The sequence below is a fragment of the Alteromonas sp. ABV4_515 genome, from assembly GCF_056160345.1.
The window spans coordinates 461372-518622 of record NZ_JBSWWZ010000003.1 but is presented as its reverse complement, the minus strand read 5'-3'; the positions used below and the strand labels follow the sequence as shown (position 1 = coordinate 518622).

Genomic DNA, 57251 nt, shown 5'->3' with positions numbered 1-57251 from the left:
GCAATTCCCTTACTGCGCAAAAATGCCAACTGATCGTGCATTAGGGCGATCAGCGGTGAAATCACCAGTGTGAGGTGAGGCAATTGAGTAGCCGTAAACTGATAACATAACGACTTACCAGAGCCGGTTGGAAATACCGCCAGCGATGAATGCCCCGCTAAAAGCTGCTCAATGGTCTGCTGCTGACCTTCACGAAAATCGTCAAAGCCGAAAAGCTGCTGAAGTTGTTGTGTTAGATTTTGCATCGAAAAATTCAGTAATATGTTTTAATTTAGGTTACTCGTTAACCAGATACTTTCCTCCTGGCTAGGAGAACAGATCTAAACGGAAACGCTTTTCAAAAATATCCCTTCGGGCCAGGTTCATCGCCTCGCCAATTTGCGGACCGCGCAATCCTTGCTCGACAAACGCTTTTGCGCTGAGTTTGCTGGCCTCTTTTACGGTTTCATGTAATGACGTTGCCAAAGCGCTGCTGATATCGGCATTGTCATTTATCAACGTACATGCAGTGATAAAATCTGTGAAGCGTTCTGGCTTACGCCAGGCATCGCACTGATTACAGAGCGTCAACCAGTCATCAGCGGTGTTTGAGGGAGTGAACGCCTTGCTGAAACGGCTGACCAGCATAGCGAGTTCAGCGTATTTGTTTGGCGCTTTTACTCTTTTGCACAAGGTTTCTGTACCTTCTGCTGAAGTATTCGCGAAAAGCAGCGCCCAGCGAATATCGTCGCTAGACTTGGCTGATACCGCGCGCTCAAGCCGCGAATCAGTGTTTTTAAGCGATGTAATCAGCTCGGGAAACCAGTCATTCAGTGCCTCAGCACGTGCTAGCACCTGAAAATAGACTTCCGGGTTATTTTCACCCAACGCGCGAATCGTTTCTTTCCACACTCGCTCGGCAGTGAGGTGTGCCAATTCACCGCTGTCAGCCATATTGCGCATCAGCGAAAGCGTTTCTTCAGCAACTTTGAACCCAAGGTGCGCGTAGCGAGCAGCAAAACGCGCTACACGAAATACCCTAAGCGGATCTTCACTGAAAGCCTCTGACACATGCCGTAAAATTCGGGAGTCTAGGTCTCTCACACCGTGATAAGGATCAATAAGGTTGCCATCATTGTCTTTGGCAATAGCATTCACGGTGAGATCGCGACGGATTAAATCTTGTTCTAAGGTGACATCTGGTGCAGCGTAACAAACAAAGCCGGTGTAACCACTGCCAGACTTTCGCTCGGTGCGGGCGAGGGCGTATTCCTCTTTGGTTTTTGGGTGCAGAAATACCGGGAAATCCTTGCCGACTTGCTCGAAGCCTCTGGCGAGCATCTCTTCTGGAGTCGCACCAACTACCACCCAATCACGTTCGGTAACCCGCCGATTGAGTAATTCGTCGCGCACCGCGCCACCCACTAAATAAACATCCATAAAACCATCGCATTTTGTGTTTTTCGTTATTATGCCTGAACCATTCATTAAATTGGTGTTCGAATCGCTTTGATTTTGACTTATTGCAAGTGGCTAGGTAGTTTAGTCGCGGTGAATTGCTAACTCTGACAAGCATATGTATCTGAATTATTTTGGGCTAACGGACAACCCATTTTCAATTGCTCCAAACCCTGATTACCTGTACATGAGTCCACGCCATAAAGAAGCGTTGGCGCATTTGACATTCGGCCTGAGGGAAAGCGGTGGATTTGTCATGCTTACCGGCGAGGTGGGCACAGGTAAAACAACGGTATCACGAAAATTACTGCAGCAACTGCCTGACAATACGCAAGTTGCGATGATTCTGAACCCTACGCTGTCGGCCCTTGAATTGCTGGCCACGGTGTGTGATGAACTGGGTATCGCTTACGACGCTGATAAGGCCAGTTTGAAGTATTTTACTGACCGCATATTGGCGAAGCTGGCTGACAATCATCAGGCAGGCATGAACACAGTGTTGATGATTGATGAAGCGCAGCATTTAATGCCTGAAGTGTTAGAGCAACTGCGATTGCTCACTAACCTGGAAACGAATCGCGAAAAACTGCTGAAGGTTGTCCTCATTGGGCAGCCGGAGCTTCAACAATTGCTGAAGCGGAATGAACTGCGTCAGCTCGCACAGCGGATCACCGCGCGATATCATTTATTGCCATTAACAGCACCGGAAGTGTCGTCTTACGTGGCCCACCGTCTTAGCGTCGCGAACGGCGATATCAGTATTTTCAGCCCACAGGCGTTAAAAGCGATTCATCAAATTACCGGTGGTATTCCCCGGGTCATTAATCTTTTATGCGACCGCGCGCTGACCCTGTCTTTTACGAAACAACATGCGGTGGTGAAAAAGCCTATTTTTCTGGCGGCAGCAGAACAAATTCTCGGTGATGATGTGGTTAGTCAGCGTATTCAAAGTCAGCGCAAATGGATGTTAGGTACGGCCTTTGTATTAGCATTGCTGGTGGGCTTTGGCATCGGGAGGTTGTATGTCTGAACTGATGAAAATTGCTGAACTTAAACCGGGTATGGTGATTGTTCGCATTACCGAACAGAACGGCCCGGTAAAAATTCGAAAGTCAGGGTTGGTAACCAGTGATGCTATGGTAACAGGGCTTGCAGAAATGGGCGTGCTGGAAGTGGAGGTTGATCCCGCGCAAACCGTCGAAATTGAAAAGCCTGTACATCATCGAACACAAACCCAAAAATTGATTCGAGGTGACCACGATACCAGCGTGAATAAGCTGGATAACGCTATTTCAGACCAGTTTAACCGTAGTTTGTTTCTGCCTACTGTGCAGGGGCTACCGTCGATGTGGAAGGTGTATTCTCGTCAGGTGATGTCTTTTACGGGCGTGATAATCGTTGGACTTGCAATTGGCGGTGCTGCGGGGAGCTATCCTGCCTGGTGGCCGCAGGCTGAAAATGTGGTGGCAACGGCTTCAGATGATGTGGCCGATGAGACGAAACCGGGCGCGGTTAATGGACCTGAAAAGGAGAATAGTCCCGCTGAAGTAGATGTGGTTACAGATGCCAACGATACCGATGACCTAGCAGCATTGGATACAGAAACTGAGGTGGCGCAAAGTACAAACGTTGCCAACGCGGTGCCGTCAGAGTTGCAACCTGGTGCTGTTTCACCTGAACAGGCACCCGCTCAAACACCAGTCCAGCAAAGTGCAACTCAGGCAGAGACTGCCCAGCGCTACGCTGAAAATTCGGTACAGGCTCAAGTGGATTTAGGCGGAGAAGTGATCAATGCGCCTCAGGAAAGTGACGTGGAAGTCTCCCCGGAATTGATGGCACGTTTTAATAGAGCTATCGACGAACTGGACAACCGTGCCACTGAACCAAGAGCTGAAACCAAAGTCACGGTGCGCGATGACATGCCTCGCGTTGACCAACTACCGGTGCGTATGCTCACCCGCTTACCAAGCATGGCATTCAACGCCCACATGTATGCGAGCCGTCCGTCTGACCGCTGGGTAAGAGTGAATGGCACACAGTTAGGCGAGGGTGACTGGATTGAAGACCAAGTACAAATCGTTAAAATTGAAGCGCAACGGGTAATTCTCAGCTTTGAAGGCAAAGAATTTTCCATGGCAGCGCTTACCGACTGGTAGCGCGTGCAACATGCGGTAGATGTCGGGCTGGTAGGTGCACAATCATTCGAAACACGGCGTGCACCCATCCCTGGGGCCTCGGCTGCCGCTTCCCTGCGGCAGACGGTTTCGAATGCTTGTACACCCACCGCCCACATACCGTCCGTTCCGCGTTATAAGCCGGGCTGGCAGGTGCATGATTATTCGAAACTTGCAGTAGACAGGATTTATTAATCCGGTACCTGGTTAATAAACACATCTTTGAAAAATTTCGGCAGGTTGATGCCGAAATCGTCGGGGCGCACGCCGGATTCAATTTCATCATCTACCTGAGAAAGGTCCACCCGTTTAATTTCACTGAAATGGCCGCCGGAGATGCTATAGAACGTCATCACCACCGGTGCCAGTAAATCTTCCGGGTGGGGCTTGGCTATAATGCCTAAACGGCCACTTTTCAACTTAACCAGCGAGCCGACAGGGTGAACCCCTACACACTGAACGAATTGTTTGACTAAATGATTGTCGAGGCTGGGGTCTTTCGCCAAACGTTTTAACGCCAGTGTGGGGGTAATACTGTCCTTATGCTTCCGATTCGACGTCATTGCATCATAGCTGTCGATAATTGCGGCCATCTTCGATAAGGGGGCAATTTCAGTACTGCCCAATGAATTTGGGTAGCCGGAGCCATCTTCACGCTCGTGGTGTTGTGAAATAATCGATAAAGCAAGGGCAGATATTTGTTCACCTTGCTCTACCAGTTCCAGACTGATCGCTACGTGTTGGCGCAGCACTGACCAATCTGCAGGTGAAAGTTTATCTGTTTTATGACGAATTTCTTCAGGTACCTGAGACATACCCACATCCATTAACAAAGATCCCATGCAGGCTTCATCAATGGTGTCTCTGTCAAAGCCAAGATGATCGGCAAACATTGCCATCAGAATGGCGCAATTTATGGAGTGCTCAAGCAAATATTGGTCTGAGTTTTTGATCATCGTCAGACATGACATCGCATCCTTATTATCAAATACGCCTTCGATGATGCTAGAGGAGAGTTCAGAGGCTTTCGTTAAATCATTAGGGGCACCGCGTTGCAGCGCGCTGATAAATGATTTCTGTAGCGTAAGGGCTTCGTCGTAAAGCTGGTTGGCAGAAGACAGGACATCGCTGTTACTTTTAGGTTTTGGGGAATCTTCAGAAGCTTTGGTTGGTTCTTGCTGGGGCTCTGTTACCTGGCTGCGAGAGTAATCCACCTCGACCAGTGTTATGCCCATCTCCCGAAGTTTCTCAACCGATAAGGTGCTTTTAACAACGCCGCTGGTTCTTACCCGGGTATTGCCCGTTTGTTCCACGACTTGGCTCACAAACATACCGGGTATGAGGTCGTTTATTGACACGTGTTTAAGCATAATGCCTCGATGCTTTGAAATAAATGTCCTAAACCGGAAGTCGTGCCGGGTTTAAAACCCGTTTAGCCAGCCCGGTTTGCTCCTAACTATCAACCGCTAAATATAAAAAAGGCGATGTATAAACATCGCCTTTTTTTAGTATAGAACAAATCTCAGAAATTAAAGCCAGGCTGGCTGCTTTGCTTCAAATTCTTCAATGGTACTGGTCAGTTCGAGGGTTTGGCCGATGGCATCCAACCCTTTAATCAGGTTGTTTTTATGGTGGGCCAGAATGTCGAAGCTGAAAGTAAGCTCGCCAGCAGTAACGGTTTGCGCGGGTAAATCAACCACGATTTCAAGGTCTGCGTTAGCTTTTACTGCACCAAACAGTGCATCCATTTGCGCTGATGACAGAGCGATAGGCAGCAACTGGTTATTGATGCAGTTGCCGTAGAAAATATCAGCGAATGACGTTGCAATAACAACATCAAAACCAAAATCTGCCAGTGCCCACGGTGCGTGTTCACGACTTGAACCACAACCGAAGTTTTCCCGTGACAGCAGAATGCTGGCGCCAGCGTATTCCGGCTTATTTACCACAAATTCGGGGTTTGGCTCTTGCTCGTGAAGGTCAAGGTAGCGCCAGTCGTGAAACAGGTGCTTGCCGTAACCGGTGCGGGTAACGCCAGTCAGAAACTGCTTTGGAATGATTTGATCGGTGTCGACATTGGCCTGATCCAGAGGACAAGCGCGGCCGGTGTGTACTGTAAAACCCTGACTCATGACTTACTCCTGAAATTCGCGAACGTCAGCAAAACGGCCTTTCAGCGCGGCGGCCGCAGCCATTGCCGGACTAACCAGGTGGGTGCGCGCACCACGGCCCTGACGGCCTTCGAAGTTACGGTTACTGGTAGAGGCGCAACGGTCTCCTGACTGCAGGATATCGTCGTTCATACCCAGACACATAGAGCAGCCTGGCAGGCGCCATTCAAACCCTGCATCGGTGAAAATCTTATCCAGGCCTTCTTCTTCTGCCTGACGCTTCACCGCACCAGAGCCTGGCACCACAATGGCGGTTACGGTGTCAGCCACTTTACCTTGCTTGGCGATGAATGCGGCTGCACGCATATCTTCAATACGACCATTAGTACAGGAACCGATGAACACGTGACTTACTGGCACTGCATCAAGTTTGTCACCCGCAGACAGCCCCATATAAGCCAGCGCTTTTCTGGCACTTTCTTTTTCAACCGCATCAGTGAACTCTTCCGGAGCCGGTACCGGCGCATCCACACCAATTACCTGACCCGGGTTCGTGCCCCAGGTGATTTGCGGTGCAATGTCAGCTGCATCCAGTTCTACCACGGTGTCGAAAGTGGCACCGTCTTCGCTGTGTAATGATTTCCAGTAGGCGACCGCTTCATCCCAATCGCTTCCTGTTGGGGCGTATTCGCGACCTTTTACGTATTCGAACGTGGTATCGTCAGGTGCAACCATACCTGCCTTGGCACCCGCTTCGATACTCATATTACAAATCGTCATACGTTCTTCCATAGTCAAAGAACGAATTGCTTCACCTGCGTATTCAATCACGTGGCCAGTGGCTCCGGCGTGACCAATTTTACCAATGATGGCAAGAATGATATCTTTTGCGGTAATGCCAACAGCCAGCTTGCCGTTCACATTGATCAGCATGCTTTTCGCTTTGCTTTGCTTCAGGGTCTGGGTGGCGAGAACGTGTTCAACTTGAGAGGTACCTATACCGAACGCCAATGCGCCGAATGCACCGTGGGTTGCCGTGTGAGAGTCACCGCACACTACGGTCATACCAGGCAGGATGAGGCCCAGTTCCGGACCCATTACGTGCACGATGCCCTGTTTCTGGTGACCTACTGGGAACAGTTTAACACCGTGCTCTTCACAGTTTGTCGCCAGCGTTTTCAGCTGCAGCGCATTCTGCGGGCCACAGGCATCAATAGCCAGTGAACGGGTAGAAATACTGTGGTCCATGGTACCGAAAGTGCGGTCTGGACGACGGACCTTACGGCCTTTTTCGTTCAAACCAGCAAAGGCTTGTGGTGAGGTTACTTCATGGATTAGGTGGCGATCGATATACAGCAAGCTGTCTTCGCCTAATTGGTCAACGACGTGCGCTTCCCAAACTTTATCGTATAAGGTCTTGGCCATGGTATAGCTTACTCCTGACTCAGAATTTGTTTAACAACTTCGTCGCCAACCTGTGCTGTGGTGGATGCCTGATCACGCTTTTCAGCAGGCAGCAGCTCGCCGGTAAGTACACCGGATTCTAAGGTAGCAACAACCGCTTTTTCGATGGCATCGGCGGCTTCTTGCTGGTTTAACGAGAAGCGGAGCATCATGGCGGCGGAAAGGATTTGTGCAATTGGGTTAGCAATGCCCTGACCAGCAATATCCGGCGCAGAACCACCGGCAGGCTCGTAAAGACCGAAACCGTCTTCGTTCATACTGGCAGATGCAAGCAGGCCCATCGAACCCGTCATCATGGCGCACTCATCAGAGATGATATCGCCGAACAGGTTGGAGCACAGCATGACGTCGAACTGAGCAGGATTTTTCATTACCTGCATGGTCGCGTTATCAATATAAATGTGTTCCAGTTCAACGTCTGGATAGTCTTTGGCTACTTCTTCTGTTACTTCACGCCACAGACGGCTGCACACCAGTACATTGGCTTTGTCTACCGAGGTAACTTTACCGCGACGCTTCTGCGCTGCTTCAAAGGCAGAAATGGCAATGCGGCGAATTTCACGCTTGGAATAGCGCATGGTATCGAAAGCGTATTCTTCTTCGCCTTCACCGTCGCGGCCTTTTGGCTGACCAAAATAGATACCGCTGGTTAGTTCGCGTACAACCAATACATCAACGCCACTGGCTGCAATGTCAGCACGCAAGGGTGAAAGACCTTCCAGACCAGGATAGATTTTGGCTGGGCGCAGGTTACTGAATAAATCGAAGTGGCTGCGAAGGGTAAGCAGAGCGGCGCGTTCAGGGCGTTGTTCCAGTGGCAGGGAATCCCATTTAGGACCGCCAATTGAGCCGAAAAGAATGGCATCGGCAGTTTCACAGCCTTGCAAAGTCTTTGGCGGCAATGCTTCGCCTTCGGTATCAATGGCGTAGCCACCCACAGGGTAAGCGGTACGGTTAAAAGTCACACCAAATTTGGTTTCAATGGCATCCAATACCTTGTTGGCTTCTTGCATGACTTCCGGGCCGATGCCGTCACCGGCGAGGACGGCAATGTTAAATTCGCTCACTTTATACTCCTGCAACGCGTTCTTGTTGATTCTTTTGCTGATCGATTTGATCAGCGATATAGGTATTATTTAATACGAAAATCAGGCCTTTTACGCCGGCTTCGACAATGTCGGTAGCCAGACCGATGCCGTGGAAACGGCGACCTTTATATTCTGCGATGACACCAACCTGGGCCAGGGCATCAGCCCCTTCTCCTTTGGAGTCGAGTTTGAAGTCTACAACCACCAGATCCTGGTGACCGAGCACTTCCATAATAGCATTAAATGCGGCATCTACCGGACCATTTCCTATGGCGGTTTTGGTCACTTCTTCTTCGCCAACCTGCAGGGTTACTGTTGCACTTGGCACAATTTCACGACCAGAAGTCGCATGCAGATATTTCAGCTGGTAGTGGGCTGAATCGTGTTTTTGTTGATCGAAGAATAATAAGGCTTCTAAATCATAGTCGTACACCTGGCCTTTCTTATCAGCCAGTTCCAAGAATGCAGCGTAAACAGCTTCCAGATCGTAATCTTCCGGTTTGTAACCCAGCTCTTCCAGGCGGTGTTTAATTACGTGGCGACCCGAACGTGATGTCATGTTCAGGTTGTTTTTGTTGATACCCACGCTCTCTGGGGTCATGATTTCGTAAGTGTTCTGCGCCTTCAATACGCCGTCTTGGTGAATACCGGAGGAATGGCTGAATGCATTAGTACCGACGATGGCTTTGTTAGATTGTACCGGCATGTTACACAGCTGGCTTACCAGCTTGGATGTGCGGTGAATTTCGGTAGAGTTGATGTTGGACTTAAGACCAAGCAACGATTCGCGGGTTTGCAAAATCATAGCGATTTCTTCCAACGAGGTGTTACCGGCCCGTTCGCCAATACCGTTCATGGTACATTCCACCTGACGTGCACCTTGCTCAACCGCAGCCAGTGAGTTGGCAACCGCCAAGCCTAAGTCGTTGTGACAGTGCACGGAAATCGTTGCTTTGTCGATATTCGGCACGCGATTCATCAGGTTGGTAACAATATTGCCAAATTCAGTAGGAATGGTGTAACCCACAGTGTCAGGAATATTGATGGTGTTCGCCCCGGCGTTAATTGCCGCTTCTACCACCCGGCACAGGTAATCGATATCGGTACGGCCTGCATCTTCACAGCTGAATTCAACATCATCAGTGTACCGGCGGGCATGCTTAATTGCACCAACGGCCATGTCGATAACCTGATCACGGGTTTTACGCAGTTTGTGCTCAATGTGAATATCAGAGGTGGCCAGGAAAGTGTGGATTCGGAACTGATCGGCTACTTTCAACGCGTTACCACAGGCATCAATATCGGCCTCAACAGCTCGGGCTAAGCCACAAACAATGCTGTTTTTTACTTCACGGGCAATCATCTGAACGGAATTGAAGTCACCTGGAGAGGACACCGGGAAACCCGCTTCCATGATGTCTACGCCCAGGCGTTCGAGTGCCAGGGCGATCTGTAATTTCTCTTTGGCACTTAAACTGGCCAGCAGTGCCTGCTCGCCGTCGCGCAAGGTGGTATCAAAGATCTTTACCTGATTCGTCATGGCTTAATACTCATGGTTAAAACAATTAAAAAAAAACCCGTGCGATGCACGGGTTTATGGAGATTCCTATAACTGGATGCAATCTACCCGTGCAGTCTTGCTGCCATGAGGAGTAGAAGAGATAGAAAAACAGATTGCATAATAATAGCGTTTATTTGCCTGCCCAGTTGATAGCCGACAATGTAACCATGTAGCGCCTTCAGGTCAACCCTTGATTGTCTTCTGGGTTATAAATAATGGTTATATTCATCCTATTTGCGTTCAATGGTCAGGCCAGAAGGGTGAATTTCTTCCATTTTATGGTGGTAGAAAGCAATAACTCTCTTAATGACACCGTGCGGGGGGCGAGTTTGCCTTTGTGGTTCCAACGGTGCCCACAACACGCTGCTGCCATAATCGCTTTGGTAGGCTTAATCAGTTTAAAGTCTGTTTCAGTGTTGCTTGATTGACTGATGCCATCGAAGGTAAACCAGCCGTATTTATTGGTGTGCAGCATCTCATTGTCAAACTGCACCCGGTCGATGGAGTCCAGTTCAATATGTTCTTCATCAAACCGTTGCAAACGAACCGGTACCGCCAGGCCATAGGCAGCATGTTCGCTATACCAGACGCGAGTCATTTCCGATTCAACTTTATTGGCTGGACAGCTTCCTGCTTGCTTGTATTGCCAGGTACCGTTATGGCTATCAACAGTGAGCGGGGTTTTATGCCGAGAAAGATAATGGGCGGCACGCTGAATTCGATGGGGAAGGGCGGCTAACCGACTCTGTAGCAGCTTTACCTGATTTCCGGTGGTCTGAGAAAGGACCAGTAACTCGCGTTCGTAGAGGGCGTTACAGATTTCGGTAAAAACGGGTTTTCCGTCAGTAGCGCCAGTGGCCGAGAAGAAATCGGACTGATTAGACGACGAATGAGAACCTGACGACATAGCTACAAAGGTTTATGAAATATATCAATAAAGTAGCATTAAAAAGAACGGGTAGCCAGTGCTACCCGTTTGTTGGTCATTACTGACCTTTGATTGCACTGCGACCCGGGTAAACCGCTTTGTCGCCCAGCGCCTGCTCAATACGCAGTAACTGGTTGTACTTAGCAACACGGTCGGAACGGCACAGAGAACCCGTTTTGATTTGACCTGCCGCTGTACCTACCGCTAAGTCAGCGATAGTGGCATCTTCAGTTTCACCTGAACGGTGAGAGATAACGGCAGTGAAACCTGCGTCTTTCGCCATCTTGATCGCGTTCAGAGTTTCAGTCAGTGAACCAATCTGGTTAAACTTGATCAGGATTGAGTTACCGATACCGTTTTCGATACCGCGAGACAGGATTTTGGTGTTGGTTACGAACAGGTCGTCACCAACCAGCTGTACTTTATTACCAATCTTGTTAGTCAGGCTCGCCCAACCGTCCCAGTCGCTCTCGTCCAGACCGTCTTCGATAGAAACGATAGGGTATTGCTCGGCCAGATCAGCCAGGTAATCACCGAAGGTTTCAGAGTCGAAAGACTTGTCTTCGCCAGACAGTACGTATTTGCCTTCTTTATAGAATTCAGATGCCGCGCAGTCCAGAGCCAGCGTGATGTCTTCATTCATTTTGTAGCCAGCATTTTCAACGGCTTCAACGATAACTGCTAATGCTTCAGCGTTAGAGCTCAGGTTAGGCGCAAAACCACCTTCGTCACCCACCGCGGTGTTCAGACCTTTAGCAGACAGTACTTTCTTCAGGTTATGGAAGATTTCTGCACCCATGCGCAGCGCTTCTTTGAAGCTTTTCGCGCCAACAGGCTGAACCATGAATTCCTGAATATCTACGTTGTTGTCAGCGTGCTCACCACCGTTGATGATGTTCATCATTGGTACAGGCATAGAGTAAACGCCTGGTGTACCGTTCAGATCAGCGATGTGCTCGTATAGTGCAACGCCTTTCTCAATAGCTGCAGCTTTTGCCACTGCCAGAGAAACAGCAAGGATTGCGTTTGCGCCAAGTTTTTCTTTGTTCTCCGTGCCATCCAGCTCAAGCATTTTGTTATCAACGTCTGTTTGCGCCAGAGGGTCCATGCCCGCCAAAGCAGGTGCAATTACGTCGTTTACTGCTGCAACGGCTTTTTCTACACCTTTGCCCAGGTAGCGGCTTTTATCGCCGTCACGCAGTTCCAGTGCTTCACGTGAACCAGTAGATGCGCCAGAGGGTGCTGCTGCACGACCCATTGCGCCAGAATCAAGATAAACATCCGCTTCAACAGTGGGGTTACCACGTGAATCCAGGATTTCGCGTCCAACAATGCGAGCAATCTTCGCCATTTTTTTTCCTCAACGATTGTGCAAAAGGCCACAAAATGCGGCCTTTTACTTTTTTAGAATCAGTGATTAGCTTTCTGGTATTGACCAGCAGCTTCTACAAAGCCCTTAAATAACGGGTGTCCGTCGCGGGGCGTAGAAGTGAACTCCGGGTGGAACTGGCCTGCCACGAACCACGGGTGGTCCGGGATTTCAATCACTTCCACCAGGCGTTTATCTGTGGACAATCCACTTACTTTTAAACCTGCTGCTTCGATTTGGTCACGAAGATTATTATTCACTTCGTAACGGTGGCGGTGACGTTCATAAATTTCTTCACTGCCATAGGTCTCACATACTTTGCTGCCTGGGATCAGGTGGCAAAGCTGGCTACCTAAACGCATGGTGCCACCTAAATCTGAGGTTGCATCACGCTGTTCTGTAGAGCCATCTGCATCCAGCCATTCTGTGATCAAACCAACTACCGGGTAAGGTGTCTTCGGATCGAATTCGGTGCTGTTTGCGTTTTCCATACCAGCAACATTGCGGGCAAATTCAATTAAAGCAACCTGCATACCCAAACAAATGCCTAAATAAGGCACTTTATTTTCACGGGCATAACGAGCAGCGGCAATTTTACCTTCAATACCGCGCTCGCCGAAGCCGCCCGGAACCAGGATAGCGTCGAGCTGCTCAAGCATCATAGTGCCTTTGCTTTCAATATCCTGAGAATCGATATAATGAATATTCACGGTAAGACGGTTTTTCAGGCCGGCGTGTTTTAGCGCTTCGTTTACCGACTTGTAGGCATCAGGCAGTTCAACATATTTACCTACCATACCAATGTTCACTTCAGCCGTTGGGTTTGATTCTGCGTATAGAACTTGTTCCCACTCGGTTAAGTCAGCTTCTTTGCAGTCCAGACGGAAGCGATCTACAACCAGTTGGTCCATACCCTGTGCTTTCAATGCAGCCGGAATGCGGTAAATGCTGTCTACGTCTTTCAGTGAGATAACCGCTTTGTCTGCTACGTTAGTGAACAGAGCGATTTTAGAGCGTTCAGTGGCTGGCAGTGCGCCAACAGAGCGGCACACCAGAATGTCAGGCTGAATACCGATAGAACGCAGCTCTTTTACAGAATGCTGAGTAGGCTTGGTTTTCACCTCACCAGATGCTGGCATGTAAGGTACTAATGTCAGGTGCATGAACATCGCGCGATCGCGACCCACTTCAGTACCTAATTGACGGATTGCTTCGAGGAACGGTTGTGACTCGATGTCACCTACGGTACCGCCCACTTCCACGATAGCCACATCGTGACCTTCTGCACCGTCGATGACACGACGTTTGATCTCATTAGTGATGTGCGGAATAACCTGAATAGTGGCACCCAGGTAGTCGCCACGTCTTTCACGACGCAATACTTCTTCATACACACGACCTGTGGTGAAGTTATTGCGCTTGGTCATACGGGTGCGGATAAAGCGCTCGTAGTGACCTAAGTCTAAGTCGGTTTCTGCGCCATCATCCGTGACAAACACTTCCCCGTGTTGAATTGGGCTCATTGTGCCTGGATCAACGTTGATATATGGATCCAGTTTTAACATCGTAACGGTGAGACCACGCGCTTCAAGAATGGCTGCTAACGAAGCGGCAGCAATACCTTTACCAAGCGATGATACGACACCACCGGTGACGAAAATATAATTTGTCATGCGAAACCTAAGGCTTTGGATTGTATGGCTAATGTGCTGAGAGTTGGCAAAACGGGATTCAGCACTTGGACGGCGCAATATTATAGCGAAAGAGTAGCAGGCAAACAATCTGTTTGCCTGCAGGTCGAGCGGGTTATTTTTGTGATGGCTGTTTAAGCCTGACTTAACCGCTTGAGGGTATAGATAAGGTCCAGGGCTTCCCGTGGTGATAATTCGTCTGGTGACAACTGCTTAAGTGCATCACGCAGCGGATCCGGCATGTCAGAAAAATGCATTTCCGACTGGCCTTTGCTGGCATTCGGCGTTTCCTGAACCTGCATAGAAACCGCTTCGCCTGGTTCCCGGTTCTCCAGTTCGTGCAGTTTTGCCCGTGCCGCAGTAATTACCGGACGGGGTACCCCGGCCAGTTGTGCTACCTGTAAACCATAACTTTTGCTGGCTGCGCCGGTTTCAACGGTGTGCATAAACCGGATAGTATCTTCATGCTCCACGGCATCTAAGTGCACATTCACCACGCCTTGTTCAGATTCGGCCATCTGAGTAAGCTCAAAGTAATGGGTGGCGAACAGGGTGTAGGCATTAATTTCCCGCGCTAAGAAACTAGCACAGGACCAAGCCAGTGAAAGACCATCATAGGTGCTGGTTCCGCGACCGATTTCGTCCATTAATACCAGTGAGTGTTCTGTGGCATTGTGCAGGATGTTGGCGGTTTCGGTCATTTCCACCATAAAGGTAGATCGGCCAGAAGCCAGATCGTCCGATGCACCTATTCGGGTAAATATACGATCCACACGACCAATACGGGCATTGGTTGCTGGTACATAGCTGCCCAGGTATGCCATCAGCACAATAAGCGCGGTCTGACGCATGTAGGTTGATTTACCGCCCATGTTCGGGCCGGTAATAATTAACATGCGTTGCTCATCATTGAGTGTTACCGGGTTGGCAATAAACGGGTCTTCCATGACCTGCTCAACCACTGGATGGCGACCGGCTTCGTAGGTGATTTCCTGCTCGTCGGTGAGTGCAGGGCAATGTAAATCCAGTGCAATGGCACGCTCTGCGAAACTCTGAATAACGTCCAGCTTGGCCAGCGCTTCTGCGGTATTTATAAGCGCGGTTAAATGTGGCTGGAAATTATCGAATAAATTCTCATACAGTTGCTTTTCCAGTGCCATTGCGCGGCCCTGACTGGTAAGCACTTTGTCTTCGTGTTCTTTTAATTCTGGCGTGATATAGCGCTCAGTATTTTTTAACGTTTGACGACGAATATACTCTGCTGGCGCAGCACCGCTATTGGCACGGCTTAATTCAATAAAGAAACCGTGAACGCGGTTATAGCCTACTTTCAACGTAGATACACCAGTGCGCTCACGTTCCCGTTGTTCCAGCGCATCAAGATAGTCGGTAGCCCCCTGAGAGAGCTTACGTAGTTCGTCGAGTTCTTCGTTGAAGCCTTCCGCAATAACGCCGCCGTCGCGGATCACCACCGGTGGGTTATCGACAATAGCTTTATTTAGTAATTCCTGAAGTTCAGGATAGGTGCCAATGGCCTTACCCAGACTTGAGAGCAGTGGATTACTGAACGTTTCGAGCTGCGCAAGTAAATCAGGAAACTCATTGAAGGCGTTTCGCAAGCGGGAAAAATCCCGGGGACGTGCAGAACGCAGTGCGAGCCTGGCCATGATGCGTTCAATATCACCGATGCGCTTGAGTGTGTCTGCAACCTCTTCGTTACCGTTTTCGATCAGCGAAGCAATGGCCTTCTGACGATGGGTAAGTTCATAGTGATCAGTGATTGGCGCGTGCAGATAGCGCTGCAGCAAACGGCTTCCCATTGGGGTTGCGGTGGCATCAAGCACACTGAATAAGGTGTTTTCCTGGCCGCCGGCCAGATTTTGGGTCAGTTCGAGGTTACGGCGGGTAGCGGCATCCAGCTGAATACGGGTTTCCTGTTGCTCACGGTGAATGCTGCGAATGTGGGGCAGGGCAGTGCGCTGGGTGTCTTTTACATATTGCAGTACACATCCCGCCGCACCAATGGCTTTATCTAACCCTTTCACGCCGAAGCCGTCCAGTGACTGGGTGCCGAATTGCTGATTCAGCTGCTCATTACCAGTCTGCGCATCAAATTCCCATTCCGGTCGACGGCGTAACCCTTTGCGTCGCTCGATCAGCGGCAGGCTTTCGAAGCCCTCAGGATAAAGCAGCTCGGCAGGGTTAAGGCGCTGAAGCTCAGCGAGAAGTTGCTCATCGCTGTCGCATTCAATCACCAGAAAACGGCCACTGCTAATGTCCAGGGTGGCAATGCCATATTGCATGGTATGTCCGCATACTGCTGCCAGCAAATTATCGCGGCGCTCTTCCAGCAATGCTTCGTCGGTAACGGTACCAGGTGTAACGATACGCTGCACCGCCCGCTCAACCGGCCCTTTGCTGGTAGCCGGATCGCCAACTTGCTCACAGATTGCCACCGACTCACCCATTTTTACCAGTCGAGCAAGATAAGCTTCAACCGCATGGTAAGGCACGCCAGCCATGGGTATTGGCTCACCACCGGATTTGCCTCTCGCCGTCAGCGAAATATCCAGCAACTGCGCCGCCTTCTTGGCATCGTCATAGAAGAGTTCATAAAAGTCCCCCATCCGGTAGAACAGTAGAATATTTGGATGTTGTGCTTTTATGGCCAGATACTGGCGCATCATCGGCGTATGTGATTCCAAGAAAACCTCTTTGTTATTTTGATATTGCTTGAGTGAGAAGGCGCTATGGCCGGAGTACGGACCCAGTTGACCGGGAAGGCGCGCGGACGGATTACGAGGACTGCATTTGAAACCGTCTGCCGCAGGGATGCGGCAGCCGAGGCCCCAGGGATGGGTTTACGCCGTGTTTCAAATGCAGTTCCGTCGTCCGTCCAGAAGCGCCTTCTCCTTCTCTATTTCGCCAACTTTCTGTCTTTACCAGCGGCTAAATGTGTAAAATGGTACAACGGAATTAATTCATTGGTGAGTATTATTAGTATGAGTACGGATTTTTCAACTGTTTGTGCGAACAGTCCTCTTGAAGAATGCGTTTCTGCACTGGGCAACCTGTTGCGCGAGCGGGGCCTGACGGTTTCTTGTGCAGAATCCTGCACAGGTGGTGGTATCGCTTATGCGTTCACTTCCGTGTCTGGCAGTTCTGACTGGTTTCATCAGTCCTGGGTGACCTATTCCAATGAAGCGAAGCAATCACTGTTGAGCGTGAAAGCTGACACCATTGAACAGTTTGGCGCTGTTTCAGAGCCAACAGTGTCTGAAATGGTGCAAGGCGTGGTTGCGAACAGCGGTGCCGAAACAGGGATTTCTGTCAGTGGTATTGCCGGTCCTGGCGGTGGTTCTGCTGAAAAGCCAGTGGGAACGGTATGGTTTGGCTTTTTGGTGAACGGTACCGTGTTTACTGAAAAGCAGCTGTTTTCTGGCGACAGAACTTCGGTACGCGAAAAAGCGATTCGCTTTGCGATTACAACTCTGTACCAACGACTGGTTGCTGAATAATCCTGTCTCTGCCAGACTAAACATCAAATTGCACTTGACTGTATGCTTATACAGTATAGAATGCAATCAACATTCGAAATAACGATCCGTGAATGTAAGCACTGAAATGTGCAGGCAGGTCAGTATAAAGACATCGGAATCAAAAATGATTACCGCGCCGCTGGCAGTAACACTGCATCACGGGCATCCATTATCTTGGGGATAATAACGTGGACGACAACAAATCAAAAGCTCTTTCCGCCGCCTTAGGCCAGATTGAAAAGCAATTCGGTAAAGGCGCGATCATGCGTCTGGGCGATAACCAGGCACACGATATTGAAGCCATTTCTACCGGATCGCTGAGCATTGATATTGCGCTCGGTATAGGCGGTCTGCCTTGTGGCCGTGTTGTTGAAATCTACGGGCCGGAATCATCAGGTAAAACCACACTGACCCTGCAGGTTATTGCAGAAGCGCAGAAAAAAGGTAAAACCTGTGCCTTCGTTGATGCTGAGCACGCATTAGACCCTATCTATGCCGGTAAGCTTGGCGTAAACATTGATGATCTGCTGGTATCTCAGCCTGATACCGGTGAACAGGCGCTTGAAATTTGTGACATGCTGGTACGCTCTGGCGCAGTAGATGTGGTGATTGTTGACTCAGTAGCCGCACTAACGCCGAAAGCGGAAATCGAAGGTGAGATGGGTGACTCTCACGTTGGTCTGCAGGCGCGTCTGATGTCTCAGGCACTGCGTAAACTGACTGCCAACATTAAGAAATCCAACACGCTTTGTATCTTCATCAACCAGATCCGTATGAAGATTGGTGTGATGTTCGGTAACCCTGAAACCACTACCGGTGGTAACGCACTGAAATTTTATGCATCAGTTCGTCTGGATATCCGTCGTATCGGTGCGGTGAAAGAAGGCGACGAGGTTGTGGGTAACGAAACCCGGGTGAAGGTTGTGAAGAACAAGGTCGCACCGCCGTTCAAACAGGCTGAGTTCATGATCCGCTACGGCGAAGGGATCAGTAAAGAAGCTGAGCTTATCGATCTGGGCGTGAAGCAGAAGTTTGTAGACAAAGCCGGAGCCTGGTACAGCTACAATGGCGATCGTATCGGTCAGGGTAAAGCGAACGTAATGAATTTCCTGAAAGAGAATCCGGATATCGCCAACGAGATCGAAGCGAAAATCCGTGCTGAATTACTGGCAACGAAGAGCGTTAAGCCAGAAGAAGCTGAAGGCGAGTCAGAAGATACGCTATAAAAATTAACGTTTGGTCATTATTGAGCCAAGCTATCCATGCAGGTTATGCGCAGGGAAAAAGACCGACAAAGACCGACGATGATGTCGGTCTTTTTTTTGGAAAGTGAGGGTAATAAGGTTTATGATCGTGGTGAAGCGCAGAGCACTTACACTGCGTGAATACGCGCTTTAAACACGTTGTGGCAGATGACCGCTGTCCTCCCAACCTGCCGGGATCTTGCCCTGTAATACGAAAGAAAATGCAATTAGCTCGGCAATGACGTAGTACAGTGACTCTGGTATCTCTTGCCCTAAATCCAGTGTTGATAGCATGTCGGTTAAATAAGGATCTTCATGAATAAGCACACCCGCCTCTTCGGCTTGCTGAATAATCGCCTGCGCCAAATCGCCAAACCCTTTTGAAACCACTTTAGGTTTAGCGCCCGCTTCACCGCTATTATATTTAATGCCGATAGCCTTTCGGGTTTTATCGCTCACAAAAAGGCTCCTTCATGCCAGTGCCTCAAACAACTGATAGGGCATATCTTTCATTGTTTTAGGTATTTTCCCTCTTTGGCAACTGTGATGTTCAACGGAAAGGCCTTGACTCTCAAGTCTACGTAACAGGTAGGGCAAGGTATCGATAACCGAGGTGAGTAAAGCATCGGAAGAGGTGTAAATGCGCAATTCGATGGTGTCATTATTGATCTTGGTTTTGGCTAGTAACTCACCGGCGTCACCCACACTGAGTTTCATGGTTAGATGCCAAATACGTTGTTTTCCTCGTTCTGCTGTGTTGTCTCTGCTGTCTCTTTCTTCGGCTCGAATATGCAGCTCAGGCGGTGGCTGGTCTTCATTCGCAACAGGTAAAATATAAAACAGGCTATCCTGCCCCTGAAGCCGCGACTCAGCATTCTGCATTTTATGCTGCTGATGGTTGGCAAGCAACGCCCGCACCTGTTCGAGCAGGTTTGACCGACTATCAAGTTGGGCAAAATCATTTGCCACTCGCCCAGCTTGCGGCGTAGACGTTGAGCCTCCTGATGCACTGACGGTTTTTCCTGAAACCGAGTCAGCTTTGTCGATGATGCGTGCTAGTTCTGGTTGGGCGCGGGCGGCCCTACCAGCGAGGCTGATTTGCAGCAGGCTGACCAGTGCATTGATAAAACCCGATGCTGCAGGTTGACTAAGTAGCGCTGAAGGGGTGCTAGTCAGAGCCGGAGACTGAATCAATTGCCGAACCTGACTCTCGACGGTTTTTCCACTATCGCTGTTGACCTGTTCAACATTCATTTGTGGTAAGCCAGCCGTGGCAGTTGATTTCGTTTCTGGTTGTAGCGCGAGAAGTTGATTTAGCAGATGCTTCGACACCGCTTTACTTTCAGCATGCATATCAAAACCCGGATTACGCAGCACATTAACAAGCTTTGTTAACGCTTCATTGGTTGAACCGGTTTGCGCCAGGAGTTGACGTGAAAGTTGTCGAACTTTATCCAATACAACAGGCACATCCTCTGCGGATATACCCAAAACAGGTGATAACTTATCCGCCAACTTCACAGAAGGCGACAGCGTATCTGATTTTGCTGATAACAAAGGTGATGGGTGTGTCGCGACGTTTTGCGTTGTCACATTAGTTTGTATGGAAGAGAGCTTTCCTGTTTGTCGTGGTATTGAATTTTGGTTTGCAAGCTCGACTAATCTGTCATTACCTACAGGCTGAAGTTTAGGACTGTTTTTCGGCAAGGTAATGTTTAACATGGGTTTTAGCTCAGTGCCGCGGACCTCAAGTTGGTTACCACGAACTTGTACATTTACAATGTGCATAGATACCGGCGTATTCAATTTCCCATTTGATGGTGATGGGGAAATGTTGAGGTTTTTCTGCAATGCAGTAGAAAGCGGTTGTTCAAGTGTTATCCCCGCGCTTGCGATCACTTTTGCAACGGCAAGTTTAACGCTTGGTGAGGATGACGGGACCGTAAATGATGCTTCTTTTTCTGGTAACGCAGTGGAGCTTAATGTCGCTTTCCATTGCTGCCCGCTGCTATTCTTAACTTGGTTTGCCAAAGAGCTGGGTGCCGACTCTGGTTGCAGTTTCAACGTCACTTTATCGCCTGACTTTAATTGGCTGGCAATACTGTCTGGCACAACGAGTTTTACGCCAGGATTGCCTGGCATCTGCAAATTCAGACTCACTGTACGATTTGCTATATTTTCAACTGTGCCTGTCAGTGAGAAACCAGACTTCGATTGCGACAGTGCTGCCAATGTCATGCCGTCAGCTAAAGCTGTTACCAAACGTTGCATATCAGCTTGGGTAAGGCGAGTAACTTGCTTAATCGGCAACATGTCGAATAACGTAATCTGCTTCTCACCACTTACAACGGTAGCGGCGGAATCGACAGTGACGCTGCTGGTTGGTGTTGATGTTAAAAGCGTTGAAGCAAGTAACTGGGGCGCAGATATCTGCATTTGTGTCTGCGATGTGCGTTGCAACGAAGCTGAACTGAGTTGAGACAGAATTTCAGGTTGTGATTTTACGACATCGGCAGAGAGCGATGCATTGGCAGCGGAAAAAAGTTGAGCTATCTGCAAGTTCATGACAGATTTATCGGCAACTATTTGAAAAATTCAAGCATTTTGTGATTTTCACCGATGTCAATGCTCCTTCAGGTTGAACTAAGTCATAAAAAGGTTTAATACGCCAATGGTTGGGATGTGATCCTTTTTGCCTATGCTAGAATGCTGGGTCGCAAACATCAAAAATAAACAGCGAATTATTTAAAAGAGGTGTTGGTTGTCAGGGTTAGTGGCCAGTGAACTAAGTTGCATTAAACGCGATAGAGTGTTGTTTGATAGATTGTCGTTCTCATTGCAGTCTGGTCAACTGGTGTATCTTCGTGGGCCCAACGGCGCCGGTAAAACCAGTCTATTACGAATTCTCTGCGGGTTAAGTCAACCTGAAAGTGGCACTATTACTTGGCAGTCGCAGCCGTTAGGTGAGCTTTGGTTCAAGGATTTAATCTATGTTGGCCACAAGCCTGGCGTGAATGGTGCACTCTCCGCGATAGATAATCTCGCATTCTGGTGTCGTCAGCATCATGTTCCTGCTTCTCTTGACCACCTTTACCATGTGTTAGGCGAACTGGGGCTGGTAGGCATGGAAGATGTGCCGTGTAGAACATTATCCGCCGGGCAACAGCGACGAGTGGCATTGTCCCGCTTATGGCTCAAGCCTGGGAAAGTCTGGATCCTCGACGAACCCTTTACTGCCTTAGATGTGAAAGGCGTCGCGCAACTCGAAGATAAAATGAAATCACATGTAGACGCCGGTGGCGCAGTACTTACCACATCCCATCAGGCACTCAGTGAGCGAGCGGGCTCAGTGCGTTCCTTTGATTTGGAGTACCGGTTTTGAATAGCTTGATGGGTGGTGTATTTAAGCGAGATTTAGCGTTGGCTTTCAGGCAGAAGGCCGAGCTAGTGCAGCCCCTTATGTTTTTACTGATGGTGGTGACACTCTTCCCCCTTGGGGTTGGCCCCGGGCCTGATACCTTACAGCTAATTGGCCCGGGTGTTATTTGGATTGCGGCTATTCTTTCCTCCTTAATGGGAATGGAGAGATTATTCCGAGACGACTTTGCCGATGGTTCCCTAGAACAATTACAACTGTCTGGGCTGCCTCTCTATGCTGTTGCGGCAATGAAAGTGCTCTGTCACTGGCTGGTTACGTTTATTCCACTGCTTGTTTTATCGCCGCTATTGGCCATGTTCCTCAACCTCACAATGGATATGTATATCGCATTAGTGATTACACTTTTGTTAGGAACACCGCTTTTATCTTTGGTTGGCGCCATCGCCGTTGGGTTGACTGTAGGCATTCAACGGGGCGGTGTGCTGCTGGCTCTGTTGCTTATTCCGGTATTTATTCCTCTATTAATTTTTGCTACCTCAGCAGTGGATGCTGCGGCGCTACAGCTACCATACCGTGCGCAAATTGCTATTATTGGCGCTATGTTGTTGATTGCAATGGCACTGGCACCTGCCGCCATCGCATATTCTCTTAAAGTGAGTCAGAACTGATGTGGAAGTGGTTACATCCCTATGCAAAGCCTGAACGGGCTTATCAGCTTTGTAATACTCTGTTGCCGTGGTTTGCTCTGCCTGCTGTGGTATGTCTGGTGGTAGGTACAATTTGGGGGTTGGCCTATGCACCTCAGGATTATCAGCAAGGTGATTCCTTTCGCATTATTTATATTCATGTACCAAGCGCCATGTTGTCCATGAGTACTTATGTGGTAATGGCAATAGCCGCGCTAGTGGGTATGGTGTGGCAATGGCGCACAGCCTATATGGCAATGATTGCCATGGCCCCTGTTGGCGCGGTGATGACTTTCATTGCGCTGCTTACTGGTGCAGCCTGGGGTAAACCCATGTGGGGTGCATGGTGGGTGTGGGATGCAAGACTCACTTCAGAGCTCATTTTATTGTTTCTCTATTTCGGCGTTATCGCTTTGTATTCTGCATTTGAAGATAAACAGCAGGCAGGCAAGGCGGCGGGCGTCATGGCACTGGTTGGTGTAGTAAATATTCCCATTATCCACTATTCGGTTGAATGGTGGAATACACTGCATCAGGGCTCAACAATTACCAAATTCGACAAGCCGTCTATCGCTACCGAAATGTTATGGCCATTGTTACTCAATATATTGGGCTTTGCGCTGTTTATTGCGTTGGTCACCACCATGCGTCTTAAAAATGAAATCATCCGACGGGAAATGCACAGACCTTGGGTGCAATTGCTGGTAAAAGAGAAGGGGGCTGATGATGCAGTTTGAGTCTTGGGCTGACTTCTGGGCCATGGGCGGTTACGCCTTTTATGTTTGGCTCTCTTTTGGTGTCGCGTTGGGAGCGATGGCCCTTATTACCATTTTTAGTGCAAGTGAGCATAAGCGATTGATAAAACAGGTAGTTACTGAGCAGCAACGAAAGCTACGTATTCAGCGAGCTCAGCAGCAAGCGCGTAACGACACCACTGAACCTGACCGGAGTAAATAAGATGAATCCCCGCAGAAAGCAGCGATTACTGGTTGTCTCTCTTGTTGGTGCGCTTGTTATGGGCGCAGTAGGTTTGATGTTGTTCGCACTGACTGACAGCATCGACTTGTTTTATACACCAACACAAATTGTGGATGGTCGTGAAGGGGTTAAGCCTCAAGTCGGCCAGCGTCTGCGGATCGGTGGTATGGTTGTACCGGGGTCTGTTAACCGTGATTCTGAAAGTCTCGCCGTAAGCTTTGACCTGGTTGATACCGGTCCGGCTGTGACTGTGCGCTATCAGGGAATTTTGCCTGATCTGTTCCGTGAAGGGCAGGGAATTGTCGCCACTGGCACGTTATTGGCGGGTAATGTGATTGAAGCTCACGAAGTCCTTGCAAAACATGACGAAGAATATATGCCGCCGGAACTGGCCGAGCAGATGAAAGGCATCAAACACGTGAAGCCTGCGAATAACGGAGGCTAATTATGGTTCCTGAGCTGGGTAATATTGCATTAACTCTGGCCCTGGTCAGTGCGATTCTGTTGGCGGTGTATCCACTATGGGGGGCACAAACTAATCATTCTTTTTTAATGGGAACCGCAAAGCCGTTGGCATTGGGCATGTTCCTGTTTACCGCGATGGCGTTCATTGCACTTACCTATGCATTTGTTACTGATGATTTCAGTGTGGCCTATGTCGCGCAACATTCAAATAGTCAGCTTCCGGTTTACTACAAAGTCACTGCCGTGTGGGGGGGGCATGAAGGCTCGTTTCTGCTTTGGGTGTTAATGCTATCCATCTGGACCGTTGCGGTAGCATTGTTTAGTCGCGGTATACCCGATGAGATGGTGTCCCGGGTACTGTCAGTACTCGGTTTAGTTGGCATCGGTTTCTATCTGTTCATGCTGCTTACCTCTAACCCTTTCGACAGCATGTTGCCTTTCTTTCCTGTTGATGGCCGTGACTTGAACCCGCTGTTGCAAGATTTCGGCATGATTATCCACCCGCCTATGCTTTACATGGGGTACGTGGGTTTTTCGGTTTCTTTTGCTTTTGCAATCTCTGCACTTATTTCCGGACAAATGGATTCAACCTGGGCTCGCTGGTCGCGTCCTTGGGTCATTGCTGCCTGGGGATTTCTCACCGTTGGTATTGCGCTGGGAAGTTGGTGGGCGTATTACGAATTAGGTTGGGGGGGCTGGTGGTTTTGGGACCCGGTAGAAAATGCCTCTTTCATGCCCTGGTTGGTAGGTACTGCACTGATGCATTCACTGGCAGTGACTGAAAAACGTAAAGTATTTAAATCCTGGACGGTGTTACTGGCGATTGCCGCATTCTCACTTAGTTTGCTGGGTACCTTCTTAGTTCGCTCTGGGGTGATTGTTTCTGTGCATTCGTTTGCCAGTGACCCATCGCGGGGCCTGTTTATTCTTGGCATCCTGGTGGCGTTATCAGGTTCCGGGTTGTTGCTGTATGCATTGCGGGCATCGCAACTAAACTCGCCAGGTCGGTATAGCATGTTTTCCCGCGAAGTTTTACTGATGGGAAATAATGTATTTTTATGTGCCGCCACACTGGTGGTATTTCTCGGTACTATTCTGCCATTGGTACATAAAGAATTGGGCCTCGGCTCTATTTCCATTGGTGCGCCGTTCTTTAATCAAATGTTCACCGTCTTGATTGTCCCTTTTGTGCTTATTCTTGGGCTAGGACCCGTTACTCGCTGGAAACAACAGTCTGCCAGTGCACTGCAGAAGCAGTTGCTAATTGCGCTGGGGTTAAGTATCAGTGCCGGAGTGCTAATTAATTTTACCTACGATACGCCAACGTATCTGGCGGCGATGGGATTAGTATTAGCGGCGTGGATCTTAATCTCTTCAATATGGGAAGTATTGCAGCGTATCGATTCAATGCCTGATGCATCGCTATTAACTCGTTTACGAAAGCTAACACCAAGCCACTGGGGAATGGTGTTGGGGCACCTGGGCTTTGCCGTTACGATTATTGGGATCACGTTAGTATCCAATTACGCACTGGAGCGGGATGTGAGAATGGCACCGGGTGAAACAGCGAATCTGGGTGGCTACACCTTTAAGTTTAATGAACTGAAGGACTTCCAGGGGCCGAACTACACGGCTGATGTTGGCGTGTTTGATGTGTATGTCGACGGAGAAAAGCTGGTACATCTTGAACCTGAAAAGCGCATGTATACCGTGCAGCGGATGCCGATGACGGAAGCCGGCATACACTCAACGGTGTTCCGGGATTTGTTCATTGCAATGGGCGAACCACTAGACGATGGAGCCTGGGCTGTGCGTATTTATATTAAGCCCTTTGTGACCTGGATTTGGGCAGGCGCGGTTATCATGGCCTTGGGCGGCATCTGTTCAGTGTCTGACCGTCGCTATCGCATGGCGAAGATTGCGTCAGCGAAACGTATTCTGGCTCGCACATCCATTGACGTTGTTGGAGAACAGGGATGAAAAAAATCGGTTTTTTCTTAATACCATTGGGTATTTTTTTAGTGCTTGTGGTGTTTTTATTCCAAGGATTGTTTTCTGATCCCCGAGAGTTAGATTCTCAAGTTAAGGACAAGCAAGTACCGGCATTCTCGCTACCAGATTTAATGCAGCCTGATGTAACTTACACGCAGGATGTGTTTAAAGGCGAAGTGACCATTCTAAATGTATGGGGCGTTTGGTGCGTAACTTGCGCGGTTGAGATGCCTTATCTAACTAAATTGAAAGAAGAGCAGAAAGTTAACTTTGTTGGTCTGTATTTCGATCAGGATCTTGACCCGGATTTCGGCACCAAAACCTTGACCCGGGTACAAGAGGAAGTGACCAGCATGCTTAGCCGTTACGGTAACCCTTACCAATATAATATTTTTGACGTATATCGCGATACTTCATTAGACCTTGGGGTCACTGGCGCGCCGGAACATTTCCTTATCGATAGTCGTGGTGTGGTTCGAATGCATCATATCGGCGACATTAACCCCAGGGTGTGGGAGAACAAAATTGGGCCGCTGTATGACCAGCTCGTGGCAGAGCAACAGACAAACGTAGCAGGGAGTCGTTGATGCGTAACTGGATGTTCGTCCTATTGGCCCTCGTTTCAGTGAGTGTTCTCGCAGTCGAGGACAACTATGGGTTTGATGACCCAGAGCAGCGCGTGGTGTTTTTAAAACTGACGGCAGAGCTTCGGTGTCCCATGTGCCAGAATCAGAACATTGCTGATTCTGATGCCATGATTGCCCATGATATGCGTCGAAAAGTGTATACCCTACTAAAGCAAGGCAAGTCTGAAGAAGAAATCATTACTTACATGAAGGATCGCTACGGCGATTTTGTGTATTACAAGCCACCCGTCACAGCGGCGACTATATGGCTTTGGGCTTTGCCACTGGCTTTCATCTTTGCGGTGCTATTTCTGGTAATGCGCAGACCTTCCAAAGCGCCCTTGTCCGATCAGGATGCGAAGTTGAAACAGGCTGAAGCAATGTTAAAGCAGGATAAATCATGAGTTGGGCGGAATTTTGGCTGACAGCGTCAGGCCTCATAACGTTGGTTATTGTTCTAGTGGCAACGCCTTGGCTTCGTCGCAGACAAGTTACTCAACGAGATGTAGCATCAAATATTTCGATTGTTAAACAGCGTCTCGCTGAACTCGATAGAGAAGCCCGAGAAGGATTAATTTCTGAGTCTGATAAACAAAAAGCCAGTGATGAATTAAAACTCGCGTTGGTGGATGAGGCCGTGGCAGAAAAGCAGGTAAGCCATCGCAACGCCGCACTGCCACTTGCTTTGGGAGCCGTTATCGCGTTTGTTGTCGCTGGGGTTGTATATTCATCAGTGAATCATCTCCAGCAGGTGGAACAGGCCACCACTGCCATTGAATCTTTACCTGAACTGAGTGAAAAATTGGCGTCTGGAAATGGGCAGAATTTTACTGCCCAGGATATCACTAGCCTTGCCTATGCCATTCGTCAGCGCTTACGTGATGAACCCGAAGATGCCACAGGCTGGATGTATCTCGGGCGCTTGTGGATGTCTGTGGGTGAGGATGACCAGGCGATTCAAGCCATCGAAAAAGCCCTGTCGATTAAACCCGAAGATACCACCATTCGTATTACCTACGCTCAGGCGCTTATGGTAACTGAGAATGCTCAGCGGCTGACGTTGGCGCAGTCAGTACTGGGTGCGCTGAACAATGAAAATCCGGACAATGATAACCTGGCACTGATGATGGCAGTGGTGTCTGCGCGGTTGGGTGACCTGCCTAATACCCGTCTTTATTTCGCCAAGATTGAAAATAAACTGCCACCGCAAAATGAAACCCGAATCGGAATCGCACAGCGTATAGCCGAACTGGAGGCGCAGCAGCAGGATGCATCAGCGCCGTCTGAAAGTGCAGCCCGAACCGGTTTTGATATAGCAATTACCGTGAGTGATGAAATGCGGTCGATACTACCTGAAACGGGATATCTGATTGTTTACGCCCAGGATAATTTAAGCGAAAATCGGATGCCTGCGGCGGTGGTTAAAATGCCGTTACAAAATTTCCCTGTATCTTTGTCGTTAACGACTGATAATGCCATGATGCCTGCCTATACAGTGGCATCATTAACTCAGGCGAAACTTACAGCGCGAATTTCTTCCGATGATGATGTCATGCCTGCAGCAGGAGATCTTCTGGGGGTATTATCGGCACCGGTAAAATCGGGCGAAGTGCTCCCCATTGCAATACAAATCAACAAGGAACTGAAGTGACAAATATGTCGAAAATCCTGCTTGCCGGTCTTATGGTAGGCGTTTCTCTATTGTCTGGTTGTGCCAGTAAACAAGCTGCAACCGAACAGGCTGAACAGCAGCAAATCCCTGAGGGCGATCCGAAAGACCCTCTGGAGCCGTTAAACCGCGTTGCCTGGAACTTTAACTGGGAAGTGCTAGACCAGTATATCCTGCGTCCCGTCACCATTAGTTACGTCACGGTTATGCCGCAATTCGCTAGAACCGGTTTATTAAATGCCACCAATAACCTGGAAGAGCCAGGTAATATGTTCAATAACTTTTTCCAGGGTAAAGTCGACGAAGGCTTGGATAGCCTGGCTCGCTTTATTATTAACTCAACAGTCGGCCTTCTCGGCACCATTGATGTGGCTGAAAAGATGGGGATTGCACGCCAGCGTGAAAATTTTGGTGAAGTGCTCGGCCGTTGGGGCGTCGATACAGGCCCTTATATGATGGTGCCGGTGCTGGGACCAAACGATCCGCGTACCCTAACCGGGCGGGTGGTCGATAACGTCTATTATCCGATGACGGTGCTAACCGGTACCTACAATGTGGTGCGCTTTGCGGTTACAGCATTGGAAGGACGGGCAGCGCTGATCGATCAGGAAGGGCAGTTGGAGCAATCGCTAGACCCGTATTCCTTTGTTAAAAATGCCTACTTCCAGAATCTGGAATATCGGGTGACTGATGGCAAGAGTGGCGAAAAGGTCATTGAGCAAGAAGAGCTCGATGAGTTCGAACAATTCCAGATGATGCTTGACGAAAGTGACGTTCAGGAAGATGAAACCGACAGCAGTAATGAATAAAGCTGCTTAAATTTATATACGAAAAAGGCGAAGCTGAACAAGCTTCGCCTTTTTTATTGTTCGAGAGGTATGTGAGCCGAACAGCCCCAAACGCGCATTGAACGTTAAGCGTTGTAGCCCTTCGGGTTCTTAGATTGCCAGTGCCATACGTCCTGACACATATCTTCGAGGGTTTTTCCAGCGTTCCAGTTTAACTCTTGGGCGGCTAATGTCGGGTCGGCGTAGCAGGCTGCCACATCGCCGCCACGACGCGGTGCAATCTTATAGTTTACTGTTTGGCCAGACGCTTGTTCAAACGCTTTAATCATTTCCAACACAGAATAACCTTGCCCGGTTCCAAGGTTGTAAACGTCGAGACCCATGTTGAGATCGAGTCGGTCTAGCGCTTTTAGGTGACCGGCTGCTAAATCGACAACGTGAATGTAATCACGAACGCCCGTACCATCTTCAGTATCGTAGTCGTCGCCAAATACACTTAGCTGCTCTAATTTACCGGTAGCTACCTGAGAAATATAAGGCATTAAGTTATTTGGGATACCGTTAGGATCTTCGCCAATTAAACCTGATTCATGGGCGCCAACCGGATTAAAGTAGCGAAGCAAAACGATGTTCCACTCTTCATCAGAGGCATAGAGATCGGTAAGCATGTGCTCGACCATGAGTTTCGACATGCCGTAAGGATTTGTGGGATGACCGGTAGCCATTTTCTCGTGCAAAGGCAGGGCAACAGGGTCGCCGTAGACCGTTGCAGATGAACTGAATACGATATTCTTCACATTGTGTTGGCGCATCGCTTTGCACAGTGTCAGCGTGCCGTACATGTTGTTTTCGTAGTATTCCAGTGGCTTTTGCACCGACTCGCCGACAGCTTTAAGGCCAGCAAAGTGGATAACGGAATCAATCTTGTGTTCACTGAATATACTGTCCAACACGGTAGTATCACGAATATCGCCCTGCACGAATGTTACGGACTTTCCAGTGATAGACTCCACACGTCTTAATGATTCTGCACTCGAGTTTGCCAGATTATCCAGCACAACCACGTCATAGCTCTGCTCTAACAACTGCAATACGGTATGACTTCCTATATATCCCGCACCGCCAGTAACCAGGATAGTTTTCATTGTCGCTCCTTTGATAAAATTTGTGGCACATACTTGGCACACAACGAATATTGAATGGGTTTCACAATAAGTGGGTACAACAGAAATACCACTAACGCCCAAAGCAGGGAATGCCAGTCATTTGCTGTTCTGATGATCAATACGAATACAGGCACAATAACGAGCAATTTTAATAAATTGAGAAGTGTTTTCTCAGGCGTGGTGAGACATTTGGCTGCATTCTCCATAATCCGGACTCGCTCTGAAAGCGAGCGGGTAGCCAATGCGGGAATACTGCGAGTGGAAAAGAATATTTTCATAGCAGCTACAAAAAAACCGCCTTAACAAATGAGTTATGGCGGTTATTGTATGGGATTGCTTAGCAGGTGAAAACCCGATTATGCCTTTTCTGACAAACCTGATTTTTCCCAGTGGCGTGATTTAAAGCTGAGCAGTGCAATCACGATGGCAATACCGATGCTGAACAGTGCAATTTGCATGTAAAGTGCAGGCAGCGTTTCAACATTTTCAGGATCGAAATTCCCCGAAAGCAGGCCGGCAATAATGTTACCGATAGAGTACGTCAGTACAAATACACCCATCATCTGACCCGCAAAACGTTTTGGAGAAAGCTTACTAACAGCGCTCAACGCAACCGGGCTTAAGCAAAGCTCACCTACAGTGTGAAGGAAGTAAGTCGTCACCAACCACATAGGAGCAACTTTCAAGCCCTGCGCAGCATACTGTGATGCTAGGAACATAACCAGGAAACCTGATGCCATGAAAACAATACCTATGGCTGTTTTGATGGTGTAGGAAGGGTCGATCATGCGCTTAGAGAGGTTAATCCAGAGCGCTGCGAAAAACGGGGAAAGAACAATAATGAATAATGCATTAGACAGTTGGAACCAAACGGTAGGGATGCTATCCATGCCAAACCAGCTCGATGACAGTGCACGGTCTGTGTAATTCTGCGCAAACAAGTTCAATGATGAGCCAGCTTGTTCAAAGCCAGACCAGAAGCAGGCCGATGCAATACACACCAGTAACAACGCCCACATTCTGCGCTTTTCATCCTCATTAAGATTACCCTTAAAGTAGATGTAACCAAAATACAGGAAGAATACCAGAGTAAAGAAGATAGCAACTTTCTGTGCCAATGATACCGGCTCAATAACGATGGTACCTGTGTGAGCAAGCACGATAACCACTGCACATATAGCAATAACAGCGGCTACTGCCATCCACGCTTTGCGCTTTGCTTCGCCGATAAACGGGTTTGCGGGCTCTACCGATGCTCCAGCCAGAGAGCCATTAGTGAAATGATACTGAATCAGACCCAGGGCCATACCGACAGCGGCAGCGCCGAAAGCGTAGTCCCAGCCCCAACCTTCCTGCAGATAACCGGTGACCAGATAAGCGATCAATGAGCCTAAGTTAATCCCCATATAATACAGGGCGTAGCCACTGTCTCGACGGGCATCGTTGTCGCCATACTGCTGACCTACCATGGCTGAAATATTGGGTTTAAGTAGACCCGTTCCGCTTGCAACCAAAATGAGACCAACAAAGAACAGGTTTTGTAAATCGATGGCCAGAACAACGTGTCCTGCGAAGATAATTAAACCACCGTACCAAACTGCGCGTTTACCGCCTAAAAGACGGTCGGCCAACCAGCCGCCCGGCAAGCCAAGAAAATAAACCGCACCGGTATAGAGGCCGTAAATAGCGCCGGCGGTTGCCACAGTGAACTCAAGACCTTCTTTTTGAACACTGGCTGTCATGAAAAGAACAAGAAGAGCACGCATACCGTAGTAACTCATGCGCTCCCACATTTCTGTGAAAAACAGTGTCTGCAAGCCCCCTGGATGGCCGAAGAAACTGGAATCGTTAGATGTTTTTATTGTCACAATATCGTTCCATTTTTACTGATTGTTATAGTTATCGCGCAGCCTGCCTTGTCTGCATAAACGTGTTTAAGCCTGGCTAAAGCGCTACGCGTGATGGGTTTTAGCACCCAATCCATTCACTATACACAACAGAATGGATTGGGAAAATAATTAGTCTATAAACGGGCTGAAACGCAGGGTGGTTCTAGCCCGTTTGGCCGATTATAGCTCTTTGATGGTCGCGATAACGATACGCACAGTACCGTAAACGATAAGCAGAATGACGCCGAAAAGCACCAGATTATAGACAATTTTAGGATAGGCATTGTCATCTGGCAGTGTAGGGGATTCAATGGTCACAAGGTGTTGCAATTGCTGATACGCTTCAACACGAGCGTTCTCTAGCGATACCAGGGATGATGAAAATGCCTGAATAGCCAGTTGCAGCTGAATTTGCAGGTTGCTGTACTGCGCCATCTGCTGGGTTACCGAGAGCGATTGCTGCCCGGTTTGCTTGCTCAGATTTTCACGTTGTTCGTTCATCTGCTCTTCGATGGCTGAGATTTGACGCTTGAGGCTAATAACCTCGGATGCATTCGGCGACATCATGGTTTCTAATGTGTTCAATTCGGCACGCTTTTGCGCCAAGGTTGATTGCATGGAAAATGCAATCTGCTGACTCACCGCGCCCTCGGCGGTAGGATCGAGAACGTTGTATTCAGACTGGAACGCCAGAATATCTTGTTTGGCCTTTTGAAGTTTATCTTCAACGATCTGATGCTCGCCTTGGGCGAAAGTCATCTTCGATTTCGCCAGATTATTATTTATTTCATTCAGAAAGTTTTCAGCACGTTCGATGATTGCATTGTTCATCTGTTGGGCAAAGTCAGGGGTAAAGGCACGCACGTTGAGGCTAATTACTGAGGAGGTGGAGTCAACCTCGACAGAAATATGACTCTGGTAATAATTGAGAAAATCATATCTAGAGTGGTTGCTTGGCAAACTGCTAAAAAAGTCACCCTCACCCGATGAAAAATGCTCACTTATATTCAGACTGTCTTCGAGATAGTTGAGCATGTCGTTTGACTGAATATAAGCTTCAATTATTTGACTATCATTAGAGCCTGCTACACCTGTAATAGAACCACCAAACAGAGATGTTGGATCGAAAGCGCTCGTTCCATCGGTTGATTTTACGATCAACTTACTAGCGCTTTCATACTGAGGTGCTGCAAAAATAACAAGGTATATGGCATATATAAGCCATGGAGAAATAATGAATATCACCTTGTTATTCTTAATTTTTTTGGAAATATCTTTACTGTCCATACTTCGTAATCACTTAATTTTATTTATCGTCAATGTAGGCGCTGATACCTTCTTCGAGGTCATCATAGAAATACAACTGGCCATCTTCAATTACGACGGCAGAGGTGCAGAATTCGCGAATTTGGTCTAACTCATGGCTTACCATAATCATGCCAGCAGTTTTATTTTTTTCTACTAGCGCCTGACGGGCTTTTCGGCGAAAAGCGGGATCGCCTACAGAAGTGGCTTCATCTATAAGGTAGATATCAAAATCAATATTGATACAGCATGCAAATACCAATTTTGCACGCATACCAGATGAATATGTGCGTACCGGCAAATCGAAGCGTGGCCCTATTTCAGCAAATTCCTGAACGGCTTTTTCATACTTTGTTAGAGATTTTACCTGATTAATTCTACCAATAAATCTGGCGTTTTCTCTACCCGACATTTGTCCATGGATACCGGTTTGTAGCGCCACTGGCCATGACATAGACTTATTGGTGAGTACTCTTCCTTTATCTGGATACTCACTTTTTGCCAGCATACGAAAGAGCGTTGACTTACCAGCACCGTTTTTCCCAAGAATAGCGACACTGTTTTCAGTAGGGAACTCAAAGTTCAGGTTGCGGAAAATATACTGAGGCCCCAATTTGCTTGGATAACTCTTTGTGAGATTTTCTAATTTGATCATCGCGCCAGTATCCTTTTCCAGGTGATATGATAAAGCGCCAGTCCAAGAAAGAGAGTAACCGCTGTCACTTCTAGAATATAAGCCATTGACACTCCAGCATCACCGTATGACGGATAGCAGGCAAACCGGCTTAATTCAATGATGTGTACAAGTGGATTCCAAGTCAGCCATTTCCATGTGTGTTCAGGAATATCTTGGAGGCTGAAAAAAGTACATGAGATAAAAAATATGGGACGATTCAGCATGCTCTTGATTTTACTCATCTCTGGAATGAACGAAATAAGCACGGCAAATATCAAGCTTATTGACAGAGAAAATACCCATAAGAGCAGAAAAAGTGAAATGAGCAGCAAAGGATTTGCAAGATGAAATTCCAAATCAAAAATATACACGGCGACTGATATCAGAAAAATGACGCCGCATTTTATTGCGAACTCCATAAAACCTGAAGTTATAACCGCCGCGATAGGCTGAACTTGCCTGAAGGCGTAAAGTGGTTTGTTTTGCTTGATTGCACTGGGAACACTACCAGTGCACGTCATAAACGACTGAACACCCATTAACCCAACCATCATGTAGACAAATATCGGTACGGAGTGAACATCCGACCCGCTAATCAGGCTACGAATAAATGACATCGCAAAAATAAAAATAAACGGTTCAATGAAAGCCCAACCTAATCCGAGCTTATCATTGAATTTACTCTGCATCTCACGCAAAAACAGTGCGAAGATGACGGTTCGCCACCCTCGCAGTTGCGTTTTAAACGAAAGCTCCATTAGTTTACAGCTACGTTAGCAGCGACAGCAATCTGATAAATAATTTGGGTGATATCTTTGATTGCCTGTAGGGATTTGACATCTATAGACGGTAATACCATCACCTGGTCACCAGGTCTGATATCCAGTTTGCCTTCACCTTCAGACCACAAGCTGTGGTGAATACTGTCGAATTCCACGATACCGTTTTGTCTAATAATCAAAATTCTCTCGTCGTCCGCGCGCTGAGTGAATCCTCCTGCCCAAGCTATATAGTCAGCCGTGGTGGCATCATCATTAAAGACAATGGCTTGCGGCATCATTACTTCACCGCCTACCTGAATCAGATCTGTGGCTTCTGGAATGACAATTGTATCGTTGGGTTCGAGCAAAACATTTGCGACTTTCCCATTTTCAGAAACAATAACGCGGCCCTCTGGTTCTATATCTCTCGCTCTGGCAATGAAGTCGCTAACTAATTGTGCTTCCTGCACTCTGATAGAACCTTCACCCGTGGAACTGATAGGGGCGGTATAAATACTTCTTTCAAGTCTTTGTAGGGATTGCTCGATTAGTTCTTTTTGTTTTTCCGCGACGGTTTCTCTTAATAGATAAACATTTTCGGGATTCGACAATGACGGCATAACCTGCACGTAATTCAGCACGTCTTTAAGCCTAGTTCCACTGTCGACCATGATTTTTGAGGGGCCAGAATGACCGCCTTCAATGTTGATTTGGTACACCTTCGCTTCGTGATCATTGATAAAGTTAACTTCATCACCTGCGTTGAGAGTAATCTCCGCAAACTCATTGAGATTAAGGTACTGAGCAAACTGACTATCATTGCGTAAGCCTGCTACTGACACATGGCTGATAAAGTCGCGAGGATGGGCATAGTCTAGTAGCGTGCGACCAATGAGCTCTTCCTTTTTGAATTCGAAGGTAAAGCTATTATTCGCGCCATCGGCAACCGTGATACGGTCTCCTACGGGACGAACGACGATGGTGTCGCCGTCTTGAAATGAAATGCCGGGGAGTTTGCCAAGCCTGACGAAATCATAGAGATCGGCTGTTGCGACAATTTCTCCATTGCGTCTAATGTCGATATTACGAAAACTACCACGAGCGAAATCTACGCCACCGGCACGCTTTAAGTAGTACAGAATGCTATCAGATGCCAAACCCGCATATTGACCAGGACGAATGACGGGCCCGGTGATATACACTGCCACAGGTGTAGAAGTGAGTAGGTTAACGTAGACATTTACATCGTTGGTGTAAATTTGTTTGATTGCTGACGTAACCTTGCTATTTACCGAACCCGCTGGCGTGTTTGCTAATTGAACCGGGCCTATATTCGGAATGAAGATATTGCCTTGGTTATCAACGGTCACCACATTAGAAAAGTTAACGGCTCCCCACATCCAAATTGAAATTTTGTCGCCAGGCGCAATCAGATAATTTTCATTTAAACCGTTAGCGCGTTCAGATTCGAACCCGCCGATAAATAAATTGGCTGCAAACGGTGGGCTTTTCAGTGGCTCGCTATAAGGGTAAACATCTTCAATAGTCGGTTCACCAGGCAGTACCATACCTTCTCTGGAAGAACGATTATATTGTCCGTTTGTCGACATGCTCTCCGCTCTGGCACCAGGCAAAGTGCGGCTGGTTGGAATGTTCATTGGAGAAACCGATACATTTGAGGTGGTGCTGTCTGTAGAAGACGAATTGTTACCTTGTTGCTGTGCTTGTTCTCTTAATTGTTGTAAATCAGCAATGGACTGAGCATTAACAACAGAAGAAAGAAACGCTGTGGTTGCTAATGCAGAGGTTAAAGTGAGGAGTGAGCGAAATACAGACATAGATGTTGCCATTTTATTGAACGTTAGTATGAGTGATGAGTGGCGAAAGAACTTGCCATTGCCCGTCGCGCTGGCACATGGAGCGCGGAGCCGCTGTCATGGCCATTGCTTTCAATGTTCTGCAACTCATACCAGAAGCAGATAGATAACTGTTCCCAACAAGGTACAGTGAACCATTAATCTGGACCTGGCTACCAGAGGCAATTTTGCCTTGTGGCACGGATACGACTTCAGTACTGACTAACTCAATACTTTTTGTAGACACTAAAGGAATGTTTGCATTCACCGGCTCGGGGGCGGAGGCACATCCACTGAGGAGTAACGTCAGACCTACCAGACCAGTACTCAAACCTCTGATACTAAACATGTCTTAAATAATTCCTTGTCAAAACTGGGGCCGTAGCATAACACAAATCAACACATTTGCAGTTATCCGACACTTGTGGGATTAAAAAATTCAACTAGCAATATTACACAATTTTGAAGGGAATGGCTCAAATCCTGCTTGCCACACGACAACAAATAGAACGAATGTGACTATTTGGGTCAAAGGCTAAAGTTGTTTTTCTTAGAAGAAATAAAACAGACAGTAGTCTTTTCGCCTTTAGTCTATTATCATATGACGGCTTTGACGAAATAACTGTCAATTCTTTTCAGGATGTAACCCAGAGCATGGATCACGACTATCAATTCTCAACACTTTTCAAGCAATCGAAAATGCAAACTCAGATTTCTGAACGGATATAATTTTTTGTATGTTTGATTATCTGCAAATTGTTCCACTGTTTACGGCTTTCTTTGTCGCGTTGATCCTATTGATCGTGATGACGCCTTTGGCACATCAATTTGGCTTGGTGGATCATCCTACCTATCGTAAACGTCATGCCGGTATGGTTCCTCTCACTGGCGGCGTTGCTATTTTTATGGCCGTGCTTGTGGCCAGTGTTGCAACTGATGTGTGGATGCGAAATAACCCGTTATTCTTCACTGCTTCTGCGTTTATTGTCCTGTTAGGTATGCTTGACGACCGTTTTCAGTTAAGTGCTAAAGGGCGCTTACTGTGCCAGTTCGGTGTGGCGGCCATTATGGCGTGGAGTGCGCAAAATTATATTACCTCATTGGGTAACATTTTCGGTTTCGGAGAAGCCTATCTAGGTATCGTTGGCTACTTCTTTACTATTGTTTGTGTCGTTGGTGTTATCAATGCGTTCAACATGATCGACGGCATCGACGGACTTGCCGGTGGCATGAGCCTGATTGTTTTGCTTACTGTGGTCGGCATATTGCTGTTCACTGGCAATGGTAGTGCCATCATGGAGCCGCTTATAATTGTGGCGGCTATCGTACCATTTTTGGCTTTTAACCTGAGTTGGAAAGGCTTTAAGGGTAACAAAATATTTATGGGCGACGCGGGCAGCATGTTCGTCGGGCTCACTATCGTTTGGTTGCTCGTTGATCACACTCAAGGCCCCGCGGCTGCTTTCAGACCCATCACAGCGGTTTGGTTGATAGGGCTCCCGCTTATGGATATGGCGGCAATTATGTATCGTCGCGCTCGAAAAGGGCAATCCATGCTTCGTCCAGACCGAAAGCACTTGCATAACATCTTTATGCGAGCGGGTTTGACAAGCAGACAGGCCCTGGCCGCAATCTTATTCCTTGGTCTGTGTTACGCCGGCGTAGGCATAATGGGTGAAATTCTTGCCATTCCTGAATACGTCATGTTTTGGTCGTTCATCGGGTTGCTGATGATTTACAGCTACGTGATCCAGAATGTTTGGCGAATGATCAGAACAATTAAGAAGTCGATGAGAGCATCCGCGAAAAACTGATTGCCCATATTTAGTGCAGACTCAGCGTTATAAATTTGCTATGTTTGCTTCTTATTTTCAGCTTTGCTTTCGATATCGGCGGTTGCTTTGTCCAAAGCCAATACAACAATTATCCATCAAGGAGCGATCGCATCAGATGTAGAGTCGCTCGTTGCAATGGCCGTTTATCACAATGACTGTTTAGCATGGTTACAGCAAGCAGTTGATAGTGTGCTTTGCCAGTCTTATCAGTCGTTTATTTATCTCATTGTGATCGATGGCCCCGTCTCTGACGAGATTACCGCTTTCCTAAACGACACCGCAACAAACGACAGTCGCATTGTTCTGGCCAAAAACGCCGAGAACGTCGGTTTAGCTGCGAGCATGAACTTTGCGATAGAGTGGGGGATGGCGTTAAGCCTGAACTATTTTTTTCGCATGGACGCCGATGACATATCCCTGCCGGAGCGCCTCGAAAAGCAAGTCTCCTTTCTGAATAATCACGAGAAAGTCGGCGTATTAGGCGCTGCATTAACGGAAATCAACGAGTCAGGTGAAAAGGTTGGCGCTCGTATTATGCCAGCCTCTCACGCGCAGATCGTGCGTGTATTACCCCGACGTTGTTCAATGAATCACCCAACCGTTGCATTCCGCTATGACGTTTTTCGTCAGGGATTTCGCTATGATGCCGAATTGAAGAATACACAGGATTACTTTTTGTGGATTCAACTCGCCAGTGAAGGCATCGTTTTTTGCAATCTCAAAGATCGACTGCTGGAGTTTCGTCGGGTAAACAATTTCTACAAACGCCGCGGACTCACAAAGTCGCTCAATGAATTCCGAGCGCGTTTATTTGCTATGCGCGCGTTACGGCGATTAACTCCCTGGAATCTGATTTATGCGTGTGGTGTTCTAACCATGCGGCTAATGCCGGCCAGAATAGTGAAAATGGCTTACCGAATGGATCGTAAAATGCTGGAAAAGCGGAATAAATCGTGAAACCCGGCATCGTTATTATACTTTTTCACCCCGACTTAACTCATCTCAACAAGGTGCTGTCGGGTATTGAAGCTGAGAATTTACCTATCATTCTGGTAGACAATTCACCAGAACCCTTAGTCGACACATTTTCTACTGAAATTACTTATCTTCACTTTCCGTCAAATATAGGTATCGCCGCCGCTCAGAACGCTGGGATTAAAGTGCTTATTGAGTATGGCTGTAGTCACATCGCGCTATTCGACCAAGATAGCGACATAACCTCAGCACTACTAATGGGTCTTTGCGACGGGTTTTCCAAAGCGCAAAAGAGTATGGAGAACATTGCCGCGGTGGGGCCACAAATCGTTTGTGAGTTTAATGGTGAAGCTGTTAGCCCTGCCATTCAGCGTGAGCGGAAAATCAGCGGAGATTTTGCTTCTGTTAAGCAGATTATAGCATCAGGCATGTTGCTAAATGCCGACATTTTTAAAACGGTTGGTGAAAAAGAAGAGTCACTTTTTATCGACGGCGTGGATCATGAGTGGTGTTGGCGTGCTAGAGATAAGGGGTATCAGATTGTGAAGCTCCTGAATGTAAAAATGCTACACCGACAGGGAGATGGTCGATGGAAAATTCTCGGTTTGACGTTCAAACGTGGCGCACCCATTCGCTTGTACTATCAAGCCAGGAATATTCTAATATTAAGCCGAAGAAATTACGTTCCACTTTATTGGAAATGTCGCAACCTTATGGGATTGCCAGTGCGTTGGCTAATCAATCGTTGGGTATTTGAACAAGGGAAAGTACGAGGCCGTTTCTTCCTCAAGGGGCTAAAAGATGGTGTCAAAGGCAAAACAGGTGCGTTAGATTAGTCATACAATCGTCATGATGCACTCGGTATACTAGAGGCCGCCGGGTGATAAATAAATGTTTAGAAAGACAATTTAGCGCTCTAAAAGATTAAGATGCTATCTTCAGCATAATTGCTGAACTTACTAAGCCGAAAGCGCGTAAGTAATCTCTGTGAACAAGATAGTGTTTGTCATTACGATAGTCTTTACAGACACGACAGTTTCTGTAATCACATTTGAAATGCGTTGATGTTTTATCGATTGCCAACAGAACTCGGTTACATATAGAACATCATTATTAGCGCACCAATATAGTGATTTTGCTTTGATTTGGTGCATCGCGTGCCCTGTATGTGGGAATATGCCCGTTTTTGGGACATTGTTAGGGAGAGAGTCTTTAGCAGTTTGCCCGGTTATCTTCAGCCAAAAGATATTGGCTGATTTATTGATTGGTTGTTACGGCATAAACCGTCAATCAAATTGCTTATGAAAGCAAAATTATTTTATGTCGAACTGCATGGCGGAATAAGGATTGCATTACGCCATGGGTCGAGGAATTTAGTAAAAGGACACTTAATATGAGTCAAGTGAAAAAAGCGGTTATCCCTGTTGCAGGTTTGGGTACAAGAATGCTACCAGCTACCAAGGCAATTCCTAAGGAAATGTTGCCGTTGGTTGACAAGCCGCTTATTCAATATGTTGTGAATGAGTGTGTAGCAGCCGGTGTTAAAGAAATCATTCTGGTAACGCACGCGAGTAAAAATAGTATTGAAAACCACTTCGATACTTCTTTTGAACTTGAAGCAACGCTTGAGAAACGTGTAAAGCGTCAGCTGCTTGAAGAAGTACAGTCTATATGCCCGAAAGACGTAACCATCATGCACGTACGTCAAGGCCACGCAGCTGGTCTGGGTCACGCTGTTCTTTGTGCTCATCCGTTAGTGGGTGACGCGCCGTTTGCGGTAGTACTGCCTGACGTAGTTATCGACGACGTAGCAAGTAATCCGAAGAAAGATAACCTTGCTGATATGGTGGCTAAATTTAACACCAGTCGTGTGAGCCAGGTAATGGTTGAAAAAGTACCGCAGGAAGACATCACCAAATTTGGTATTGCAGATCTTGGCGGTGTGGATATCAAACCGGGTGAGTCGGCTAAGATTCACCAAATGGTAGAAAAACCAGAGCTTGAAGAAGCGCCTTCTGATCTGGCTGTTGTAGGTCGTTACGTGCTGTCTGAAAAAATCTGGGATTTGCTTGAGTTTACGCCTCCTGGTGCAGGCGGTGAAGTTCAACTTACCGATGCTATCGATTCATTGATGAAAATTGAACAGGTAGATGCATACTACATGAAAGGTAAGAGTCACGACTGCGGAAGCAAATTGGGCTATATGAAAGCAAACGTAGAATACGCACTACGTCACCCAGCTTTAGGTGACGAATTCAAGGAATACCTTGCTTCACTGAATGGCTAATAATTGTCAGCAGTAATAGAGAAAAAACAAAGCCCGCGCATGCGGGCTTTGTTTTGTTTGCCACTTATTTAGGTACAACCTTTACCTTGTGACGCATCTTTTCAAGTAACTTCTCTCCAATTCCACGAACCTCTGTAAGTTGGTCGACTTCGTGGAAATAGCCTTTTTCTGTACGGTAAGCAATAATCGCCTGAGCTTTACTCTTGCCAATACCGGGCAATGTCATGAGCTCTTCAACAGTTACCATATTGAGATCCAAGGCGTCAGCCGCTGTGATGCCTGCCATCTCACTGGCGCTGGATTCAATCACTTCAGCTGCCGCCATTGAACTTCCAAATATCAGAGTAGCTAACGCTACCGCTGTTGCGAGTTTACGTTTATACATAATTCTTCATCCTTTTAAGTGGGTTGTACATCGTGTACGGATGTAGATTACGCATAAGGCTATGGCTTGGGGAGTCCAGTTTCAGGACAGTATTGTAGGAGGGCTGTATTGGGGAAGGAATGTCGTGGAAGTAGTGAGCTAGCGGGCAAAAAAAGGCGGGATATTAAACCCGCCTTTCTTGATATCACTGTGTATTACAAACGTTCAAGTACCGCGTCAGTAAACTCAGTAGTGCCAGCCTGGCCACCGAGATCGCGGGTGGTGCGGTCACCGGTTTCAATAACCTCTTTCAATGCGCTGCGAATTTTCTCCGCTTTATCACCCATGTTCAGGTATTCAAGCATCTGAATCGCGGCCAGAATCACTGAGGTGGGGTTTGCCAGGTTCTTACCGGCAATATCCGGTGCAGAGCCGTGAACAGCTTCGAAAATAGCACACTCTTTACCGATATTCGCTCCAGGAGCCATACCAAGGCCGCCTACCAGGCCGGCACACAAATCAGAAAGAATGTCACCGAACAGGTTAGTCGTGACAATCACATCAAACTGGTGTGGGTTCATTACCAGTTGCATACACGTGTTATCAACGATCATCTCGGTAGACTCGATGTCGGGATAGCGCTCACCAACTTCACGGGCAACTTTCAAAAACAGACCAGAGGTCGATTTCAGAATGTTCGCTTTGTGTACAGCCGTTACTTTTTTGCGGCCTTCACGACGGGCAAGCTCGTAGGCGAATTCTACGATTTGCTCAGCGCCTTCACGGGTGATTTTACTCTTCGCTTCGGCTTCCTGACCGTCGTCAGAAACTACCTGTCCCAGACCAGAATACATCCCCTGCGTGTTTTCACGAACAGTGATAATGTCGATATCTTCGTATCGGGCTTTGGTGCCTTTGAACGACAGTACTGGACGAACGTTCGCATACAATTGAAATTGTTTACGCAGGCTCACGTTAATAGAAGTAAAGCCTTCGCCCACAGGCGTAGTCAATGGGCCTTTAAGCGCAACTTTGTTTTTCGCGATTAAGTCCAGTGTTTCCTGTGGCAGCAGCTCGCCATGGTTTTCAAGGGCTACCAGACCTGCATCTGCGTAATCATAAGCGAAGTTGCATCCCACTTTATCGAGAATTTTGATAGTGGCGTCAATGATGTCAGGACCAATGCCGTCGCCGCGAATGACTGTAATGCGTTGCTGAGTCATGTTGTGGAATCCTTTGGTAATTCTTGTTTATTAATTCGTTAGGTTGCCAGGCGTGATTTAAACAGCGACTTACGGCAGCGATAAAGGCCGTTGCTGTTTTTGCCAGAAATGCGCCAGGCTGATTTTTTCGAAACAGCCTAAGACTTACTGTAGTATTTTATATGAAGAACGCGATGTGTAACAGAAAAGTCAAACTCACTCGTCATAAGTTTGGTGAATGTTGGTTATGGCTGTTGAGTGTATGGTAACCAAAGTAGCGGTGATAACTGGCCTTGAATATCACCGATTAACTTATCGTTTAGCCCCAGCAATGCATAGCTTTGCTGTTGAAATTTAGATGAGGCACTATCAGGCGTTACGCCAAATAACCAGAGCCTGGCAAGCATTGTAGCGAGACTGATGATTGCCGTGTCGACTTTGAGTGCGCCAGGGATATCACGTAATTCGCGCCCACAGTGATTAATGATCCCTTGATAGAGGGGCGGTTGCTGCCACTGCCTGGCCAACGCGGTAGACATTTCTGAAAACGATTGGGTTTCACTTTTCCATAGCGAATTTAAATCATAAAGCTGGCGTTCAACCTTCGGCCAACGCTTTAAGGTTTTAAATCCGGCCACGGTAAATAGTGGGGCAGTCGTGAACGTCGCGATGAGCGCCATGGTTTGAGGTGTTTGTTTACTTTTGGTAAGGACAGTTAGCTCTGATGCCACCGCAGCGGTCACTTCACTTAATCTAACAAAAACTGGCATGAGAGGGAAAAAACGTTGATGTAACCGTTGTGATAGCGCACGCAATATGAGCATGTCGGCAACCCGCGTCATTCCATAGGTTAACATAGCTTGCTTAACGTCTTTAACCGTAAGCTGTAAGCGGTTGTCAGTACTTGCAGTTTCCTTTAAATAGGCTGCAAATACGGGAATGTTCTCAATGCGACGGGCGAGGGCGCTAATATCTGCATTGCTGTCCTGTAACCCCGTAATGATGCTCCGCAGATCGGTGGGTAAACGACTTATTGGATATTGAAGTGGAAAGAGCTGCCTGGTTGTAGGATTAAATTCTTCAATGTATCTCGCAGTCAACGTTTGCCAGCGGTGTAAAGTTAAAGTCGGCGCATCGGTTTTGACGAGTTTCTGACAGTGCGTTTCCACGACTTGATTGGTGTCTGTCAGCCACACCGCCGAGGTATTAAGAGAAAGACGGTAAAGATAATAGCCACCACCGGCTGGCACATTGACGGCTGTGCCAGGGAGAAATTTACCCGGATAACTGATAAACATGCCTAAGTCGGCATGGAAAGCGCTGCTCAGCTTGCTGACGGCGGGCTGTATTTTTTCGGTAAATGCAGACGCCTTACTGTTGAGCGCACAAAATATGATAATCAACCATATTTGCTCGCGCGTTAGTTTATTTTCTTGAAGGTACCTTTCTGGCGTGGTACTGCTTGCCACTTTGGCTACTTTCAGTAATGACTGAATAATATCAAGTTGACGCTTTTGACAAAACTGATGAAAAGCCGCTAGCCGATTTCGCTCGGCATTCGCAAAGCTCATGGCCGCATAGGCGCCAGCAACAAAATGCTGTAAATAATGTTCATTAAACTGAAGGCGCAACCCCACGAAAGTCAGCAATGAACTGCATCGCAATGCCAAGCTGGGGGCGTGTGATTTGTCATCGATAAGAAAAGCGATGGCGAGTAAGCCATCGGGTGAATGCTTCCCAGACTGAATAAGATTTGTTGCTTGTTTCAAAGACTGCTGTGTCAGAGAAAGATCGTCATCTGAAGCATTAAACAGTTTGGTAAGTTGAAGATCTGAAGCAAGAATCTTTTTTGTAGCAGGAAGCATGGTTTTGCAATCAGGATTTCAGGTAACTTTGATAGGCCCCTTCGCCCCAGGCAATCAATTGATCATTTTCAAATAACAAGGGTGTGCATTCATCCTGTGTAGTCAGGCCATCTGCACGAACATGTTGTGTGCGGTAAAACATGACCTGAATAGGGGTACCGGATTCCATTTTTGCTTCGGTAATATCTGGAGAGCCAAGCATAGCCCACACTTCTTGCTTCGTACTACCGAGTTTCAGCTTGGTGATCTGTACTTTGTTGTATTCTTCCCGATCCTGCCAGTCCATATCTTCAGGTTTGTCTGGATAAAAAGACATAACCATAAATACAAACAATGCATAGGCACCAATGCCGAGCAAAATCAGTTTAAAAACCTTGCTATTCATCCCTTTTCACTTTTTACTGCGAATTGCGATAAGTGTACATTAAAAGTGGCGCCTGAAGGAACGATAAAATCGTAACAAGGATTGACTGCGCTATTTTTCAATGACATAGCAGGGAATATATTCACTTCCTGGCAATTTCATGCGCTGTTGTTGCACAAACGAGCGCAGCAGATTGTCTATACGCGTCATCAGTTCCGGGTCGCCATTAAGACGAAACGGTCCTTTTTCCTTAATTTGCGCGACGCCTTCTGCCTTTACGTTACCGGCTACAATACCTGAGAACGCCTTTCTTAGCGTCATAGCAATATCACCGACAGGTTGATCATTGTGTAATGCCAGTGCCGCCATTTTTTCGTGGGTGGGTTCAAACGGTGTCTGGAAAGCTTCGTCAATGCGTAGCGACCAGTTAAAGCTGAATGAATCCCCCATAGCCCGACGGAAATTTTCGACTTTTGCTAAACCGGTTTTCAGAATTCGCGCCACCTCTTGTGGGTCATCAATAACAATTTGATATTTGTCCCGGGCTTCTTTTCCTAGGGTTGCACCAACAAATTCATCAATGGCCTCAAAATAAGGACGAGACTCTTCTGGTCCTGTTAAAACTACCGGAAACGGATGCATCGCATTTCTTTCGTTCATCAAAATGCCAAGCAGATAAAGTAATTCTTCAGCCGTACCTACGCCACCGGGAAAAATCACAATGCCATGTGCAAAACGAACAAAGGCTTCGAGGCGCTTTTCAATGTCCGGCATAATAATGAGTTCATTGACGATAGCATTCGGTGGCTCGGCTGCAATAATACTGGGCTCGGAAATACCAATATAACGGCCTTTTTTATATCGCTGTTTGGCGTGGCCAATGGCAGCGCCTTTCATTGGCCCCTTCATTGCACCAGGCCCACAACCCGTGCAAATGTTCATTTCCCGAAGCCCAAGTTGATAGCCAACTTCCTTGGTGTATTTATATTCGTGGTGTTTGATGGAATGACCACCCCAACACACAATTGTATTTACATCGTCGTTGCCTTCCAGTGCCTGGGCATGACGCAGCATATCGAATACCATATCGGTGATAGCTGCACTTTCCGATGGGGCTTTCTGGTTCACGAAGGCATATTTATTACCCATGAACAAAATATCGCGAAGAACGGCAAAGATGTGTTCGTGCACGCCGCGCATCAACTGCCCATCAACAAAGGCCACTTCTGGCGGGTTGATCAATTCGATCTTCACGCCGCGTTCGCGACGTATGAGGCGGATGTCAAAATCATCGAAGGGGGCGAAAAGTAGTTCGGCGTCGTCTTCGTCGACACCGCTATTTAATACTGCCAGGCAACAGCGCTTGAATACACCAAATAGTTCGCTATTGGTAATGTCCTGAAGCTTACTTACTTCAACCTGTGAGAGTTGGCTTATCCATCCCACAGGGTTTAACTGTACTTTATTCATATCACAGTCCTATTCGACTACAACGCGATTTCTGCCACCTTTTTTGGCTTGATAAAGTAACTCGTCAGCACGGGCAAACATTGACTCCGGTAAGTCGTCCATTCGCAGGCATGTTCCCCCAAAGGAGGCGGTGATACTGACTTTTTCTTGTTTAAATTTAAACGGTAAGCGAGCGAGAGATTGTCTCATGTCGTCGAGCTTTTTCTCTAGTGCCGATACTTCTATAAAGGGTAGGAGCATAACAAACTCCTCGCCACCCCAACGCGAGATAAATTCATCACCGTGCAGGTGTTTTTTCAGATGATGACCCACTACCTGCAATGTTTTGTCACCAGCCTGATGGCCAAAACGGTCGTTGATTGACTTGAAAAAGTCGATATCGATAACTGCCAGCGAAAGTGCGCGATTATCTAATTTGGCTTCTTCATATTCGCGATTGAAACGTTCATTATAAGCCAGGCGATTCGGTAAGCGTGTGAGGGGATCGGTATGACTAAAGGCCGTCTGTTCTGCTAATTTACGTCGGTAGAGCTGTGCTTGGCGCTGCAAATTTTCCATTTGCGTTTGCATGGAATTAAACAGACTCATCAATGCTTGCTGCTCTTCATTGTCAGCCGCTTTTCGATCTGCTACTGCTGAAGAAATTGATGCGATGTGTGTCTTGGCCTGTTGTTTCAACAATTCTAGAGAGTCTGATTCCTGAACAGTCTGATCCATTTGATTTAGCTGCGAAGTGATATCCGCTGAACTCTTTTGACGTTTTTCAAAAGACTGTGAGGAGGTCTCAATACTTGACTCGACTTTCTCCTGAATACCACCTAACGCAGTGTAAATCCGGTAAATCATGCGTCCGGAAAGGGTGGCTTCATGCATTGTTTCAGTGACTACCAGTCGAATAACCGTCAAACAGGTTTGCAATAAATCGTCTTCACTAAGCGGGCTATCAAGGCGCTTTTTAAGATCTTGTACTCGCGGCTCGTCAGGTTGTTTCTTCGCGTAGCTGTTAATTAACTGGCTAAGCTCGTTTTGAATTTCTTCAAATAAGGTCCCACTTTGACGCTTTTCGGTGCTTTGTTGAGTAGTTTTACTGTTATCAGTTGCTACAGATTGCGAAACATTCGAAAATAATCTGATGGCACGCAAACACAACGATTGAAGCTCAAACAAGTTATTTACAGGCATCTGAGCAGCACTAAGTACCAGCGCACATTGCTGCATTAACCCTTGGTCCTGTGCAAAGTTTTGCTGAAATTGCTTAATCGATTTTTCTAATTCTCGGATGGTGATTTGAGTGTGTTGCTTAACTGAGCTTTGTGCATGCTGAATATGTTTATTCAGCTTGTTAATACTCGCTGTGGCTAAGGTGTAATCAGGTTTGGTGGATAAATGCCCTCGCAAGACTTTGAGCTCGTTATCTGTCTCTGCAGACAATCCCTCATAGAAACTACTTAGCCTGACAATGAACTGGGCTAACGTTTCGTTATGCGTCTTGAGGGCTGTTAACTGTTTAGAATCCATGTTGAACCTTAAATTCTTCGCATTACAACTACTGACGCGCCGAGCGTACATTCTTGCCCGGCTGCTCGAAGTTAGAACGATATGGGTTGATGTCTAATCCGCCCCGGCGGGTGTAACGCGCATAAACGGTTAATTTTTCGGGTTTACAGTGGGTCATGATGTCATTGAAAATACGTTCGACACACTGTTCGTGAAATTCGTTATGCTGACGAAAACCAATCAAGTATTTCAGCAAGCTTTCCCGGTCGATTTGCTCGCCTTGATAAGCAATTTGAATGCTTGCCCAGTCAGGTTGACTGGTTATCAGACAGTTGGATTTTAGCAGATGGCTTACCAGCTTCTCCGAGACATTGTTCGCTGACGTTTGCAGTAAAGTGGCATTCGGTGAATAGCTGCCGATGGTCACATCTAAATCGTCAATAACGTCACCGTCAAACTCGGCCATCGATAAACTAGAGAATGCATTAGGTAGATAAAGCGTCACCGACACTGCCTCACCTGCACAATTGCTCAAATCAACTTCCAGACGTTCTTTCACTTGTTCTGTACTCTCGAAGGCAGTTTGATTGAAACTGTTCAGATAAAGCTTGAATGATTTTGATTCGATGAGATTGCAGGAGGTAATTGGAACGCGACATTCCATAATCGCCACCTGTGGCTTACCTTTCGCATTAAGCCATGACAACTCGTACCCCGTCCAGATATCACAGCCATGAAAAGGCAGGGCATCAGCATTCAAGCTGATAGTGTCGCGACTCAGCGATCGAGGAACCCCTTGAAGTAACGCCGGGTTATACTGGCTTTCATATTCAACCGTTTTACCAAGTGTCAGATCAGAAGGCACCTGAAAACTAATTGGATTTGTCATAATGTGTACATCAACCTTAAAATCTCAGACGTAATGAGACCATAAAACCTGTCGACCGGGATGTTTCCTGGTGCTACTCAGACACAAAGTTTAACGAAAAGGCCAAGTAAATGCCCGCTGAATTAGCACAATCTTTAGATTCTTTTTTTGAAAGCTGCGATCATCAGAACAACGTAGACAGCTATTTTTCCATTGCGTACGAGCAAGATTGGCCATCACCGTGCTACCAGCAAACGGCTAAAGACGGGCAGTTCGTGTCCTGGCAACCCGTAAGGCAGCAAGATGAAAACACCTTCAAAGGGGTGGAGTCAGCGCTTGAAATTACTCTGAATGAAGAGTTCTGTTTGTTTTTCACCCGCTATTACAGTTTTCACTTGCCAGCGACTACTGCGCGAGGAGACTGCGAACTACTGCAGGTGTGCAGTGAAGAGGACTTTAAGCGACTGCAAGAGAACTTAATTGGCCACATAATGATGAAACAGCGTTTAGGGCAGAAAATCACCTTGTTTTTTGCCCTGACGGATGACGATGATTACCTGCTTTCTGTGGATAACGACACCGGAGAAGTGGTTCTGGAGCGAGTCGGGAAAGAGCCGCAGGAAGTGCTTGCGCCTTCTCTGGCAGCGTTCATCGAGCAGCTTTCTCCCCGGCAAGCTTAATCACACGTCAAGATTTGCCAGCCGCTGTTCAAGGATGACCATCGCGGCTTCTAACTCGGCAACACGTTTTTCCAGTTTGATGACCCGATCGTCGGCATTAGGCTCTGCGGTGTGCTCGGTTTGTTGACTACTGGCGTTAAAAAGCCTGATGGCGTTGATGGCATCGGTGACCGATACTTTAAACGGCGCTTTACTGCGTAGTAAGCCCACACTGGGTTGTAAACCTGATTTCTGCATCTGATGGCAAAGCAGGATGAGCTGCTGAGACTGATCGGCCGTCGACATAATTTGAATTCCATAGCAAAGCGATGTTTGAAAAATGCGAGCCGTAGACATTACTCATGTCCACGTAGCTCAAACGACGAAATAATAGTGGAATGCGCTAAATGTTGATACGATTTTTTAAAGCTTAATTTAACAAGTTCCTAATTATCAGATGGTTACTGGTTGGCCCAATAGTTGATTATGAAGTCGTTAAACCATCAAAAATAAAAGGATTATGATGAAAAGTTTCGTTCTGGCTGTAGCATTGATTTCGCCGTTTGCCCTTTCTGGTTGTGTCATTTCTGTAGGGGGGGATGACGGTCATTACTCTTCAGATTGGGAAGACCGTGAATACAATAACCGTAAACACGTGGCGCAGTTGGAAAAAGGTATGACCTACGAATCTGTGGTGCGCAAGATGGGTGTTGCAGATTTCAGTGAAATGCATGAACAAAATGATCATGCTTATCGCGTGCTCTTTTACCGCACGCAACGAACAATGGATGATGGCGTAACTACCAAAGACGAGTGCACACCGTTGGTATTCAGAGATGGTGTGTTATCTGGATGGGGTGACGCGGCTTATCAGCAGTTATAAAATTTCACCCTACCCAATTAATTTTTGTTAACTTTGGTTTAACATTTGGGGCTATTTTCTGTACAGTGACTAAACTAATAGCTGGTTAGTAATTCAGGCGTCAGCAGTCCATACCGCCTGATCTCATTGTCAGGGGATCGCTTGATGAACACTGTACTTGATCAAGACGTGCGGGCAGAAAATGTCCGCGCCATTTTTCTTACTGCCGACAACCTTAAAGTGGCGGCTTCCATTCTATATAATGCGTATTTTGACGATCCCTTATTCATGGATATTTTCCAGGCTGAGAAAGAAGGCTTTGAGGGACGATTAAGAGCGGCTATCAGAGAGGAGTTGGAAGCGTTTTGGGATGCGGAGCAACCCATGATTGGGCTGTTCGATGGCAGTCGCCTGTTAGCGGTAGCCTGTTTGACAAAGCCTAACCGTGATTTTTCCAGTGGGCGATTCTGGCATTGGCGTCTGAAGATGCTGCTGACTGCCGGATATTTCAGTACTAAAGCCATGGTAGAAAAAGAGGAAAAAATTCGCAGTGCCATGCCTGCCCAGCACTACCATATGGTTTCTTTTATTGCCGTCCATCCCGACCACCAACACCTTGGGTTAGGGCATATTTTAATGAGTGCCATCGACAGTATCGTAAACGAAGACAGAGAAAGCGAAGGCGTCGGCGTTTTTGTGAGTGTGCCGAAATACTTGGCTTTTTTTCGTAGCGGTTTCTATCAGCAAATCTCAACCATTACCGTTTCAGAGGTAACCGGAGAGATATTGTTTAAGCCGAAACCGCTGGCGTGAATCATTAACGGCGGCGACGTTTATTGTTTCGTGCTTTGCCGCTGTCGCTTTTTCCTAGCGCTTGCGCCCGTAGTGCTTTCTTTGAAGGTTTACGAGATGAGTGACTTTCCTCAGTGGCGTTCATATCTGGTTCGAAGCCCGGTACCCACTGAGATGAAAAATGTTGCTTCGTGAGCTTTTCTATCTCTTTGAGCAAGTACTTTTCTTTCGTTGATACCAACGAAATCGCCACCCCTTCCTTACCTGCGCGCCCGGTTCTACCAATACGATGTACATAGTCTTCAGCGTTGTAGGGCAATTCGAAATTGATCACGTGCCCCAATTGCTGAATGTCGAGCCCGCGCGCTGCCACATCAGTGGCCACCAGAGTGCGCACATCACCCAGCTTAAATTCTTCAAGGCCTCTTTCACGGGCTCCCTGGGATTTGTCTCCGTGCACAGCCACCGCACTGATGCCATCTTTTACCAGTTCTTTAGCCAGTTCATCGGCACCTTGTTTTGTACGAGTGAAAATCAGTACTTGTTGCCAATTTCCCGAGCCAATCAGATAAGCCGTTAATGCCGCTTTGCGCTTAGCATCCACTTCGTAAATGCGCTGTTCGACCTTTTCCACCGTTGTATTGCGCGCTGTCACTTCAATAAGTTTAGGATTGTTCAGCAGGGTTTTGCTTAATGTAAAAACGTCATCGTTAAATGTAGCGGAAAAGAAAAGCGTCTGATGGTGAGCCGGTAGGCGTTTGAGGATCCGATTAATATCAGTAATAAACCCCATATCCAGCATGCGATCAGCTTCATCAAGCACCAGCGTATCGATAGTTGTCGGATCGATAAGTTCTTTGATGGCTAGTTCCAGAAATCGCCCGGGCGTTGCCACCAGAACATCACACCCTTGCTCTAGCGCCTGAAGTTGTGGGTTGATGCTGGCACCGCCGTAAGCAACCACCGTGTTTACTGATAACCCTTCACTGTACTTCACAAAGCTCTGATAAACCTGTTGGGCGAGTTCCCTCGTTGGCGTGAGCACCAGTACGCGAATGGGTTTTTCAGAAGATGCTGTGATGTCGGCTGTTTCTATAACACGTTGAATCAGCGGTAGGGCGAAAGCGGCGGTCTTCCCTGTGCCGGTTTGGGCGCCTGCCATCACATCCTGATTCGCGAGGATCTCTGGGATCGATGCAGCTTGAATAGGCGTCGGATTGGCATAACCGAGGGAATGTAACGTTGCTAATAAGGTGGGATTGAGTCCAAGGGAAGAAAAGCTCATGAAAGGTACCGACCGCTATAAATGAATCCGGTGGATTCTATCATCGATTAGGAATTTAAGTCTAAATACATACACTGTTCACATATTTAATACGCTACGACAAGCAGTTCTGCGTAAAGTTGCCCGAAAATGTGAACACTCATCCTTTTTCTCTCGCTATTCGTCGTGTAAACATCACCCAAAAGTTTGTAAGACATGTCTTACAAACGTGTAAGATTTTGAAAGTATTTTTATGACGTTTTTATTAGACCAAAGTATAAAGTCTATGTTTTTGTTAGACTTTTTGCTAATACTGATTATTACAGTTCGTTGACGACGTATTTTTTTGAAAAAAGCATGTAGCACAGATCTTTAGGATCAGTAGTATTAATCACGTCACAGGGAAACACGACGAGTCAGGAAGATTCTCACGGATGAACTTTTGACAACCGATGGAACGGAATACCAACATAGGATGTGTTGGTTTCAGGGACAAAGGAAAAGGGATTACGGCCAGGGTGGCCGCAGGGACAACTTCACGGAATGAAGAATACCACAGGATCGTGGTTCTAAGGAAAAGGACTGTGCAAGGCTTGCAGATAAAGGACAACTCCACGGAATGGAGAATACCACTGCAAGGATGGGTGGTAAAAAAGGAAAGATGGAAAGGAATAGCAGCCGGAGTGTTGCAAAGGAAAAACTCAAGGACGGGTTGTGCTACATAGTGGATGTGTAGTGGTTAAAGGATCAAAGGAAAAGGGACCCGCTCAAGGATTGGGTGGCCTGCACAGGATTTGCAGGAAAAAATGGAAAGGGGCGGAAACGGATTTTTATCTGGACGGTGAAAATTGCTACGGATAGCAGAGATGGACGCTCAAAATTCAGAAAAAGCGATAGCCCCGAGGCTATCGCTTTTTTTGTATTAAACCCGATAAGGCGGCAGTTGCGTGCGAAGTATTCGCTTACCAACTAATTCTATTTCTCCGGTATATCTGTCTTCCCCGTTGCCTGAAAACTCGAACAGAAAACGAGAATGCCAATCCGGCTTCGCATATTTGAAGGTGATACGCGTCGAAGTGCGAGCAAGGGTTAGCAGTTGGAGTTGATGGCTATCGCAATATCTATTGGCATGCTCAAATGCCGCTTCAGAAATGCTTCGAATACGCCAAAACTGAAAACCGGCGAAACCTATAAGTAAAAATAAACAAAGTTCGGCAAGTGTCATAACTATTGCTTCTGAGTCTGATTAAACAGGCGACCAAATGCGACGGCCAAAATCTCGCTGCGATCCGGTGAACGCAACATACCCAGCACCTGTAATCTGAGAACGGGCAGTTGTACCAAGTCAGAGAAGAACCCGGCAAACAGTTGACCTTGCATCGCTTCTTTATCATCAATAAATGCGGCACGTTCAAAAAACGCGACCAGCAAGGATTCGTCCAGTTGGCTGTAGAGTCTGCCTGCAATAACGCTGAGCAAATGCATATCAGCCGAGTCCTTTGCTAATAGGTTTGCAAGTAGTGCTTTTGTCTGAGGTTCTGGCGTTTCGCTTGATAAAGCGCGTAGTGCGGCTAAACCGACTGCGGGTTCGCTGTCTATGCGTTCCTGACAAAAGTCTGCAATAGCATTATTCAACGCATTATCTAACGCTACCGGTTCAGCGGATTCAAACAGGGTTTTGAGAAAATCCTGTTGATATAACTTCAAGTTGTCTGCAACAGTTTTAGCGAGGGCTGGCGCTTCAAGCTTTACTGCAAAATCTGCCACAGCCTGCACAGATAATTCGCGCCAGTCACTGATAACCGGTGCTTTTACGTATTGCTCAACCTTATCGGTACCTACGCTGTCAGGCAGATGAAGCAAACGACGAGTTAGCGCATTGAAGATTGCCATTTGAGACTGGGGTGGTACAAAAGAGTATGGGTTGTCAGGCAGTTCGTCCTGGCCATCTTCGCTCAGGCTGTTACCCAGAGCGTCGACAATGATTTGCAAAAAATGGTTACGAGCCGCGACTACCAGCAAGCCACGCTCATCCACTGGAAACTTTACAAACCAAACATAATGCTGTTTTACCGGCTTACCAGACCAGAAAACAATCGCGAACCAAGCATGTTGCTGTCGTGGGCGGGGGCAGGGGAGCATGCCGTTTTCCAGGTCGAGAAACATTTGGGTATTCATAGCATGCACACCCCGACCCAAATCAAACAATTGAAAGTTTGTGCCAGCATGCAGCAAAAACTCACTGAGTGTCTGAATTGACTGTGCTGATGGGTTTGCCATGGTACTTCTCTCCGCCAGAATAAATAAAGCCGCTATGATAGCGATGCGCACGGCCTTTTACTACCGCAATTATGGTCGTGTATACTGTCGCCCTTTTGCACAGCAGGCGCTAAAAATACACGCTTGCAGACAGCATACAGAGCAATGATTAATGTCGATAAAGTACGAGCAGGTTGCGGTACTGCTAAATGAACTGGCGTTGAGGCTTAAAGACGCCGAACTCTGGTCGCAGGTATCGCCCCATCCTGACAAGCTGAAAAGCACCCAACCCTTCGCCCGGGATACACTCGATTTTGAACAATGGCTTCAATTCATTTTTATTCCACAGTTTCAATTGATCATTGAGCAGCAAAAGCCGTTACCTGAGAGTATGGCGATTCTGCCCATGGCACAAATGAGTTTACCCGGCGAAATGCCGATACACCTGGTTTTGCAGCAACTGGATGAGGTAGTCAGTGGAAAATGAATTAATCCGCAACGATGATGTGTCGGTTTTGTATCAGGATGACTACATTGTTGCTATGGATAAACCGCCAGGGTTGCTGGTGCATCGTAGCCCTATCGATAAAAGAGAAACCGAATTTGCGGTGCAAAAGCTGCGTGATGCTGTGGGGAAACACGTATTTCCCGTACATCGATTAGATCGTCCCACCTCTGGCGTACTCCTATTCGCCTTTGATGGACAAACCGCGAGTCAGCTTGGACAAGCGATGATGGGAAAAAGGTTTGTTAAAGGTTATCAGGCACTTACTCGCGGCTGGGTGCAGGGGAGTGGATTAATTGATTACGCGCTGACCTTTAAGCGAGACAAGTTTGCTGATGCCCATCGCGTGCAGGAAGTAGCCCCTCAACATGCGGTGACAGAATACAGCGTAATGAAAAAATACAGTCTGCCGTTTGCCGTGGGGCGATATGAAAGTGCACGATATTCGTTAGTTTCCCTGCGACCTTTTACAGGCCGTAAGCATCAATTACGTCGTCACCTGGTACACCTAAGAAATCCGATCCTTGGCGATACCACCCACGGTGATGGTACGCAGAATAAATTTATCCGAGACAGGTTTGGTTTTAACCAATTAGCCCTCACCTGTACATTAATGCAATTTATCCATCCGATTACCGGTGAATCGGTGTCAATTGAGACAACTCCGCATAAGGCGTTTGCGGCACTACTCGAAAATATTGAACAGTACCGGCTGGATGATCACATCAATTAAAGTGAAGAGTAAAAGTTAACTATGACAGCATTAACTATTTTAGTCGGCAGCGTGTACGGTAATTCACAACACGCAGCAGAAACGGTAGCGGAAAAACTTAGCGCTGAAGGTATAGAATGCGATGTGAACAGCGATCCTCAGGTATCTGATGTGACCGATGCACAAGCGTTACTGGTAATAACGTCGACGACCGGGCAGGGGGATGTGCCGCCAAACTTGGAATTTCTGTTTTCCGATTTGAAAGATCAGTTCCCGCAATTAAACAGAAAACCTTTCGCTGTGATTGGCTTAGGTGATAGCAGCTATGTCGATTCATATTGTGCGGGTGGAAAGCAGTGGTTTGAATTGCTAACTGAACTGCAGGGTAAGCCGGTAGCGGATATGTTGGAAGTGGATGCTATCGAGCATTTTGAACCGGAAAAGCCTGTGGTTGAGTTCGTAGAGTCGATCAAAAACGATCTTATTTCTGCATAAAGTATCGAACTCCTTTTTCGTTTAATACAAAAAAGGCGCTGACCCTTGCGGGTAGCGCCTTTTTATTTATGAAAAACTTATTCTACGCCGCGCAGCAGAGCGTTAATACCCACTTTTGCACGGGTTTTTGCATC

The 57251-nt window shown here is 47.3% G+C and carries 57 protein-coding genes (2 of these 57 running past the window's edge); 24 read left to right on the top strand and 33 right to left on the bottom strand.

All coding sequences use genetic code 11. The features are described 5' to 3' along the window. Positions 1 to 245, bottom strand: partial view of a RecQ family ATP-dependent DNA helicase gene (locus tag ACXAGX_RS10105; protein ID WP_474838077.1) — the beginning only. 1708 nt of this gene lie to the left of the window's left edge; the window shows 245 of its 1953 coding nt (coding positions 1-245); it begins with the start codon at positions 243 to 245; its stop codon lies beyond the left edge, outside the window. Positions 246 to 306: 61 nt separating this feature from the next. Beyond that, on the bottom strand, positions 307 to 1419 hold the full coding sequence (locus ACXAGX_RS10100) for a tRNA nucleotidyltransferase/poly(A) polymerase-related protein (RefSeq protein WP_474838075.1): 1113 nt from the start codon (positions 1417 to 1419) through the stop codon (positions 307 to 309). Between the two features lie 136 nt (positions 1420 to 1555). On the opposite strand from ACXAGX_RS10100, the gene ACXAGX_RS10095 reads away from it, so the two are divergent. Both ACXAGX_RS10095 and ACXAGX_RS10090 read left to right on the top strand, forming a co-directional pair. Continuing rightward, complete coding sequence (locus ACXAGX_RS10095) at positions 1556 to 2467, top strand: ExeA family protein (RefSeq protein ID WP_474817700.1); 912 nt, start codon at positions 1556 to 1558, stop codon at positions 2465 to 2467. Then, positions 2460 to 3593 (top strand): general secretion pathway protein GspB, encoded by a 1134-nt coding sequence (locus tag ACXAGX_RS10090; RefSeq protein WP_474838073.1) that lies wholly within the window; start codon positions 2460 to 2462, stop codon positions 3591 to 3593. Before ACXAGX_RS10095 ends, ACXAGX_RS10090 begins: the two co-directional genes overlap by 8 nt. 209 nt (positions 3594 to 3802) lie before the next feature. Here ACXAGX_RS10090 and ACXAGX_RS10085 read toward each other — a convergent pair whose 3' ends face one another. The 9 genes from ACXAGX_RS10085 to mutS form a co-directional block, all read right to left on the bottom strand. Then, positions 3803 to 4981, bottom strand: coding sequence for an HD-GYP domain-containing protein (locus ACXAGX_RS10085; protein ID WP_474838071.1), 1179 nt, complete (start codon positions 4979 to 4981; stop codon positions 3803 to 3805). A 159-nt stretch (positions 4982 to 5140) separates the two neighbouring features. After that, positions 5141 to 5743, bottom strand: coding sequence for a 3-isopropylmalate dehydratase small subunit (leuD, locus tag ACXAGX_RS10080; protein WP_474817703.1), 603 nt, complete (start codon positions 5741 to 5743; stop codon positions 5141 to 5143). A gap of 3 nt (positions 5744 to 5746) precedes the next feature. Next, positions 5747 to 7147, bottom strand: coding sequence for a 3-isopropylmalate dehydratase large subunit (gene leuC, locus ACXAGX_RS10075; protein ID WP_474838070.1), 1401 nt, complete (start codon positions 7145 to 7147; stop codon positions 5747 to 5749). 8 nt (positions 7148 to 7155) lie between these two features. Then, positions 7156 to 8253 (bottom strand): 3-isopropylmalate dehydrogenase, encoded by a 1098-nt coding sequence (leuB, locus tag ACXAGX_RS10070; protein WP_474817705.1) that lies wholly within the window; start codon positions 8251 to 8253, stop codon positions 7156 to 7158. Between the two features lies 1 nt (position 8254). After that, the gene (gene leuA, locus ACXAGX_RS10065; protein ID WP_474838068.1) at positions 8255 to 9814 is read right to left on the bottom strand and encodes a 2-isopropylmalate synthase; all 1560 of its coding nucleotides are present in this window, start codon (positions 9812 to 9814) and stop codon (positions 8255 to 8257) included. A gap of 268 nt (positions 9815 to 10082) precedes the next feature. Continuing rightward, the gene (locus ACXAGX_RS10060) at positions 10083 to 10742 is read right to left on the bottom strand and encodes a hypothetical protein (protein ID WP_474838066.1); all 660 of its coding nucleotides are present in this window, start codon (positions 10740 to 10742) and stop codon (positions 10083 to 10085) included. A gap of 79 nt (positions 10743 to 10821) precedes the next feature. Further along, entirely contained in the window at positions 10822 to 12114 is a 1293-nt protein-coding gene (gene eno / locus ACXAGX_RS10055) for a phosphopyruvate hydratase (protein WP_070127199.1), read from the bottom strand. Between the two features lie 59 nt (positions 12115 to 12173). Then, on the bottom strand, positions 12174 to 13805 hold the full coding sequence (locus ACXAGX_RS10050) for a CTP synthase (RefSeq protein WP_474817708.1): 1632 nt from the start codon (positions 13803 to 13805) through the stop codon (positions 12174 to 12176). A gap of 152 nt (positions 13806 to 13957) precedes the next feature. Continuing rightward, complete coding sequence (mutS, locus tag ACXAGX_RS10045) at positions 13958 to 16510, bottom strand: DNA mismatch repair protein MutS (RefSeq protein WP_474838119.1); 2553 nt, start codon at positions 16508 to 16510, stop codon at positions 13958 to 13960. 315 nt (positions 16511 to 16825) lie between these two features. On the opposite strand from mutS, the gene ACXAGX_RS10040 reads away from it, so the two are divergent. Together ACXAGX_RS10040 and recA are read left to right on the top strand one after the other, a co-directional pair. Next, on the top strand, positions 16826 to 17341 hold the full coding sequence (locus tag ACXAGX_RS10040; RefSeq protein WP_474838064.1) for a CinA family protein: 516 nt from the start codon (positions 16826 to 16828) through the stop codon (positions 17339 to 17341). 209 nt (positions 17342 to 17550) lie between these two features. After that, positions 17551 to 18588, top strand: coding sequence for a recombinase RecA (gene recA / locus ACXAGX_RS10035; RefSeq protein ID WP_474817710.1), 1038 nt, complete (start codon positions 17551 to 17553; stop codon positions 18586 to 18588). A gap of 168 nt (positions 18589 to 18756) precedes the next feature. Here the strand turns inward: recA and ACXAGX_RS10030 are convergent, their stop codons facing one another. Next, positions 18757 to 19065 (bottom strand): EscU/YscU/HrcU family type III secretion system export apparatus switch protein, encoded by a 309-nt coding sequence (locus ACXAGX_RS10030; protein WP_474838062.1) that lies wholly within the window; start codon positions 19063 to 19065, stop codon positions 18757 to 18759. A gap of 12 nt (positions 19066 to 19077) precedes the next feature. Next, positions 19078 to 21171 carry a flagellar hook-length control protein FliK gene (gene fliK / locus ACXAGX_RS10025; RefSeq protein WP_474838061.1) on the bottom strand — a complete coding sequence of 698 codons (2094 nt, stop codon included), beginning with the start codon at positions 21169 to 21171 and terminating at the stop codon, positions 19078 to 19080. 196 nt (positions 21172 to 21367) lie between these two features. On the opposite strand from fliK, the gene ccmA reads away from it, so the two are divergent. From ccmA to ACXAGX_RS09975, 10 genes are read left to right on the top strand one after another with little or no spacing between them, the layout of a single operon-like run. Beyond that, a complete protein-coding gene (gene ccmA, locus ACXAGX_RS10020; RefSeq protein ID WP_474838059.1) occupies positions 21368 to 21988 on the top strand; it encodes a cytochrome c biogenesis heme-transporting ATPase CcmA in 621 nt (206 codons plus the stop codon). Between the two features lie 8 nt (positions 21989 to 21996). Beyond that, positions 21997 to 22653 carry a heme exporter protein CcmB gene (gene ccmB / locus ACXAGX_RS10015; RefSeq protein WP_474818384.1) on the top strand — a complete coding sequence of 219 codons (657 nt, stop codon included), beginning with the start codon at positions 21997 to 21999 and terminating at the stop codon, positions 22651 to 22653. Next, complete coding sequence (locus ACXAGX_RS10010; RefSeq protein ID WP_474838058.1) at positions 22653 to 23408, top strand: heme ABC transporter permease; 756 nt, start codon at positions 22653 to 22655, stop codon at positions 23406 to 23408. The genes ccmB and ACXAGX_RS10010 overlap by 1 nt, the downstream gene beginning before the upstream one ends. Continuing rightward, positions 23398 to 23628 (top strand): heme exporter protein CcmD, encoded by a 231-nt coding sequence (gene ccmD / locus ACXAGX_RS10005; RefSeq protein ID WP_474838057.1) that lies wholly within the window; start codon positions 23398 to 23400, stop codon positions 23626 to 23628. The genes ACXAGX_RS10010 and ccmD overlap by 11 nt, the downstream gene beginning before the upstream one ends. Position 23629: 1 nt before the next feature. Next, complete coding sequence (gene ccmE, locus ACXAGX_RS10000) at positions 23630 to 24094, top strand: cytochrome c maturation protein CcmE (protein WP_474838056.1); 465 nt, start codon at positions 23630 to 23632, stop codon at positions 24092 to 24094. A 2-nt stretch (positions 24095 to 24096) separates the two neighbouring features. Continuing rightward, a complete protein-coding gene (locus tag ACXAGX_RS09995; RefSeq protein ID WP_474838054.1) occupies positions 24097 to 26094 on the top strand; it encodes a heme lyase CcmF/NrfE family subunit in 1998 nt (665 codons plus the stop codon). Then, positions 26091 to 26693, top strand: a complete 603-nt coding sequence (locus ACXAGX_RS09990) for a redoxin family protein (RefSeq protein ID WP_474838052.1) — start codon at positions 26091 to 26093, stop codon at positions 26691 to 26693. The genes ACXAGX_RS09995 and ACXAGX_RS09990 overlap by 4 nt, the downstream gene beginning before the upstream one ends. After that, positions 26693 to 27136, top strand: a complete 444-nt coding sequence (locus ACXAGX_RS09985; RefSeq protein ID WP_474838050.1) for a cytochrome c-type biogenesis protein — start codon at positions 26693 to 26695, stop codon at positions 27134 to 27136. Before ACXAGX_RS09990 ends, ACXAGX_RS09985 begins: the two co-directional genes overlap by 1 nt. Continuing rightward, positions 27133 to 28383 (top strand): c-type cytochrome biogenesis protein CcmI, encoded by a 1251-nt coding sequence (gene ccmI / locus ACXAGX_RS09980; protein WP_474838048.1) that lies wholly within the window; start codon positions 27133 to 27135, stop codon positions 28381 to 28383. Before ACXAGX_RS09985 ends, ccmI begins: the two co-directional genes overlap by 4 nt. A gap of 5 nt (positions 28384 to 28388) precedes the next feature. Then, a complete protein-coding gene (locus tag ACXAGX_RS09975) occupies positions 28389 to 29210 on the top strand; it encodes an MlaA family lipoprotein (protein ID WP_474838117.1) in 822 nt (273 codons plus the stop codon). A gap of 104 nt (positions 29211 to 29314) precedes the next feature. Here ACXAGX_RS09975 and galE read toward each other — a convergent pair whose 3' ends face one another. The 8 genes from galE to ACXAGX_RS09935 form a co-directional block, all read right to left on the bottom strand. Then, positions 29315 to 30334, bottom strand: coding sequence for a UDP-glucose 4-epimerase GalE (gene galE / locus ACXAGX_RS09970; RefSeq protein WP_474838046.1), 1020 nt, complete (start codon positions 30332 to 30334; stop codon positions 29315 to 29317). Further along, entirely contained in the window at positions 30331 to 30633 is a 303-nt protein-coding gene (locus ACXAGX_RS09965) for a DUF6170 family protein (RefSeq protein ID WP_474838044.1), read from the bottom strand. The genes galE and ACXAGX_RS09965 overlap by 4 nt, the downstream gene beginning before the upstream one ends. A gap of 78 nt (positions 30634 to 30711) precedes the next feature. Next, positions 30712 to 32217: a peptide MFS transporter gene (locus tag ACXAGX_RS09960; RefSeq protein ID WP_474838115.1), complete on the bottom strand. Its 1506-nt coding sequence runs from the start codon at positions 32215 to 32217 to the stop codon at positions 30712 to 30714. A 207-nt stretch (positions 32218 to 32424) separates the two neighbouring features. Beyond that, positions 32425 to 33405 (bottom strand): KpsE/RkpR family capsule polysaccharide export protein, encoded by a 981-nt coding sequence (locus ACXAGX_RS09955; RefSeq protein ID WP_474838042.1) that lies wholly within the window; start codon positions 33403 to 33405, stop codon positions 32425 to 32427. Positions 33406 to 33550: 145 nt separating this feature from the next. After that, positions 33551 to 34204, bottom strand: coding sequence for an ABC transporter ATP-binding protein (locus tag ACXAGX_RS09950; protein ID WP_474838040.1), 654 nt, complete (start codon positions 34202 to 34204; stop codon positions 33551 to 33553). Next, the gene (locus ACXAGX_RS09945; protein WP_474838038.1) at positions 34201 to 34983 is read right to left on the bottom strand and encodes an ABC transporter permease; all 783 of its coding nucleotides are present in this window, start codon (positions 34981 to 34983) and stop codon (positions 34201 to 34203) included. Before ACXAGX_RS09945 ends, ACXAGX_RS09950 begins: the two co-directional genes overlap by 4 nt. Then, a complete protein-coding gene (locus ACXAGX_RS09940; protein WP_474838036.1) occupies positions 34983 to 36824 on the bottom strand; it encodes a polysaccharide biosynthesis/export family protein in 1842 nt (613 codons plus the stop codon). Before ACXAGX_RS09940 ends, ACXAGX_RS09945 begins: the two co-directional genes overlap by 1 nt. A gap of 13 nt (positions 36825 to 36837) precedes the next feature. Continuing rightward, positions 36838 to 37191, bottom strand: coding sequence for a hypothetical protein (locus ACXAGX_RS09935; RefSeq protein ID WP_474817728.1), 354 nt, complete (start codon positions 37189 to 37191; stop codon positions 36838 to 36840). A 388-nt stretch (positions 37192 to 37579) separates the two neighbouring features. Between ACXAGX_RS09935 and wecA the strand changes: the two genes are divergently transcribed. The 4 genes from wecA to galU all read left to right on the top strand — a co-directional run bounded on the left by wecA (position 37580) and on the right by galU (position 41939). After that, positions 37580 to 38656 carry a UDP-N-acetylglucosamine--undecaprenyl-phosphate N-acetylglucosaminephosphotransferase gene (gene wecA, locus ACXAGX_RS09930; protein ID WP_474838034.1) on the top strand — a complete coding sequence of 359 codons (1077 nt, stop codon included), beginning with the start codon at positions 37580 to 37582 and terminating at the stop codon, positions 38654 to 38656. A gap of 87 nt (positions 38657 to 38743) precedes the next feature. Continuing rightward, complete coding sequence (locus tag ACXAGX_RS09925; RefSeq protein WP_474838032.1) at positions 38744 to 39634, top strand: glycosyltransferase; 891 nt, start codon at positions 38744 to 38746, stop codon at positions 39632 to 39634. Then, entirely contained in the window at positions 39631 to 40488 is an 858-nt protein-coding gene (locus ACXAGX_RS09920) for a glycosyltransferase family 2 protein (protein WP_474838030.1), read from the top strand. The genes ACXAGX_RS09925 and ACXAGX_RS09920 overlap by 4 nt, the downstream gene beginning before the upstream one ends. Positions 40489 to 41045: 557 nt before the next feature. Beyond that, positions 41046 to 41939, top strand: a complete 894-nt coding sequence (galU, locus tag ACXAGX_RS09915; protein WP_474817733.1) for a UTP--glucose-1-phosphate uridylyltransferase GalU — start codon at positions 41046 to 41048, stop codon at positions 41937 to 41939. A 64-nt stretch (positions 41940 to 42003) separates the two neighbouring features. Here galU and ACXAGX_RS09910 read toward each other — a convergent pair whose 3' ends face one another. The 7 genes from ACXAGX_RS09910 to queF all read right to left on the bottom strand — a co-directional run bounded on the left by ACXAGX_RS09910 (position 42004) and on the right by queF (position 49590). Then, positions 42004 to 42324 (bottom strand): ComEA family DNA-binding protein, encoded by a 321-nt coding sequence (locus ACXAGX_RS09910; RefSeq protein ID WP_474838028.1) that lies wholly within the window; start codon positions 42322 to 42324, stop codon positions 42004 to 42006. A 194-nt stretch (positions 42325 to 42518) separates the two neighbouring features. Then, a complete protein-coding gene (locus ACXAGX_RS09905) occupies positions 42519 to 43526 on the bottom strand; it encodes an isocitrate dehydrogenase (RefSeq protein WP_070127157.1) in 1008 nt (335 codons plus the stop codon). A 224-nt stretch (positions 43527 to 43750) separates the two neighbouring features. After that, positions 43751 to 45370 (bottom strand): HDOD domain-containing protein, encoded by a 1620-nt coding sequence (locus ACXAGX_RS09900; protein ID WP_474838026.1) that lies wholly within the window; start codon positions 45368 to 45370, stop codon positions 43751 to 43753. Positions 45371 to 45380: 10 nt separating this feature from the next. Further along, positions 45381 to 45755 (bottom strand): DUF3192 domain-containing protein, encoded by a 375-nt coding sequence (locus ACXAGX_RS09895; protein ID WP_070127153.1) that lies wholly within the window; start codon positions 45753 to 45755, stop codon positions 45381 to 45383. Between the two features lie 90 nt (positions 45756 to 45845). Continuing rightward, complete coding sequence (gene ppnN / locus ACXAGX_RS09890) at positions 45846 to 47204, bottom strand: nucleotide 5'-monophosphate nucleosidase PpnN (protein ID WP_474838024.1); 1359 nt, start codon at positions 47202 to 47204, stop codon at positions 45846 to 45848. 9 nt (positions 47205 to 47213) lie between these two features. Then, a complete protein-coding gene (locus ACXAGX_RS09885; protein WP_474838022.1) occupies positions 47214 to 48722 on the bottom strand; it encodes a GGDEF domain-containing protein in 1509 nt (502 codons plus the stop codon). Positions 48723 to 48750: 28 nt separating this feature from the next. Beyond that, positions 48751 to 49590: an NADPH-dependent 7-cyano-7-deazaguanine reductase QueF gene (gene queF / locus ACXAGX_RS09880; protein ID WP_474838020.1), complete on the bottom strand. Its 840-nt coding sequence runs from the start codon at positions 49588 to 49590 to the stop codon at positions 48751 to 48753. A 110-nt stretch (positions 49591 to 49700) separates the two neighbouring features. On the opposite strand from queF, the gene syd reads away from it, so the two are divergent. Further along, positions 49701 to 50249, top strand: a complete 549-nt coding sequence (gene syd, locus ACXAGX_RS09875; RefSeq protein WP_474838018.1) for a SecY-interacting protein — start codon at positions 49701 to 49703, stop codon at positions 50247 to 50249. Here the strand turns inward: syd and ACXAGX_RS09870 are convergent, their stop codons facing one another. Beyond that, entirely contained in the window at positions 50250 to 50534 is a 285-nt protein-coding gene (locus ACXAGX_RS09870; protein WP_474838016.1) for a hypothetical protein, read from the bottom strand. A 217-nt stretch (positions 50535 to 50751) separates the two neighbouring features. On the opposite strand from ACXAGX_RS09870, the gene ACXAGX_RS09865 reads away from it, so the two are divergent. Together ACXAGX_RS09865 and ACXAGX_RS09860 are read left to right on the top strand one after the other, a co-directional pair. Continuing rightward, positions 50752 to 51111: a DUF3192 domain-containing protein gene (locus tag ACXAGX_RS09865; protein ID WP_474838014.1), complete on the top strand. Its 360-nt coding sequence runs from the start codon at positions 50752 to 50754 to the stop codon at positions 51109 to 51111. A gap of 144 nt (positions 51112 to 51255) precedes the next feature. After that, the gene (locus tag ACXAGX_RS09860; RefSeq protein WP_474817742.1) at positions 51256 to 51903 is read left to right on the top strand and encodes a GNAT family N-acetyltransferase; all 648 of its coding nucleotides are present in this window, start codon (positions 51256 to 51258) and stop codon (positions 51901 to 51903) included. Between the two features lie 4 nt (positions 51904 to 51907). Here the strand turns inward: ACXAGX_RS09860 and ACXAGX_RS09855 are convergent, their stop codons facing one another. The 3 genes from ACXAGX_RS09855 to ACXAGX_RS09845 all read right to left on the bottom strand — a co-directional run bounded on the left by ACXAGX_RS09855 (position 51908) and on the right by ACXAGX_RS09845 (position 55426). Further along, positions 51908 to 53167, bottom strand: a complete 1260-nt coding sequence (locus tag ACXAGX_RS09855) for a DEAD/DEAH box helicase (protein WP_474838012.1) — start codon at positions 53165 to 53167, stop codon at positions 51908 to 51910. Between the two features lie 901 nt (positions 53168 to 54068). Further along, on the bottom strand, positions 54069 to 54371 hold the full coding sequence (locus ACXAGX_RS09850; protein ID WP_474817744.1) for a DUF3301 domain-containing protein: 303 nt from the start codon (positions 54369 to 54371) through the stop codon (positions 54069 to 54071). A gap of 2 nt (positions 54372 to 54373) precedes the next feature. After that, positions 54374 to 55426: a DUF3549 family protein gene (locus tag ACXAGX_RS09845; RefSeq protein WP_474838010.1), complete on the bottom strand. Its 1053-nt coding sequence runs from the start codon at positions 55424 to 55426 to the stop codon at positions 54374 to 54376. A gap of 151 nt (positions 55427 to 55577) precedes the next feature. Here ACXAGX_RS09845 and ACXAGX_RS09840 point away from each other — a divergent pair, with 151 nt between their 5' ends. From ACXAGX_RS09840 to ACXAGX_RS09830, 3 genes are read left to right on the top strand one after another with little or no spacing between them, the layout of a single operon-like run. Next, entirely contained in the window at positions 55578 to 55892 is a 315-nt protein-coding gene (locus ACXAGX_RS09840; RefSeq protein WP_474838008.1) for a YqcC family protein, read from the top strand. Continuing rightward, entirely contained in the window at positions 55882 to 56643 is a 762-nt protein-coding gene (locus ACXAGX_RS09835) for a pseudouridine synthase (RefSeq protein WP_474817747.1), read from the top strand. Before ACXAGX_RS09840 ends, ACXAGX_RS09835 begins: the two co-directional genes overlap by 11 nt. A 21-nt stretch (positions 56644 to 56664) precedes the next feature. After that, positions 56665 to 57117 carry a flavodoxin domain-containing protein gene (locus tag ACXAGX_RS09830; RefSeq protein ID WP_070127129.1) on the top strand — a complete coding sequence of 151 codons (453 nt, stop codon included), beginning with the start codon at positions 56665 to 56667 and terminating at the stop codon, positions 57115 to 57117. 77 nt (positions 57118 to 57194) lie between these two features. Here ACXAGX_RS09830 and dapD read toward each other — a convergent pair whose 3' ends face one another. Then, positions 57195 to 57251: the final stretch of a 2,3,4,5-tetrahydropyridine-2,6-dicarboxylate N-succinyltransferase gene (dapD, locus tag ACXAGX_RS09825; RefSeq protein ID WP_070127127.1), read on the bottom strand. Its footprint extends 768 nt past the window's final position; the window shows 57 of its 825 coding nt (coding positions 769-825); the start codon falls outside the window, past its right edge; it ends in the stop codon at positions 57195 to 57197.

What these genes read in the sequence shown, in the direction of transcription:
- ACXAGX_RS10100 (WP_474838075.1), bottom strand. Translation starts at nt 1,419, where the DNA reads ATGGATGTTTATTTAGTGGGTGGCGCGGTGCGCGACGAATTACTCAAT.
- ACXAGX_RS10095 (WP_474817700.1), top strand. Translation starts at nt 1,556, where the DNA reads ATGTATCTGAATTATTTTGGGCTAACGGACAACCCATTTTCAATTGCT.
- ACXAGX_RS10090 (WP_474838073.1), top strand. Translation starts at nt 2,460, where the DNA reads ATGTCTGAACTGATGAAAATTGCTGAACTTAAACCGGGTATGGTGATT.
- ACXAGX_RS10085 (WP_474838071.1), bottom strand. Translation starts at nt 4,981, where the DNA reads ATGCTTAAACACGTGTCAATAAACGACCTCATACCCGGTATGTTTGTG.
- leuD (WP_474817703.1), bottom strand. Translation starts at nt 5,743, where the DNA reads ATGAGTCAGGGTTTTACAGTACACACCGGCCGCGCTTGTCCTCTGGAT.
- leuC (WP_474838070.1), bottom strand. Translation starts at nt 7,147, where the DNA reads ATGGCCAAGACCTTATACGATAAAGTTTGGGAAGCGCACGTCGTTGAC.
- leuA (WP_474838068.1), bottom strand. Translation starts at nt 9,814, where the DNA reads ATGACGAATCAGGTAAAGATCTTTGATACCACCTTGCGCGACGGCGAG.
- ACXAGX_RS10060 (WP_474838066.1), bottom strand. Translation starts at nt 10,742, where the DNA reads ATGTCGTCAGGTTCTCATTCGTCGTCTAATCAGTCCGATTTCTTCTCG.
- eno (WP_070127199.1), bottom strand. Translation starts at nt 12,114, where the DNA reads ATGGCGAAGATTGCTCGCATTGTTGGACGCGAAATCCTGGATTCACGT.
- ACXAGX_RS10050 (WP_474817708.1), bottom strand. Translation starts at nt 13,805, where the DNA reads ATGACAAATTATATTTTCGTCACCGGTGGTGTCGTATCATCGCTTGGT.
- mutS (WP_474838119.1), bottom strand. Translation starts at nt 16,510, where the DNA reads ATGATGCGCCAGTATCTGGCCATAAAAGCACAACATCCAAATATTCTA.
- ACXAGX_RS10040 (WP_474838064.1), top strand. Translation starts at nt 16,826, where the DNA reads ATGAGTACGGATTTTTCAACTGTTTGTGCGAACAGTCCTCTTGAAGAA.
- fliK (WP_474838061.1), bottom strand. Translation starts at nt 21,171, where the DNA reads ATGAACTTGCAGATAGCTCAACTTTTTTCCGCTGCCAATGCATCGCTC.
- ccmB (WP_474818384.1), top strand. Translation starts at nt 21,997, where the DNA reads ATGGGTGGTGTATTTAAGCGAGATTTAGCGTTGGCTTTCAGGCAGAAG.
- ACXAGX_RS10010 (WP_474838058.1), top strand. Translation starts at nt 22,653, where the DNA reads ATGTGGAAGTGGTTACATCCCTATGCAAAGCCTGAACGGGCTTATCAG.
- ccmD (WP_474838057.1), top strand. Translation starts at nt 23,398, where the DNA reads ATGCAGTTTGAGTCTTGGGCTGACTTCTGGGCCATGGGCGGTTACGCC.
- ccmE (WP_474838056.1), top strand. Translation starts at nt 23,630, where the DNA reads ATGAATCCCCGCAGAAAGCAGCGATTACTGGTTGTCTCTCTTGTTGGT.
- ACXAGX_RS09995 (WP_474838054.1), top strand. Translation starts at nt 24,097, where the DNA reads ATGGTTCCTGAGCTGGGTAATATTGCATTAACTCTGGCCCTGGTCAGT.
- ACXAGX_RS09990 (WP_474838052.1), top strand. Translation starts at nt 26,091, where the DNA reads ATGAAAAAAATCGGTTTTTTCTTAATACCATTGGGTATTTTTTTAGTG.
- ACXAGX_RS09985 (WP_474838050.1), top strand. Translation starts at nt 26,693, where the DNA reads ATGCGTAACTGGATGTTCGTCCTATTGGCCCTCGTTTCAGTGAGTGTT.
- ccmI (WP_474838048.1), top strand. Translation starts at nt 27,133, where the DNA reads ATGAGTTGGGCGGAATTTTGGCTGACAGCGTCAGGCCTCATAACGTTG.
- ACXAGX_RS09975 (WP_474838117.1), top strand. Translation starts at nt 28,389, where the DNA reads ATGTCGAAAATCCTGCTTGCCGGTCTTATGGTAGGCGTTTCTCTATTG.
- galE (WP_474838046.1), bottom strand. Translation starts at nt 30,334, where the DNA reads ATGAAAACTATCCTGGTTACTGGCGGTGCGGGATATATAGGAAGTCAT.
- ACXAGX_RS09965 (WP_474838044.1), bottom strand. Translation starts at nt 30,633, where the DNA reads ATGAAAATATTCTTTTCCACTCGCAGTATTCCCGCATTGGCTACCCGC.
- ACXAGX_RS09950 (WP_474838040.1), bottom strand. Translation starts at nt 34,204, where the DNA reads ATGATCAAATTAGAAAATCTCACAAAGAGTTATCCAAGCAAATTGGGG.
- ACXAGX_RS09945 (WP_474838038.1), bottom strand. Translation starts at nt 34,983, where the DNA reads ATGGAGCTTTCGTTTAAAACGCAACTGCGAGGGTGGCGAACCGTCATC.
- ACXAGX_RS09940 (WP_474838036.1), bottom strand. Translation starts at nt 36,824, where the DNA reads ATGTCTGTATTTCGCTCACTCCTCACTTTAACCTCTGCATTAGCAACC.
- ACXAGX_RS09935 (WP_474817728.1), bottom strand. Translation starts at nt 37,191, where the DNA reads ATGTTTAGTATCAGAGGTTTGAGTACTGGTCTGGTAGGTCTGACGTTA.
- wecA (WP_474838034.1), top strand. Translation starts at nt 37,580, where the DNA reads ATGTTTGATTATCTGCAAATTGTTCCACTGTTTACGGCTTTCTTTGTC.
- galU (WP_474817733.1), top strand. Translation starts at nt 41,046, where the DNA reads ATGAGTCAAGTGAAAAAAGCGGTTATCCCTGTTGCAGGTTTGGGTACA.
- ACXAGX_RS09910 (WP_474838028.1), bottom strand. Translation starts at nt 42,324, where the DNA reads ATGTATAAACGTAAACTCGCAACAGCGGTAGCGTTAGCTACTCTGATA.
- ACXAGX_RS09905 (WP_070127157.1), bottom strand. Translation starts at nt 43,526, where the DNA reads ATGACTCAGCAACGCATTACAGTCATTCGCGGCGACGGCATTGGTCCT.
- ACXAGX_RS09900 (WP_474838026.1), bottom strand. Translation starts at nt 45,370, where the DNA reads ATGCTTCCTGCTACAAAAAAGATTCTTGCTTCAGATCTTCAACTTACC.
- ACXAGX_RS09895 (WP_070127153.1), bottom strand. Translation starts at nt 45,755, where the DNA reads ATGAATAGCAAGGTTTTTAAACTGATTTTGCTCGGCATTGGTGCCTAT.
- ppnN (WP_474838024.1), bottom strand. Translation starts at nt 47,204, where the DNA reads ATGAATAAAGTACAGTTAAACCCTGTGGGATGGATAAGCCAACTCTCA.
- ACXAGX_RS09885 (WP_474838022.1), bottom strand. Translation starts at nt 48,722, where the DNA reads ATGGATTCTAAACAGTTAACAGCCCTCAAGACGCATAACGAAACGTTA.
- queF (WP_474838020.1), bottom strand. Translation starts at nt 49,590, where the DNA reads ATGACAAATCCAATTAGTTTTCAGGTGCCTTCTGATCTGACACTTGGT.
- syd (WP_474838018.1), top strand. Translation starts at nt 49,701, where the DNA reads ATGCCCGCTGAATTAGCACAATCTTTAGATTCTTTTTTTGAAAGCTGC.
- ACXAGX_RS09870 (WP_474838016.1), bottom strand. Translation starts at nt 50,534, where the DNA reads ATGTCGACGGCCGATCAGTCTCAGCAGCTCATCCTGCTTTGCCATCAG.
- ACXAGX_RS09865 (WP_474838014.1), top strand. Translation starts at nt 50,752, where the DNA reads ATGAAAAGTTTCGTTCTGGCTGTAGCATTGATTTCGCCGTTTGCCCTT.
- ACXAGX_RS09860 (WP_474817742.1), top strand. Translation starts at nt 51,256, where the DNA reads ATGAACACTGTACTTGATCAAGACGTGCGGGCAGAAAATGTCCGCGCC.
- ACXAGX_RS09855 (WP_474838012.1), bottom strand. Translation starts at nt 53,167, where the DNA reads ATGAGCTTTTCTTCCCTTGGACTCAATCCCACCTTATTAGCAACGTTA.
- ACXAGX_RS09850 (WP_474817744.1), bottom strand. Translation starts at nt 54,371, where the DNA reads ATGACACTTGCCGAACTTTGTTTATTTTTACTTATAGGTTTCGCCGGT.
- ACXAGX_RS09845 (WP_474838010.1), bottom strand. Translation starts at nt 55,426, where the DNA reads ATGGCAAACCCATCAGCACAGTCAATTCAGACACTCAGTGAGTTTTTG.
- ACXAGX_RS09840 (WP_474838008.1), top strand. Translation starts at nt 55,578, where the DNA reads ATGTCGATAAAGTACGAGCAGGTTGCGGTACTGCTAAATGAACTGGCG.
- ACXAGX_RS09830 (WP_070127129.1), top strand. Translation starts at nt 56,665, where the DNA reads ATGACAGCATTAACTATTTTAGTCGGCAGCGTGTACGGTAATTCACAA.